Below are 55,639 nucleotides of genomic sequence, written 5' to 3' on the forward strand. Positions count from 1 at the left end.
CGAGGGCGATGTCGCGAACTGCGCCATCACGGAATATGCCTTCGACCCTACCGAAGGGCCGGACGGTGCGATGAAGCTCCAGCGCTACAATTTCGTCGCGCCGCTGGAACGCGCGGGCGCGCCCGTCACCGATGAGCCGGATGCTGCGGTGGCTGTACGATGAGCCCGGTTTCCGCGCTCGACGACGCGCTTTTGCGCAAGCGTCCGCTGCCGCAGCCGGGTGATGGCGGCAAGGATGAACGCGGCGCGATCGTCGTGATCGGCGGTAGCCGCGAATTGCCGGGCGCGGCGTTTCTGGCGGGGCTCGGCGCGTTGCGCGCCGGTGCCGGCAAGCTCAGGGTCGCGACCACCACCGCGCGGGCGGCGGCCCTTGCCGTGGCCCTGCCGGAAGCGCTGGTGATGGAACTGCCCGAGACGGAAGACGGGGATCTTGCGTCAGACTGCTGGGATATTCTCGAGTCGCGACTCACTTATGCGAATGCCATTCTGTTCGGGCCGGGCATGAGTCAGTGCGACGATACGCATAAGCTGATGGGCCAGCTTGCTGCGCATCGGACGGACGCCGCGCTGATCGTGGATGCCGGTGCGCTTTGTGGGCTGGCCGACCACCGTCAGGCGCTCCTGAAACGCGAGAAGCCGAGCGTGTTGACACCCCATGCGGGTGAAATGGCGAACCTCCTCGGTGTTGAACGTGCAGAGATCGAAGCCGAACCGCTGAGGGCTGCGCGCGACGTGGCGGAGAAACTGAACACGGTGGTCGCCATGAAAGGCGCCAAGACGCATGTGGTCGCACCCGATGGCGAGGCGTTTCTGTATGAAGGAGGCGGCGTAGGACTTGGGACGTCCGGTTCGGGCGATGTGCTGGCCGGCGTGATCGCTGGGCTGGCCGCGCGCGGCGCGTCACCGCTCGATGCAACGCTGTGGGGGGTGTTCCTGCATGGCGAAGCGGGCGCAATCCTGAGCGAGACGGTTGGGACGCTGGGGTTCCTCGCGAGGGAGATCCTGCCGGAGATTCCTCGGGTTTTGATGCGGTTCGAGGGCTGATCGTCGGGTCAGCGGAACGGCCCCTTACCCACCTTCGTCCGGGATCTTCAACACGTGGCCGCAGGCCTTGCAGTGCACGGCGTCCGGATCGTGTCGCTGCAATGCGCAGCGCGGACACTGGAAGAAGACTTTGTGCGGACGGAACAGCGCCTGGGCCAGCCGCACGAACAGCGTGATGCCGACGAACATGGTGACGATCGACACCAGCTTGCCGCCCGTGCCTTCGAGCGTGATGTCGCCGAAGCCGGTGGTCGTAACGGTCGCGACCGTGAAATAGAGCGCATCGACATAGCCCGCGAAGCCCGCGCCGTTGCGGAAGAAGAAGGTGTAGATGAAGCCCGTCGCCACGAAGAGAAAGGTGATGAGGTTGACGACCGAATGCCCTGTCTCGCGCCATGCGCCGCGGCCGTATTCGCCCATCAAGCGCCAGAAGAAGCCGCTTTTTGACAGTGACCAGAGCCGCATGATGCGCAGGAAGCCGAGATTGCCGAGCTCTTCGGGGAAAAGCAGCGTGAGCAGGATGAAGAGATCGAGCCAGAATGTCAGTTGAAGGAAATGGCGGGGAATATCCGTAGAGCCGAACAGGCGCCCCGCCATGTCGAGCGCAAGAAGCACGGCGACGCTATAATCGAGCCAGATGAAGGCTGGCGTCTCGCGCAACAAAGGGGTGGCGATGAAGAAGGCCAGGATCAGGAAGTCGATCGCGACCACGCCGATCTGGAAACGCACGGCGTAGGCGTCATGTCCATGATAGAGCAACCGCAGCTGCCGGCGGATCGGATTTTCAGTCGGTTCGCTTGTATCGGCTTGCATAGGGCTTCAGGCGTCGCGGAAGAGCACCACTGACGCCTTTGTAGAGATGGGGCAAGAGCGAACGAAAAGCCGCGCAGGGCGTTTGGCAGAAAGAGCGGGACGTTCTAGTCTCGCAGGCGTCCATTCGAATCCGGAGCACTGGCCATCTTTTTCGCGCGACACGCCTTTTCTACCCGTGACGCCGGCTTTCGCGTGGAGCAACTCTCACAGTGAGCATTTTTTCCGTTCGACACGTCACGGAGTACCGCTATCGCCGGCCCGTCGGCTTCGGCGAGCACCGGATCATGTTCCGCCCGCGCGACAGTTTCGACCAGCGTCTCATCGATGCCCAGCTTCTCGTGACACCCGAGCCTGTCTCGACCCAATGGATCCATGATGTGTTCGGCAACTGCGTGGCTCTGCTGCGCTTTGAGGAGAAGGCGGAAACGCTGCGCTTCGAGACGCGGATGCAGGTCGAACATGCGAGTTCGGGCATTCCGGAGTTCCGCATCCGCGACAAGGTGCTTCACTATCCGTTCCAATATGACGGCGAGGAATTACCCGACCTCTCGCCCACCATTACCCGCGCCTTCGGCCAACCCGGCGACGAGGTCGAGCGCTGGGCACGGCGGTTTCTGAGTGGCAAGCAGGAAACGGCGACCGGCAAGCTCCTGATGACCATGTGCTATGCCATCCGCGAGAGCTTTCGCTATTCACGCCGCACGGAGCCCGGCATCCAGAGGCCCGCCGAGACGCTGGCGCTGGGGCGCGGCACCTGCCGCGACTTCGCGCTTCTGATGATGGAGGCCGTTCGCTCGCTGGGGCTCGCGGCACGCTTCGTATCGGGCTACATCTATGTGCCCTCGCGCGACGGGTCCGACACACGCGGCGGGGGTGCCACGCATGCCTGGGCGCAGGTCTACCTGCCGGGCGCCGGCTGGGTCGAGTTCGATCCGACCAACGGCATCGTGGGAAACCGTGACCTGATCCGCGTGGCGGTCGCGCGGGACCCCGCGCAAGCCATTCCCCTTTCCGGCAGCTATTACGGGGCCGCCGAGGACGATCTGGGCATCAGTGTCCAGGTCAACGTCACAACAGATCAGAACAGCGAAGGCGGCACCGAAAAGCCGCCCGTCCAAGGGAACGAAGCACCTCGTGAGGGATTCACCGAGCGCTCGCGGGATCGGGAACCCGCTCGCTCTACCCACCCTCCCTCGCCTCTCAGAGAGGCCAGCAGGACATGAGATGCGGATACGCGCCGGCTTCACGATCGCCTATGACTGCCCAGCACCGACCCCGATGCTACTCGTGCTCAACATCCACCCTTCGCGGCGCGTCGATCTGCTGACCGACCATGTTCTGCGGTTCGAGAATTCGAACGGCACGCCGATCGAGGCGTGGGACTATGTGGACGGCTTCGAGAACGCCTGCACGCGGATCATCGCGCCGGCAGGCGTCACCACGATCGCCACCGAGTTCGACATGTTCGACCACGGCCGTCCCGACATCGTCGCCGAGCACGCCGTTCAGCATGAGATCAGGGATCTGCCCGACGACGTGCTCGTTTACCTGCTCGGCTCGCGCTATTGCGACACGGACAGGCTGGCCGATTTCGCGTGGAAGGAATTCGCCAACACGCCGCCGGGCTGGGCGCGCGTTCAGGCGATCGTCGATTTCGTCCACAACCACATCACCTTCGACTACCAGAAGGCCGACAGCCTGCGCTCGGCGCATGGCGGCTACAACGACAAGGTGGGCGTGTGCCGCGACTTCGCGCATCTCGCGATCACGCTTTGCCGCTGCATGAACATCCCTGCGCGCTACTGCACCGGCTATCTCGGCGATATCGGCATTCCGCCGGTCGATTATCCGATGGATTTCTCGGCGTGGTTCGAGGTCTATTTGGGCGGACACTGGTACACGTTCGACGCGCGCCACAACACGCCCCGCATCGGCCGCATCCTGATGGCGACAGGCCGCGACGCAACGGATGTGGCACTCTCCACCTCCTTCGGCCCTGCTAGGCTGGCGCAGTTCGATGTTGTCACCGACGAGGTGCCGGCTGAAGGCTGAGCGAGGCGACGGTGGCGGTCGACAGCGCGCCGCCCAATGCCTACATCGGGGGCCAAGTCATTTCTTGGAGTACCTGAACCGATGAGCAACGGCGCCGAGCATCCATTCCTGCGGCCGCTTTGGCGGCGGGCCGCGCTCGTCGCCTTCTGCGCCTTCTGGTCGGCCTTCGAGTTCGCGACCGGGTCGAGCGGCTGGGGGATGATGGTGGGTTTCATGGCCGTCTACGGCGCATGGAACTACCTGATCGATTATCGCGTCCCGCCGGCCGAAATCGAACAGTCCGCGAGCGACAAGGCTGGCTGACGCCTCTTTGCGTCGCTATCGTTCAGGGCGCGGCCTTGCCCTGCGCAGCCTTCGTCTTGCGATAGTGCTCCATCACCATATCGCAATCCTGCGTCGCCGGATTGGCGCGGCAGTATCCGGCGGCGCGTTCCAGGTTCGACGCCATCATGCCCGGCAGGTATTTCTCTAGTTCTCCATAACGGCGCATGGTTTCGGCCTGCACCGCGTTCTGTGAGAGGCCTGTCGGGTCGAGACCGCCCAAGGTGCTGGCCGCCATTTGCGCCGGCGCCATCGCCTGCACACGGTCGGCCGCTGCCAAGGCCTTTTCCTCTTCCGCGGGCGTCAGCGGCTTGGCCGTGAAAAAGCCATCGCGGGTCATACCGCTCGCCATGGAGGGTGGTTGCGGCTGGCTCGACTGACATGCGGCGAGCAGAAGGGGCAGCGCGAGAAACGCGAAGCGCCGGGCGATGGGCATCGGGACATCCTTGAGGTGATGCCCCCTGCCCTACCCGGCTTTCGTATCGGACTCGTGCCGCCTCGTGGACTTTGTCAGGCGGCTTCTTCCGTCCATTTCCTGATGAGGTGCGCGCCTCGCGCGAGTTGCGGTGCCGGCTCGATCTTGCCGCCGAGCGCGGCTGCCGCGCGCCAAGGCCAGCGTGGGTCGGCGAGGAAGGGCCGTGCCAGCGCGACCATATCGGCATCGCCGTTTTCCAAAATGGCTTCGGCCTGCTGGGGCTCGTCGATCATGCCGACGGCGCGCACCGGAATACCGGCCTGCTCACGGATGGTGCGCGCGAGATGGACCTGATAGCCCGGACCGGTCGGCACCTTCTGCAAAGGCGAGTTGCCGCCACTCGAGCAGCAGATATAGCTCACGCCTTCGGCCTTGAGCGCCTTTGCCACTTCAACCGCGTCTTCTTCTGCAAAGCCGCCTTCGACCCATTCGGTGACGGACAAGCGCGCGCCGATCATCAGGTCGGGTGCCGCTGCCTTTACCGCGCGGGTGACCTCCACGATCAGCCGCATGCGGTTGTCCAAGCTGCCGCCGTAACGGTCGGTGCGCTGGTTGGAGAGCGGGGACAGGAACTGGAACAGCAGATAGCCATGCGCGCCGTGAATTTCGATGAAGTCGAAACCAGCCCGGGCCGAGCGCGCGGCCGCATCCGCGAAATGCTGAACGATTTCGGCGATCTCGTCCTCAGAAAGCGCATGGGGCGTATGCCAGCCGTCATCGTAAGGAAGGGCCGAGGCTGAAACCGTCTGCCAAGGGTCCTGACCGTCTTTGAGAGGCCCGCCTCCTTCCCAGGGGCGTTGGCACGATGCCTTGCGGCCCGCATGAGCCAGCTGGATGCCGAACTTGGTGCCGGGCACAGCCACGCGCCGCGCGGCATCGAGCGCACGCTTGGCAGCGGCCTCGTTGTGATCGGAATAGAGACCCATGCAGCCATGACTGATGCGGCCGCGCCGCTCGACATCGGTCATCTCGACGGTGACCATGCCGGCACCCGACATCGCATAGTTCATCCAGAGCTGGAGATGCCAATCGGTCGCCGAGCCGTCATCGGCCGAATATTGGCACATGGGGGCGATGGCGATGCGGTTGGGGAACGAAAGATTGCCGAGAGTGATCGGCGAAAAAAGCTGCGACGACATGAGAAGCTCCGGTGAGTCGGGCTGATGTAAGCCACTCGACCGCTTCCGCAACCACGTTTGAAACGTTTCCAAAAACACCTTGCGGCGCCGTCCCCTGTTTGCGACACCTCGCGCCTCGCATGAATTTCGGAGGAGGACGAACCCATGCCAGCCACCATGAAGGGACCGGGCATCTTCCTGGCGCAGTTCGCAGGCGATGCGGAGCCGTTCAACTCTCTGCCTTCGATCGCCAAATGGGCGGGCGGGCTCGGCTACAAGGGCATCCAAGTCCCTTCATGGGACAGCCGGCTGTTCGACCTCGAAAAGGCTGCGACCTCCAAGACCTATTGCGACGAAGTGCAGGGCATCGCGCGCGAAGCGGGCGTGCAGATCACCGAACTCTCGACGCATCTTCAGGGGCAGCTCGTCGCGGTGAACCCGGCCTATGACAGCCAGTTCGACGCCTTCGCCCCCTCATCCGTGCACAACAATCCGAAGGCGCGGCAGGAATGGGCGGTGCAGCAGCTCCTGTGGGGCGCCAAGGCCTCGCGCAATCTCGGGCTTGATGTCTCCGTCACCTTCTCCGGCTCGCTCGCCTTCCCCTATCTCTACCCATGGCCGCAACGGCCGGCGGGCTTGATCGAGGAAGCTTTTGCCGAATTGGCTCGCCGCTGGAAGCCGATCCTCGACGCCTATGATGCCGAAGGCGTGGACGTGGCCTACGAAATCCATCCCGGCGAAGACCTGTTCGATGGGGCGACCTTCGAAATGTTCGTGGACGCGGTGGACGGCCACAGCCGCGCCGCCATCAACTACGACCCGTCGCACTTTCTCCTGCAACAGCTCGACTATCTCGCCTTCATCGACATCTACCACGAGCGCATCAAGGCGTTCCATGTGAAGGACGCCGAGTTCAATCCGGACGGGCGGCAGGGCGTCTATTCGGGCTATCAGAGCTGGATCAACCGCGCCGGCCGCTTCCGCTCGCTGGGCGACGGGCAGGTCGATTTCTCGGGCATCTTTTCCAAGCTCGCGCAATATAACTATGACAGCTGGGCAGTGCTTGAATGGGAATGCTGCCTCAAGCACCCCGAAGACGGAGCGGCTGAAGGCGCGCCGTTCATTTCCAGCCATATCATTCGCGTGACGGAGAAAGCCTTCGACGACTTCGCGGGCGGCAGCACCGACAAGGCTGCTTTGCGCAAGATGATGGGTATCGAAGGCTAAGGGGAGTTATTGGTTATGGTTAGCGGCAAAGCGATCGAAAAGACTTCTGGACCCATCCGGCTCGGCATGGTGGGCGGCGGCCAAGGCGCCTTCATCGGTGGGGTGCACCGCATCGCAGCACGGCTCGACGGCGAGTTCCAGCTCGTCGCGGGTGCGCTCTCTTCCAACCCCGAGCGCGCGCGCGCATCGGGCGCGGAGCTCAACCTCGACCCGGATCGCACCTACACGTCCTTCGACGAGATGGCGGAGCGCGAAAGCCAGCGGCCGGACGGCATCGAAGCGGTCGCTATCGTCACGCCCAATCACATGCACTTCCCGGCCGCGAAGGCGTTCTTGGAAGCCGGTATCCACGTGATCTGCGACAAGCCGCTGACATCGAACCTCGAAGACGCCAAGGCGCTCGCCGCGATCGCTAGGAAATCCGGCAGGATCTTCGTGCTGACGCATAATTATACCGGCTACCCGATGGTGCGGCAGGCGCGTGCGATGGTCGAGGAAGGTCTGCTCGGCACACTCAGGCTGGTGCAGGCCGAATATCCGCAGGATTGGCTCTCCGAACCCGTCGAGCAGACGGGCTCGAAGCAGGCGACATGGCGTGTCGATCCGGCCCAGTCGGGGGCAGGCGGCGCGACAGGTGATATCGGCACGCATGCCTTCAACCTCGCCCGCTTCGTGACCCAGCTCGAACTCGACAGCCTCGCCGCCGATCTCGACAGCTTCGTGGAAGGGCGGCGCCTGGACGACAACGCCAACATCCTCCTCCGCTTCAAGCCGAAGGGCTCGGAGCACCAGCCCAAGGGCATGATCTGGGCGAGCCAGGTTGCGCCCGGCCACGAAAACGGGCTGAAGCTTCGTGTCTACGGAACCAAGGGTGGGCTCGAATGGGTGCAGGCCGATCCGAACTATTTGTGGTTCACGGCGCTCGGCCAGCCCAAGCAGCTGATCACGCGCAATGGTGCCGGCGCCGGGCCGGTGGCCGCACGGGTCAGCCGCGTGCCCGGTGGGCATCCGGAAGGCTATCTGGAAGGCTTCGCCAACATCTATGCCGAAGCCGCGCGTGCCATTCGTGCGGCACGAAACGGGGAAACGCTTTCGGCGGACGTGCTTTACCCCACCGTCGATGACGGCGTGGAAGGCGTGGCTTTTGTTGACGCTTGCGTACGCTCATCCAAGGCTGACGGCGCGTGGACGAAACTCGACTGAGTTCAGGCTAAGCCGAACGCGCCTCGGGTCGCTGATAGGCGAGAGCCGACGTCAGCGACTCCTCATCGGCCATGCCGGCATTGTGGAGCGCAAGGATCGTCAGGGCGAGTTCCTTGCCCGCTTCCGATTCCGGCATCACCTCACGCGCAGCACAGGCGCGGTCGAACACACGTTTCAGCCGTTCGATCTCAACGGGACGCAGCAGTCCGCGCTCATAAAGGGATTTCGGCATTCCTGTTCCCCCAACAAGACACCCTAGCAACCCAGACTAGAAAGAAAAAGGCTCTTCTTTCAACCTCATAGGATAATCGGGAGCATCTCGCTTGGTTTGTTTGGCAGGGTTCGCGCGCTTATCGCGCCTGTTAACCATGCTGGCATCTCTAACACTTCAGCGCCGTTTGGGTTCCTTCGACGGCTTCCCCGTTTGCCGCAAAGAGGAAGGTGCGGAGATGGGCCCACGGCCCGCCGCGGTACTCCCAAAGGTCCAGCCCTTCCCCGCGAACAATGAAGGGAATGAAGCGCGCCTCAAGCTCATCGCGAAGCTGTCGTGCCTCAGCCGGCTCAACCTTGTTCTGGATCGTCACGTGTGGCCGGATATGTTGGCTGTCCTGCGGGCCGAGAAGCTCCCGCCACCGGGTCGCAAGCCTCGCGCGGAGCGTCTCAGTGTCCGGGGAACTCAGATCATAGGCCATACCGCGTCCGAGAAACCGCAATCCGGGAACATCGATCGTGAATGCGGAGAGCATTCCGGCCTCGTTTGCCAAGTCGATTTCCAGTTGCTTCCGGTGTTCGGCCGGAAGTTGATGGAAAAGGGTCACATGGGCGTCGAGGTAGTTCCGCTCGGGCGGAAAGTAGCGTTTTCGCTCCGCCGTAAACCGTTCGGCGCTAGCCTTATCGAGCTTCAAAGTGACAATGAGGGGAAGCGAACCGAGCAGTTTCAGACACCTATCGTAAAACCTTTCTTAACAACGAGAGGTCGCGCTCGATCCATCACGAACAATTACAAGAATAAACCAACCGTGATGGAACGCCCCATAATGGCCACATGAGCGCCCCGTTTCGTCTCGCTTACCGGTTAGTTGGCTTGGTTATCCGACCAATGGAACTTTCCTTGCATGACGAAAAAGCACCTGACGGTCGCCGCGCTGGCGACGGCAACGATCCTCGGAGCCATGAATAGCGCGGCTTTCGCCCAGTGCGGGCGTGCCTCCTGGTACGCACTCACCTCGAAGACGGCTTCCGGCGAGCGGATGAACCCCGCTGCCATGACCGCCGCCCACCGCTCACTGCCCTTCGGCACCAAGCTCAAAGTCACCAACCGCGATAACGGCAAGACCGTCGTGGTCCGCATCAACGATCGTGGACCGTTCATCAAGGGCCGCGTGCTGGACCTGTCCAAGGCTGCGGCGCGTTCGCTCGGCTTCGTGGGCGCAGGCCATACCAGCGTTTGCACGCAGAAGGCCTGACCGCCAAAGCATGTCCCAGGCGGGCGTGAACTCTCCCGCCGGGACCGGCTTCTAGATCAATACATCCGGCTCGAGCCGTCCCTTCACGGGCAAGTCGAGCAGGAATGTCTGGCCGGCGAGCCTGTCCTTCGCGCGGCCCTCCTCATCCAGACCCTTCCAAGCCGAGGTCGCCGCGAGCTTTCCCGCATCGCGGCCGATGAAAGCCGGACAGGAAATCTGGGCGGCCGGCATCGCGATCGAGCGGATCAGAGCGCCGTCAGCGCTGTAGGCATCGATGCGCGAGCCACCCCAGCGCGCGTTCCACAAGGTGCCATCGCTGCCGACCACCGCGCCGTCGATGCCGCCATCGGCCTCCTTGCCGTCCACGAAGACCTGCGGTTCCGCGCGCGGCAGGCCGGTTTGGGAGTCGCAAGGCACCCGCCAGAGTTTCTGCGCCTGCGTGTCGGCGAAATAGGCGGTCGAACCGTCCGGCGAGAAGCAGATCGAGTTGGGGATCAGGATGCCGTCGAAGAGCGGGCGCAACTCCCCCTCACGCATCCAGTGGATAGAGCCCTTCACGGCACCGTCTTCCTTGCCCATGATCGAGACCCAGAACGCGCCGGAGGGGTGAACACGCGCATCGTTGGAGCGGGTGTTCTCACGCTCCTCGTCGAGCGCGAGATAAAGCGAAAGCTTGCCGCTCTTGCGGTCGCGCAGATGGAAGCCGTTTTCCGAAACGATCAGTTGCCGCTCGTCATCGACGCTGGCGATGGCACTCGCCATCCAAGGCAGGTCGTGAACCAGCGTTTCGCCCGACGCGAATTTGTGTTCGAGCAGCTTGCGGTTGACGATGTCGAACCAGAACAGCGCGTCCGAGCGATGGTCGTAGCTCGGCCCCTCGCCAAGCTCGCATGGGTAGTCGGAGAGAACCGAAACCTTTACGCTATCGGTCATGCTGCGCTCTTTCCGAAAACGGCGTCCCAAGCCTCGACGCTCGCCTTGGCGCGCTGGCCGATTTCGTGAGCGGTCCAGTCGGGCTTGAAGAGACTGGAACCCAGACCGAAGGTCTCCACGCCGATCTTGCCGTAATCGCCGAAATCCTTTTCCGACACACCGCCGACGGCGCCGATCACAGCATCCTTGGGCAAAACAGCGCGAATGGCCGCAATGCCGTTTGCACCGAGAACGCTTGCGGGAAAGAATTTCAGAGCTGACGCGCCATGGCGCAGAGCCTGGAAAGCCTCGGTAGGCGTGAACACGCCGGGCATGGTCACCATGCCATGCTCCCCTGCACGGTCGAGCACCCCGCCATCGACATTGGGGCTGACCAGAAGCTGCCCGCCGACATCGTGCAGGCGGTCCACGTTTTCTGTCGTCAGCACGGTCCCTGCTCCCACCAGCGCGGAGGACGGCAGCGCCTTGACGATGGTTTCGATGGAGCGGAACGGCTCGGGCGAGTTGAGCGGCACCTCGATCGCCTCGATGCCCGCTTCAAAGAGCGAGGCGGCGATGGCATGCGCGTTTTCGGGCTTGAGCCCGCGCAGGATCGCGACCAGCCCGCGCTTGAGCCGAGGAAAAGGTCTGCTCATATCCAAAGCTCCCGATAATGACGCGCCGCGGCATAAAGACCGGCGCGGACGGCAAGATCCGCATCGGCATGGGTAAATTGCAATCCGGCCAGTTCCAGTGCCGCTTCGTAGAGCGCGCGCATGGTGCCGGAAGCCACCAGCAGCACCGGCTTGTTCGAGCCCGCGAAGCGCTGCCGCGCGGCGAAGATCTCCGCGCCGATCAGGAGGCCGGACAGGCGCGCGGCGCTGTCGTTTGCGTTCGTGCCGGAAAGCAGCCCGCCGGCACGGATGCCGAAGAGCCGGCCTTGCAGATCGCCATCCTGCAGGATTTCGGCACAAGCCGCGCGGAAGGGCTCGCTCGGGCCGCTGGCCGGTTCGGCATCAATCAGCGAGTGGCGCAGGATCGATTGCTCGCGGAGCACGGCGAAGAGCTCCCCGGTGAGAAAGGTCGCGAAGCCGACAACGCGCTCGCCGTCGAGTTCGGCCCATTTGGAATGCGTGCCGGGCAGGCAAGCGAGTGCCGCGCCGGGCTGGAGCGTTTCGACGAGGCCCGCCAGTTGCGTCTCCTCGCCGCGCATCACGTCGGCGGGTGATCCCTGGCTCAAGCCCGGCAGGATCAGCACGGGGCGCTTGTCGTGGGCCACGCGCACGGCCTGCGAGAATATCGCGTCGAGCGAGGTGGGCACCGCGACATAAGGTGCTTCGACCCATCCCTGGCGCGCGCCGACCATGCCGCAGGCAAAGACCGGCAAGCCTTCAGGTGCCCCGAACGCCGAGAGATGGTCCTCGAGGATGGCGGCGAACTTGCCTTGGGCCTTGAGCATGCCATCCGCGCTGCGACGTTCGGCGAGAACCTCGCCTTGCGCATCCATGAGCCAGAGCCGGACATGGGACGAGCCCCAGTCGACGGCGGCGAATGCAGCACTCAAAGATAGCCTCCATCGACGATCAGCAATTGAGCGGAAAGCATCCGGCTCGCATCCGAGGCCAGAAACAGGACGGTGCCGACGATATCCTCGACTTCCATCGGCCGCTTGATGCTTTGCCGCGCGACATGGGCGGCAACGCGCTCTTCCGTGACCCACAACGCCTTCTGGCGCTCCGTCAGCACCCAGCCGGGCGCGACCGCATTCACGCGGATATTGTCGGGGCCGAGTTCGCCGGCAAGGCCCTTGGTCAGCCCGACGATGCCGGCCTTGGCCGCCGTATAGGAGGACAGGTCGGGATGGTTGATCAGCCAGGAGGTCGAGGTGATGTTGATGATCGATCCGCCGCCGACGGCCTTCATGCCCGGTGCGACGGCCTGCGCCGAGAAGAAGTGCGGGCGCAGGTTGATGTTCTGGTTGTTGTCCCAGTATTCCGGCGTCACATCCGCGACCGCGTGACGATCATCGAGCGCGGCATTGTTGACGAGCACGGTGATGGGGCCATGCGCCTGGGCCGCCCGGGTTACCCCAGCGCGAAGTGCCTCCACGTCCCGCAGATCGACTGGCACGAAGAGTGGCGCCGGGAAACCCTCGGCTTCGATCTTTCGGCAGAGTTCGCGGCTGGGTCCCTCGGCGATGTCGAAGAAGGCAACGCGTGCGCCCTGACGAGCAAAACCTTCGACGAAGCCTGCACCGATCCCAGAACCGCCGCCCGTAATCAGGACCGAGGCACCGTCGAGATCGGGAAACCGCGCTGACGGCATAAAGGCACGCTCCTTGGCTAAGTCGGGCCCTCTGTCCGGCAGCACCGCTCCGCTGTCAAGCTTAAGCTGTCAGCTCAGGTCCCAAGCGGGCGAAGGCTCTTGTTGGAGCGCAGGAGACGCAACGTCGCTTCGGCATTGGCAGGGCGGCCGAAGAAATAGCCCTGCCCACCTTCGCAGCCGAATTCCACCAGCCGCCTGGCCTGCGCCTCTTCTTCGATGCCTTCCGCCACGGATGCCATGCCGAGGCCTTCGCACATGGAGAGAATGGCCCGGATGATGTGTTCGGCCGGCTTGTCCTCAAGCAGAACTGAGACGAAGGCACGGTCGATCTTGAGCTTGTCGAAAGAGAACTCGCGCAGGCGGCCGAGCGAGGACTGGCCGGTGCCGAAATCATCGAGCGCTACGCGGATGCCGCAGGCGCGCAGATCGTCCACGATCTTCTTGGCCGAACGCGGGTCGGACATCAGGCCGGTTTCGGTGATCTCGATCTCGAGCCGTCGCGGGTCGAAACCGGCGCGGTCGAGGATCGAGAGGATATGCAGGCCGGTGTTCTGATCGACCAGTTGCGAGGGCGACAGGTTGAAGGCGAGAAAGAGGTCGTCGGGCCAGTGCCGAGCGGCTTCCGTGGCCTTGCGCAAGACGAGTTGCGAAAGCGGCCCGATGATGCCGCGTTCCTCGGCGATGGGAATGAAGCAGGCCGGCGAAACGGGACCGAGGTCGCGGTCCGTCCAGCGCGCCAGAGCCTCGAAGCCGGTGATCTGGCCTGTCGCCAGATCGACGATGGGCTGGAAATAGGGCTCGACCTCGCCCGCCGAGACCGCGCGGCGCAGGGCCTGCTCGATCCGCGTCAGGCGCTTGGCGGCATCCTCCATCTCGCGGCTATAGACCACCACGCGGCCCCGACCCGCCCGCTTGGCGTGGTAGAGGGCGGTTTCTGCCTTGCTGACCAGAATGTCGGTGGTTTCGTCGCCCGAATAAAAGAGCGAGCAGCCAACGGAGGCCGAGAGGCGCGCTGTGCGCTCGCCGACATCATAGGGTGCCGAGAGAATCTCGATCAGCATCTGGGCCTTTTCGCTCGCCGCTTCCTCGCTGAAGACCAGCGGAAACAGAAAGCCGAACTCATCGGCGCCAACGCGGGTGACGGCAGCCTGGCTTTCCATGGCGGCGCGCAGGCGCATGGCGACCTGCACCAGGATTTCGTCGCCAGCGGCGCGACCCAGAAGATCGTTGATCGGCTTGAAGCCATCGAGATCGATGATGCCGACGGTGAAGGGCGCCGGATCATCGGCGCGGTCGGCGATCAGTCGCTCGACCTTGTCGTGGAAGCGGCGGTGATTGCCCAAGCCTGTCAGCGGGTCGGTGAATGCGAATTCTCCGCCTTCCGCCCATGTCCGGCTTGTGCCTTGAAGCACGCTCATTCTCCTGCTGCCCGTTCCCTCGTCTCGCTCGCTCGGCGAATTATGGCGAAATTGGCTGAAAAGCCTTTCAGAAAAGTATCCTGTCGGCCTCCAACAAGTGACGCAGGGTCACAGAAATGCAATGCGGCGCGCGCGACGAGTTTATCGGCGCTGTATAACCCGAAAGAGCTTGAGCGGAGATTGCGGCGTTTCTTGCACCGGCTGGAGCCAGTCCGGCATCCGACCGTCGCGCACAAGGGCGGCCAGGCCGTTGGGGAAAGCTGCCATCACGTCGGAATCGACATTGCCCGCGCACCAGGCGACGAGGCCGACGCCGTTCGATTGAAGGATCGCTCGCGCGGTGTCGGGCTCGGCCATCCAGGCTTCGAGGCCGGCGAGGTTGCCGGCGATGTTGCGATGATAGGGCCCGGCCAGCACGGCATGCGGTGTCCAGGCAAGGATCGCCGAACCCAGATTCGAGACGGCCAGCACACGGGTGGGTGGAAGGCGGGCGAGTTCGGCATAGTCTGCCATGTCTTCGCAAGACACACTTGGTGCGGCGGATGCGGATGAGGCGGAAGGAGAAGCCGCGCGATCGAAGCTTATTCTCGCAAGACCCGCCCATGCCGCGTCGATGGAGATGATCCATGCAACGGCAACAAGGATGGGCTGGCCGCGCAGACGGATGCGGGCCACGAAAGCTGCAAGCACCGCCGCTGCGAGCGGAATGGCGACATAGGATCCGCGCAATTGCCAAAGACTGACGGCAAATGAAACGCCGAGCAGCAGCATGACGAGAAGCCGAGTGCGCGATATGCCGTCTCGCATCAAGCCGTAGCCCAGCACCAGAAGTGCGACCAGCGGCGTCATGTAGGCGCCAGCGGCTGTTGCCGGTGATCGCGCAGCAAGACGCCAGAACGGCTGAGCCTCGCCCACCGAATCCAGCCAGAAGTGCCTGAGGCGCGGATCGAGACCGGCATAGGGATCGGCAAGACATTCCGGGAAACGCCACAGCAGAAGAGCCGCACAGACGACCCCGACAGCACCGAGGCCGCCAAGCCTTACCGCCATGCGGTTGCGTCCCGGCACCGACGCGACAAGCGCGAGACCGAGCCCGCCGGCAACCGCCAGCCCTGCCTGAGGCAGCGAGAAGGCGTCGCATGCGACCGTGGTCCATGCAGCGTATGGCACGGTTCCGGCCATGATGGCGGCGCTCGCGCCAGCGAGGCCCAACCCGAATGCGGTCGCTCCGGCGGCTGCCTTCTCGCCACGCCACAGGAAATCGATGGTCGCAAACAAGCAAAGGGCGGCCACGTGGGGTGCGGTTTCCATGCCGATGCCGAGCATGATCGCGCAGGTGATGCCTGCAAGGCCGCCCCACATCTGGCGCTCGCGCACCCTGATCGAAGCCAGCATCGCGACCAGAAGCATCACGAATTGCAGGTTGTGGTGATCGAGCGCGCCGGGGCGGAATACCTGAACGCTGTGAAGCGCACTGGCGCCGATCACCAGCGCGGGCAGCAGCGTTTCCGCTTCGTTCAATGTGCGGGCGAGGCGCAGGATCAGAAAAAGTGCCGAACCGAACATCAAAGTCGGCCAGACGATCTGCGCGAAGGCGTTGCCACCCGGGACACTCCCCGTCAGCACATCGCCGAGCAGCATCAGAAGCGCGATCGGCGCATCGACAAGTCGCGACCAGTGCATCAGGAAGCCGCCGTCGAGACCCATCCGATATTGTTGGAGATCGAACCAGTTCTGGCCGTTCAGCCAGTCGCGCACCTCGACGATGCGCATGATGCTGTCATTGTCGCCATTCACGTTCCAAACCGAAGGAAAGCCCGCCAAGGCGTGGCCACCGGTGATCAGCAGCGAAACAAGCAGGGCGAGGCCAGCGTCTCGCAGGATGTGACGGTGTGGCGAAGCTTCGCACACGGCGGGCGCGCCCATGCCTGCTCGCGTTACGGCACTGTTCATCATGCCCAGAAGTTTCCCGGCCCCATTCCCCGCTCACGAACCTAGTCTTAACGCGCACAACAAAGGGTAAAGCGGCTCAAACGCCCGGCTCTTGGCGGCGGAGAGCCTCTGAGGGAACCCATGCGCCTCGTCCGCAACGAACCGACTGTCGCCGTTCTGATCCCCTGCTTCAACGAGGAGCACACGATTGGTGACGTGGTGCAGCGCTTCAGGGCGGCCCTGCCCGAGGCGACTGTTTATGTCTACGACAACAATTCACGTGATCTGACCGCTCTGCGCGCCCGCGCGGCCGGCGCCGTGGTCGTGCGCGAGCCGCGCCAGGGCAAGGGCCACGTGGTGCGGCGCATGTTCGCCGACATCGACGCCGACATCTTCGTGATGAGTGACGGCGACGGCACCTATGCGCCGGAGGATGCGGCCGCACTCGTCAACGCGCTCGTCACTGAACGCGCCGACATGGTGGTCGGCACACGGCGCGGGGTCGAGGCCGATGCGGGGCGCGCGGGCCACGCTTTCGGCAACCGCCAGTTCAACCGCCTTTACCGCCGGCTCTTCGGCGCGGATTTTTCGGATATCTTTTCGGGTTACCGCGCTTTCTCGCGCCGCTTCGTCAAAAGCTTTCCGGCCGTGTCCGGCGGCTTCGAGATCGAGACCGAGATGTCGGTCCATGCCTCGCAGCTGATGCTTCCCGTGGTCGAGATTGCCCTAGACTATGGACGCCGGCCCGAAGGCTCGGTCTCGAAACTCTCCACTTGGCGCGACGGCGGGAAGATTCTATGGACCTTCGCACTCCTCGCCAAGGAAACGCGCCCGTTGCGCTTCTTCGGCACCCTCGCCGCCCTGTTTCTGGTGTCCAGCCTCGCTTTGATGTCTCCGGTGCTTCTCGAATATGCCGCGACCGGCCTCGTGCCGCGCATGCCGACATGGATGCTGTCGATCGCGCTCTCGATCTTCGCCATGCTGATGGCGGCCACGGGACTGGTGCTCGATTCCGTCGCGCGCATGCGCACCGAGCAGAAGCGCATGGCCTATCTCAGCGCCGATGCGGGGCGCGCGGCTCACACCCCTTGGCCCTCCTTGGAGCCGTTGCGCACTTCGGCATGAAAGTCTTTCTGCGCTTCATGCTGGTCGGCGGCACCGGCTTCGTGGTGGATGCCGCGCTGCTCTGGCTGATCCTTCATGTGACCAGCATCGGGCCATTGCCCGCGCGGCTGATCTCGTCATCGTGCTCGATGTTCGTCACCTGGATGCTCAACCGCAACTTCGCCTTCGGTCCCTCCGACCGCAAGGTTCTGCACGAGGGCGCGATCTATGGCGGGGTGACGATGATCGCGAGTATGGTGAACTTCACCACCTATGCGGTCGTGCTTTTCCTCTGGCCCACCACCCCGCCGCTTCTCGCCATGCTGATCGGCTCGATCGTGGCGACAAGCTTTTCCTTCACGGGCTATTCGCGGGTGGTGTTCCGCTAAGAGAATGATCGAGGCTTCATCGGCGGACAACGAAAAGAACCGCTGGACCGACCCGAGAGCATTCTCAAATAGGCTCTCGTCCCGTTGGCAGGCTGAACGCGCTCCGCTAGATCAGGCCTCTCGCCTCGCGGAGCCTTTTGCATGAGCCTTACCGTCGCGGTCCAGATGGACCACATCCGAACCGTCTCGATTGCAGGCGACACCACCTTTGCGCTGTCGCTCGAAGCGCAGCGGCGCGGGCACAGGCTTCTCCATTACACGCCGGACCGGCTTTCGCTCAACGACGGCAAGGTGGTCGCGCGTGTCGAGGAGATGACCCTGCGCGACGAGAAGAACAACCATTTCACTCTCGGCGAGCCGGTGCGCATGGATCTTGCCGAAGCAGACGTGGTGCTCCTGCGCCAGGACCCGCCCTTCGACATGAACTACATCACCACCACCCACATTCTCGAGCGCATCCATCCGAAGACGCTCGTGGTCAACGACCCGGCCTGGGTGCGCAACAGCCCGGAAAAGATTTTCGTCACCGAGTTCCCGGACCTGATGCCGGCAACGCTGATCACCAAGGATCCGGAAGAGGTCGCAGCATTCCGGCGCGCGCATGGCGACATCATCGTCAAGCCACTCTACGGCAATGGGGGCGCCGGCATCTTCCATCTGAAGGACGACGACCGCAATCTGGCTTCCCTGCTCGAAATGTTCGGGCAGATGTTCCGAGAGCCCTTCATCGTGCAGCGCTATCTCAAGGAAGTGCGCCAGGGCGACAAGCGCATCATCCTGATCGATGGTGAGGCGGTGGGTGCCATCAACCGCGTGCCGGCCGAGCACGATTCCCGCTCGAACATGCATGTGGGTGGCCGTGCCGAAGCGACCGAACTGACGGCGCGTGAGCGCGAAATCTGCGAGCGCATCGGCCCGTCTCTGCGCGAGCGGGGCTTTATTCTGGTCGGCATCGACGTGATCGGCGACTATCTCACCGAGATCAACGTGACTTCGCCCACCGGCGTCCGCGAAGTCAAACGCTTCGGCGGGGCCGATATCGCTACCTTGTTCTGGGATGCGGTCGAAGCAAAGCGCAGCTAAGATCGCGCTTTGTTCCTCATCCACAACTTGATGCAACCTGATCGCTGCTTTGGCGATCAATTGTTCCGCAAACGTTCTTGCGCTTGAACTTGCCCCATGCTCTCTTCGCGCGGGGATAGTCGGGGCAGGTCGAACATGGTCAGTCATGTGCGCACGGTGGCCTTTCAGGGCATTGATGCGGTGCCGGTGGACGTGCAGGTGATGATCGCGCCCGGCAAGATGGGCATGCATATCGTAGGCCTCGCCGACAAGGCGGTGGCGGAAAGCCGCGAACGGGTGCAGGCAGCGCTCCACGCCTCCGGCCTGTCGATGCCGGTCAAGAAGGTGACGGTCAATCTCGCGCCAGCGGACCTGCCCAAGGAAGGCTCGCACTACGATCTTCCCATCGCGCTCGGCCTGATGGCGGCGCTCGGCGCCATTCCGGGCGATGCGTTGAACGGCTTTGTCGTTTTGGGCGAATTGTCGCTCGACGGCACGATCGCCTCCGTTGCAGGCGTGCTGCCGGCGGCCATCGGCGCGCATGGCATGGAGCGCGGGCTGATCTGCCCTGCTCCGTGCGGACCGGAAGCGGCTTGGGCCGGCGCCGATATCGAGATCCTCGCGCCCCGCTCGCTGATCGCCGTGGCCAACCATTTCCGCGGCACGCAGGTTCTGTCGCGCCCGCAGGCTGCGATCCAGCAAGGTGCGGCCGCCCTGCCCGATCTCGCCGACATCAAGGGCCAGGAAAGTGCCAAGCGCGCCTTGGAAGTCGCGGCGGCCGGATCGCATAATCTCATCATGGTCGGGCCGCCCGGCTCGGGCAAATCGATGCTGGCGCAGCGGCTGTCGTCGATCCTGCCGCCGCTGGGTCCGCGCGAACTGCTCGAAGTCTCGATGATCCAATCGATCGCCGGCGAGTTGGCAGGCGGCAAATTGACCGACCGCCGGCCTTTCCGCGCGCCGCACCATTCCGCCTCGATGGCCGCGATGGTGGGCGGCGGCCTGCGCGTGAAGCCGGGTGAGATGTCGCTTGCGCACCACGGCGTGCTGTTTCTCGACGAGTTCCCGGAGTTCAACCCGCAGGTTCTCGATTCACTTCGTCAGCCGCTGGAATCGGCCGAATGCGTGATCGCGCGGGCCAATCATCGCGTGAGCTACCCGGCACGTATCCAACTCGTCGCCGCGATGAACCCGTGCAAATGCGGCATGGCGGGTGAACCGGGCCACACCTGCGCGCGGGGGCCGCGCTGTCAGAGCGATTATCAGGCGCGCATTTCCGGACCGCTGCTCGACCGTATCGACCTGCGCGTCGAAGTGCCCGCCGTTTCGGCCGCCGACCTGCTTCGCCCGTCGCGCGCGGAAACGAGCGCCGAAGTTGCCGTGCGCGTGCGCCGTGCCCGCGACATCCAGACGGCGCGCTACGAGGCGCTGGGGATTGCGTCCAGCACCAATGCGCATTGTCCGACATCGCTGGTCGAACAGGTAGCCCATCTCGACGATGCGGGCACGGCACTCCTGCGCGAGGCGAGAAGCTGGGCTTTTCCGCCCGCGCCTATCATCGGGTGCTCAAAGTCGCACGGACGCTGGCTGACTTGGACGGCGCCGAGCGCGTCGGGCGAATGCATCTGGCCGAAGCCGTGTCATACCGCACCTCGACGGAGCGCGTGCCGCAGGCGGCCTGATGCGCGTCCAAGCTCGCAGAAATTGACCGGACAAACGAAAACGGCACCCGAAGGTGCCGTTCTGAACATCTGATGCGTCCCGCCTACTTCGTAGCCTGAACCGAACCCACCAGCGGGGCCTGGCCTTCACGGATGGCAACCCAGCGGCCGGTGTTCTCGGTCGACTGGCGCTTGAGGAAGCGGTAGCCGGTGTCTTCCCAGTTGCGCACGGCGTCCGTCAGATTGTCGAGGATGAAGTCTCCATCCGTCGTCCGGACAGTGAGCACAGCATGGCCTTCGCCATCGGGCTTCTTGACGACGGTGATCAAAAGGTTGGCGATCGACAAGCCCTGCTCGTTCAGCTCGCGGCGCTTCTCGAGGACGTAGTCCTCGCAATCACCCTTGCTTTCCACCGGATAGGCCCAGACCTCGTCCTTGCCATAGAGGTCGATGTCGTTGACCGGCTGAACCGCCTTGTTGACGTGGTCGTTGATTGAAACGAGTTCGGACCAGAGCTGCTCGGTCATCGTTTCAGGCGCGACTCCCACCGACCGGATCGCGCATTCGGCCGGCGCCTTGCGGCAAAAATCATAATGGCCGATCGGCTGGGAAGTCAGCCCGCCCGTCACCATCGGTGCGGCGTAGGCAACGGAGCCAGACATGGCGGAAATCGCCAATCCAAGCAAAATCTTTGCGCGCAGAGATGCGCTCACCATACGTGGCGAGAAATTCATTCCCCCAACCCCGAGTGTTGCCCCTATCGTTAATCAGAGGTTAAGGTTTGTTTCGGGTCGGTGTCAACGAAGGCAGACCGAGCCAAGCCCGTTTAATTTGCCTGTTCACGGATTCTTGCGGCGAAAAAATCACAGATCGGCGGAACCTAATCAGCGCCAACGCATTTCTGTGATCGGTCTTCGCGCCGGTGCGTCCCTTCAGCCTACCTCGTTTGCAGACGATTCAGCGTGGGAATCCAGCATCTTGGATGAGGCACCGCCGGTCAAGTGCGATCATGGACGGTTGCAGGTGCCGACTTCGAGGTAGGGTGCTGGGCCGCTCGCCCCGCACATTAACCATTCAGCAAGGAATATCGGTGCGCTTCGTTTATCCACCACCGTCTTGGCGGCTTTCGGGCGGACCGCCTTATTCGGTTGCCGGCTTCGCCCCGTGTTCGTTCATGAAGGCGACGATACGAGGCACGACATTCTTGCGGAAGCGTGAGCCGTTGAAGACGCCGTAATGGCCGACCTGCGGCTGTAGGTAATGCTGCTTCTTCGATGGATCGAGGTTCACGCAGAGATCATGCGCGGCCTCCGTCTGGCCGACGCCGGAAATGTCGTCGTTCTCGCCTTCGACCGTCAACAGAGCCGTGTTGCGGATGGCGCTCGGATCGACGCGCTCGCCCCGGTGGAGCATGGTGCCGTGCGGAATGTCCTGCCGGATGAAGACGCTTTCCACGGTCTGGAGATAGAACTCGGCGGTGAGGTCCATCACCGCACAATACTCATCGTAGAAGGTGCGGTGCTTCTCGGCGCTGTCGCCGTCCTCGCGCACGAGGTGGAAGAAGAAATCCTTGTGCGCTGTGATGTGGCGGTCGAGATTCATGCTCATGAAGCCCGACAGTTGGAGGAAGCCCGGATAGACCTCGCGCATGAAGCCCGGCTCCGGCCATGGCACCGTCATGATTACGTGCTCGCGGAACCAGTCGATATCCTTGGACATCGCCAGATTGTTGACCGCAGTCGGGCTGCGCCGCGTGTCGATGGGCCCACCCATCAGGGTCATGGTGGCGGGGCGGAATGGATCGTTGCGCGCTTCCATTAGGGCCACGGCGGCAAAGACCGGCACGGCGGGCTGGCAGACGGCCATCACATGCGTGTCGGGGCCGATGGCATGCAGCATCTCGATCACGTAGTCGATGTAATCGTCGAGATCGAAGGCGCCTTCGGCAAGCGGCACGCTGCGCGCATCGATCCAGTCGGTGATGTGCACCTCCGCATGCGGCAGCATGGCTTCCACCGTGCCGCGCAGAAGCGTCGCGTAATGGCCCGACATAGGTGCGACGATCAAAAGCTTCGGCCCGCGCGGGCTTCCCTCGGGCAGCGTGCGGTTGAAGCGGACGAGATGGCAGAACGGCTTCTGCCAGACGATCTCTTCAGAGACCTCGGCCTCGTCGCCGTTCACCACCGTATGCGTGATGCCGAATTCCGGCTTTCCGTAGCGCCGCGTAGCGCGCTCGAAAAGCTCGGCACCAGCTGCGATCGAGCGGCCGAAGGGCGTTGCCGCGAACGGGTTGAGCGGGCTCGAATAGATGAACTTCATCGCATCCGCATAAGCCCGCGCGGGCTGCAGGGCGGCGTGGTTCAACTCATAGAACTGATAGAACATGGCAGGTGCCAGACTTTCAAACGTTCTCGACCAGAGTGGCCGACTCTATGACGTAAACGTTTAAGTTAGTCTGGCGGTTTCGCAGTGCAACATGGGCATGCGACGCAGCTCAGCCTTCGACCGCCTCCACGATCACAATCTCGCCCTCGGCATAGCGCTGGCGAATGGCCTTTGCAGCCTGATACTCGGGCGACTGATAGCAGGCACGGGCTTCTTCCATGGAAGGAAACTCGATCACCACATTGCGCGCGCGCGCCTTGCCTTCGGCCTCATAGGTCTCGCCGCCGCGTGCGAGAAACCGCGCGCCGTGCCGCTCGAAGGCGGGCTTGGCGGTCGAGACATAATCCTTGTAGCCCTCGGGGTCACGCACATCGACCCGGGCAATCCAGTATGCTTTGGGCATTTCGATTTTTCTCCCGATTCAGGCGGATGTCATCTCCGCGATGATGCTCGTCGCTGCCGCACGCGGGTTATCCGCTGCCACGATGGGCCGCGCGACGACGAGGTGGGTGGCACCCGCGCGCAAAGCCTCGGCCGGCGTCATCACGCGCTTCTGGTCGCCCTTGTCGGCCCCGGCCGGTCGGATGCCCGGCGTGACGATGGCCATGTCCGGCCCAACCAGCCGGCGCACGTCCGCCGCCTCGGTCGCTGCACAAACGATGCCGCCCATGCCTGCCTCGCGTGCCTGGCCCGCGCGCTTGGCGACGAGAGCTGCAGGCGCATCCGCATAGCCTGCCTCGCGCAGGTCGGCCTCGTCCATGGAGGTCAGCACGGTGACCGCGAGCAAAGTGAGGTTCGAGCCCCTGGCGGCTTCCACGCCCGCACGCATCGCTTTCGGATAGGCATGGAGCGTCAACATGGAGACGGCCATTCCGGCGATCTTGGCCACGCCGTTCGCCACCGTGTTGTCGATGTCGAGCAGCTTCATGTCGAGAAAGACCTTTTTGCCGTCGCGGGTCAGGTCGCGCGCAAGTTCCAGGCCGCCGGTGAAGGCAAGGCCATGCCCGATCTTGAAGAAATTTGCCACGCCGTCGAGCTCTCGCACGATCTTTTCCGCAGCCCGAACATCGGCCACGTCAAGCCCCACGATCAGCCGCTCGTCGATTGTCATGCGTCCACGTCCCTCGAAACTCGTTCGAGGTTCACTGGCATAGAAGACAGCAGGCGGCCAGCCTGAAGAGTGGAATGCTCAATTCGTCTCGAGGGCCGCGACGGTTCGCGCATGGAAAATCAGGCTCTGCGCGACCTTTGTCAGCGTCTTGCGCGAGCGTTCGTCCTTGAGCGTGCCGTCCTCTTCAAAGGCTTCGCCGCCATGCCCGACCGAGCATTGCACTGAAGTCACCTCGACGCCGCACGCGACGAGCACGGCGCGGAGATGGTTGATCGCGCGGATGCCGGCGAACTGGCCGACCGAAGAAGAGCAAAGGGCCGCCACCTTGTTCTCGAAGGGGCGAAGCGGGCGCTCGCCATCACGCTTGACGCGGCTGACCCAATCGAGCGCGTTCTTCAGCAGGGGCGGGATCGAATGGTTGTATTCGGGTGTGGCAACGAGAAAGCCGTGATGACCGGCGATCTGACGTGCCAGCCGCAAGGCATTCTGGGGAATGCCCTCGTCGCGCTCCAGGTCTTCGTTCATCAAGGGCAGAAGATAATCGCCGAGATCGATGCGGGTGACTTCCGCACCTTGTTGAGCCAGCTCATGGGCAGCACAGGCGGCAAGCTTACCGCTGAAAGCGCCGGTGCGAATGGAGCCGGCGAAGACGAGGATGCGCGGCGGCACCAAACCTCAATGGCCCCACGGGCGGCGATAGAGCCAAAGCTGCGCAGGCGGGAAGTTGCGCAGCACGAAATCCATGTGCTCGACCTGATAATTGCCAAGACCCGACGGGATCGGCGAGCGCGCACCATAGGTGATCTGGACGACAGGGCGACCGGCCGGCAGCCGGTTCAGAAGCGCCTCCACATAGGCCACGCGGCGCGGCACGGGGAAGGACAGCATGGGCACGGCCGAGATCACCGCGTCGAATTTCCGTCCCGCCATGTCCGGCAGCGTGCCGTCGATGTCGAAGGCGTCCCCCTCGACCACGCGGACGGCGGGGAAACGCTTGTTCAGGTGTTCCACGAATTCCGAGGCGTATTCGACGCAGATCACGCGCTCGGGGCGGACACCGTGGTCGAGGATCGCACGGGTGACGACGCCGGTGCCCGGCCCGAGTTCCAGCACAGGCAAATCGGAGGCCGGGTTGATCACCGAGGCCATACGCTTGGCGGTGATCGAAGAGGTGGGAAGAACGGCGCCGATCGCCTTGGGCTGGTCCATCCAGCCCTTGAAGAACCGGATTTCTTCGTCGAGCTTACCCGCGATCGCCCTGCGCAAGCTGAATGCCATCGATTCCTGCCTTTGTGCGTTTGGTGGCGCGTGGGTTAGCCCATTATGGCGCGGTTGCGCAACGGAATGTCGCAACCCACACCATTATCTTTGCACTCAGTTCTCCCCGAGCGACTCGAAGAAGCCTTTCATGCGCGAAAAGAAACCGGCCGATTCCGGGCTGTTCTCCTGCGAGGATATCTCCTGGAACTCCTCCAAGAGTTCGCGCTGGCGCTTGGTCAGCTTTTGCGGCGTCTCGACCACGGTCTGGATGTAGAGATCGCCGACCACCGGCTGGCGCAGCACAGGCATGCCCTTGCCCTTCAAGCGGAACTGGCGGCCATGCTGCGTGCCCTCGGGCACCTTGACCTTGGTGGCGGCCCCGTCGAGCGAGCCCACTTCGAAATCGCCGCCAAGGGCAGCAGTGGTCATCGAGATCGGCACCGTGCAATAGAGATCGGCCCCGTCACGCGCGAAGAACTCGTGCGGCTTGATGGCGAGGAAGATATAGAGATCGCCCGTCGGACCGCCCCGCGCGCCCGCCTCGCCCTCGCCTGCGAGCCTGATGCGGGTGCCGTCCTCGATGCCGGCAGGAATGTTCACGGAAAGCTGGCGCTCTTCATGCACACGACCCTGGCCGGCGCATTTGGGGCATGGGTCCTTGATCGTCACGCCGCGCCCGCCGCATTGCGGACAGGTGCGCTCGATCGAGAAAAAGCCTTGAGCGGCACGGACGCGGCCCGAGCCTGAGCACATGGAACAGGTGACGGGCTGGGTACCGGGTTTCGCGCCCGAGCCCTTGCACTCGTCGCAGATGATGGATGACGGCACGCGGATCTGCGCGGTCTTGCCCGCATAGGCCTCTTCGAGGCTGATCTCCATGTTGTAGCGAAGATCGGCACCACGCTCGCGGCCATTGCTTTGGCGCTGGCGGCGCCCGCCCCCCATCATGTCGCCGAAGATATCCTCGAAGATGTCGGCGAAACCGCCGGCCGCGAAGCCCGCGCCGCCACCCATGCCGCCCTGCTCGAACGCCGCATGGCCGAAGCGGTCATAGGCCGCGCGCTTCTGCGGGTCCTTCAGACACTCATAGGCTTCGTTGATTTCCTTGAAGCGATGCTCGCAGGCCTTGTCGCCGGGGTTCTTGTCGGGATGGAACTGCATGGCGAGCTTGCGGAACGCGCTTTTCAGCTCTTTCTCGTCGGCGCCCTTCTGGACGCCCAGCGTTTCATAGAAATCAGCCTTCATCGTCTGCCTTCAAGGTGGACCCGGGAATGAAACATCCGGAGAGGCAATGCCTCGTTTCGGCCCGATTTAGTGATTGGCCGCACGGGATACCATAGGGTGTGGGGCGGCCAGGGAATTTTTGAGGACGGGTGTTGCGGGAAATACTGCTGGACAGGTCGGCGGGCTCGGCACCTCAGTCCACACCAACCTCACCGCGACAACCAAACAAAAAGCCCGGCTCGAAAGCCGGGCTCTTGTCTTCGGAAGCCCGCTCTTTACGCGGACTTCTTCTTGTCCTGATCGTCGTTGATCTCCTCGAAGTCGGCATCGACCACATCGGAGTCCGCCCGGGCTTCCGCACCGCCCTCATTGGCGGCCTCGGCCTGGTTGGCCTCGTACATGGCCTGGCCGAGCTTCATGGAAGCTTCGGCGAGCGCCTGCGACTTGGCGTTGATGTCGTCCACATCGTCGCCTTCGATCGCTGTCTTCAGCGCCGTGATCGCGTCTGCGATCGCAGTGCGGTCGGCTTCGGAGACCTTGTCGCCATAGTCCTTGAGCGACTTCTCGGCCGAGTGGACCAGAGCTTCCGCCTGGTTCTTGGCTTCGACGCCGGCACGACGCTTCTTGTCGGCCTCGGCATTGGCCTCGGCGTCCTTCACCATCTTCTCGATGTCGGCGTCAGAGAGACCACCGGAGGCCTGGATGCGGATCTGGTGCTCCTTGCCGGTGCCCTTGTCCTTGGCCGAGACCTGCACGATGCCGTTGGCGTCGATGTCGAAGGTCACCTCGATCTGCGGCACGCCGCGCGGTGCAGGCGGAATGCCGACGAGGTCGAACTGGCCGAGCGCCTTGTTGTCCGCCGCCATCTCGCGCTCGCCTTGGAACACGCGGATCGTCACCGCACCCTGATTGTCCTCGGCCGTCGAGAAGACCTGAGACTTCTTGGTCGGGATCGTGGTGTTGCGGTCGATCAGGCGCGTGAACACACCACCCAGCGTTTCGATGCCGAGCGAAAGCGGCGTCACGTCGAGAAGCAGCACGTCCTTGACATCGCCCTGCAGCACGCCGGCCTGGATCGCGGCACCAAGCGCCACAACCTCATCGGGGTTGACGCCCTTGTGCGGATCCTTGCCGAAGAACTGCTTCACCACTTCCTGGATCTTGGGCATGCGCGTCATGCCGCCAACCAGAACCACCTCGTCGATCTCGCCAGCCTTCAGGCCCGCATCCTTGAGCGCGGCCTTGACCGGCTCGACGGTGCGCTGGACGAGATCGTCGACCAGGCTCTCGAACTTGGCGCGGGTCAGCTTCATGGTCAGGTGCTTGGGACCCGACTGGTCGGCGGTGATGAAGGGCAGGTTGATCTCGGTCTGCTGCGACGAAGACAGCTCGATCTTGGCCTTTTCGGCCGCCTCCTTCAGGCGCTGAAGGGCGAGCTTGTCGTTCTTGAGGTCGATGCCCTGTTCCTTCTTGAACTCGGCCGCGAGGTATTCGACCAGACGCATGTCGAAGTCTTCACCGCCCAGGAACGTGTCGCCGTTCGTGGACTTCACCTCGAACACGCCGTCGCCGATCTCGAGAACCGAGATATCGAAGGTGCCGCCGCCCAAGTCGTAAACGGCAATGGTCTTGCCGTCCTTCTTGTCGAGGCCATAGGCAAGTGCTGCCGCGGTCGGCTCGTTGATGATGCGCAGCACCTCGAGGCCGGCGATCCTGCCGGCGTCCTTGGTGGCCTGACGCTGGGCGTCGTTGAAGTAGGCGGGAACCGTGATGACGGCCTTCTCGACCTTTTCGCCGAGATAAGATTCAGCGGTTTCCTTCATCTTCTGAAGGATCATCGCGGAGATCTGCGAGGGCGACTGCTTCTTGCCGCTGGCCTCGACCCAGGCGTCGCCATTGTCGCCCTTGACGATCTTGTAGGGCACGAGGCCCTTGTCCTTTTCCGTCACGGGGTCATCGTAGCGGCGGCCGATCAGGCGCTTCACCGCGAAGACCGTGTTTTCCGGGTTCGTCACCGCCTGGCGCTTGGCCGGCTGGCCGACGAGGCGTTCGCCGTCGGACGAAAAGGCGACGATGGAGGGCGTGGTGCGCGCGCCTTCCGCATTCTCGATCACCTTGGCATCCTTGCCGTCCATCACGGCGACGCAGGAATTGGTGGTACCCAGATCGATACCGATAACTTTAGCCATATGCGTTCTCTCCTCAAGCAAGCCGTCGGGACCCTTAACCGGCGTTCCTTGTGACGGCTCCTTTTTCAGTTGGATTCAGCCATCCGGGCAGGCCCGTCTGGAAGTGCGGCGTATATATGAATGGCTCGAAAGGGACGCAAGCACCGGTTCGTCTTCTCGGCATTTTCCTTGTGCCGAACCCCGCAAGCATCAGGTCACGTCTCTCCCCGCGCATATTGCGAACGCTCGAAGCCGAGGATCACGCCGAGCGAAAGGATGAAGGGGATGATGAGATAGAACATCCGGAAGACGAGCAAGGCCGCGAGCACGTCGGCCTGGTTCATCTCGGGCAGGCCGGTGATGAAGACGAGTTCAAGCACGCCCAGCCCACCCGGCGCATGGCTCAGCAGCGCCACGGAAAACGAGACCAGAAACACGCCGAGCACCACGAGATAGCCAGGATTGCCGACTTCCGGCAGTGCGAAATAGACGATGCCGGCAGCGGCCGCCGACTCGATCGGCGCAATCAGAAGCTGGCGTCCGACGACCGGAAGACGCGGATAGGACAACTCGAAGCTCTTGATCCTGAGCGGCCTCAAACCCAGCCAGCTTCCCAAAATATAGAGCGCGACGAGCGCGAGCAGAAGCACACCTGTCGTGGTCGAGGCTGCAACGGGAAGCACATCGCCGAAGCGGTCGGTGATGTCGGGATGGAGCACCAGAATGATGCCGCTCAAAAGAATGACGCCGAGTGCGAAGGTGAATGAGCAGAACGCGATCAGCACGCCGATTTCGGTCGCCGTCAGCCCCTTGGACGAGTAGGCGCGATAGCGGACCACAGCGCCCGAGATCACCGACGCTCCGATATTGTGCGACAGCGCATAGGTGGTGAACGAACACAGGCTGATGAAAATCCAGTTCACCCGCTTTCTCAGGTGAAGCAGCGCCACGTGGTCGTAGCCCGCCAGCGCCGCATAGGCGACGAGCGTGGACGCGCCGGAAAGGAGCCAGCCACGCAGGGGGATGGCCGCCAGACTGTCCTTGAACGCCTCGATGGACAGGCCACGCAACTCGCGGGTGAGCAGGTAGATCGAGAAGGCAACGGCAAGGAGGCCGACCACGGCCCAGATCTTGTTCTTCAGCGTTCAGTCCTCAGCAGTATTACAGGCGCCCGGGGTTGGCATCCGCCGCCACGACCTTTGCTCAAGACCACAGTTGTGGCGGCAAAGCGGCATGTCCAGCCATAGGATGGAATGGTGAAGAAGCTTTGCCCCTGAATGCACTGCGCCCGGGTTGCGGCGACGCAGCCACCGGCGTCAAACTGCTTCCCAAGCCTCGCTCTTGCCGGCGCGGAAGATCGCGTCGATCAGCTTCTGGTTCCTGGTCGAATCCTCGAGCGAGAAGACCGCCTCGTCTGCACCTCTCGCGCGACGCACAAAGGCTTCGGCCTGCAGGCGATACTGGTTCACGCCGGGGAAGCGGAACACGGTCGCCTCGGTGTGGCCCGCATTGTGCAACTCGACCTTGTGATGCTCGTAGAGCCCGGCATTGAAGGGCGAACGCACTTCGATGAAACCCTTGTCACCGTGGAACACCATCAGCTGCCGCGCGGCGAGCTGGGTGGACAGGTAGAAGGACAGCTCGAAAGAACCGAAATCGGCGCGCACATTCGAGTGGATGTCGGTGCCGAATTTTTCGTCGAAGGCAACGCTCGCCTGCACGCGGGCGGGCTCGGCACCGGAAACGAAGCGCGTCACGACGGTCGGATAAACGCCGATGTCGGGCAGCGCACCGCCACCCAACTCGACCTGATTGCGCATGTTGTTCGGATCGGTGTTGAAATAGCTGAACGCGCCCTGCACCTGCCGCAGCGTGCCGATGGCCCCGCTCTGCAGCAGTTCGCGCACCTTCAGCCATTGCGGATGGTAGGTCACCATGAAGGCTTCGGAGACCACCACCTTGTTGCGATCACGCGCCGCGATCACCGGCTCGATGTCCTTGGCCTTCAGCGCCAGCGGCTTTTCCACCAGCACATGCTTGCCCGCATCCGCCGCCTTTATCGCCCACTCCACATGCTGCGAAGTCGGCAGCGGAATGTAGACACCGTCGATCTCGGACGAGCCAAGGAGCTCCTCATAGGAGCCGAAGGCGTGCGGCGCGTTGAAGCGCGCAGCCAATTCCTTCGCTTTCCCGAGATCACGGCTCGCAACGCCCTGAAGCACGCCGTTGGACGATTCGGCGATGGCCGGCAGCACGAGCTCCCTGCCGATCTTGGCGGTGGACAGAACACCCCAGCGGAACATGGTGGTCGTCATCGGTTTCCCCTCCCCTTCACTTTCAGCCGCGCAACGCGCCGCCGGTCTGCTTGGCGACGTTGGACACGATCTTCTGCGACAGCGCCTCGAAATCCTCGTCGGTGAGCGTGCGCTCGGTGGGCTGGAGCGCGACCGCGATTGCCACCGACTTCTTGTTCTCGCCAAGGCTCGCGCCTTCGAAGATGTCGAAGACCTCGACGCCCGTCACCAGGTTCCGGTCGGCTGCAAGGGCTGCCTTGGACACCTCGCCCGCCGGCACCGAACGATCCACCACGAAAGCGAAGTCGCGGGAGACGCCCTGGAACGGCGACAGGTCGAGTCGCGGCTTGGTGCGCGTAGGCTTCGCCTTGGGCTCGGGGATCACGTCGAGAAACACCTCGAAGCCGGCCAGCGGACCGGACACGTCGAGCGCTTCGAGCACGCGCGGGTGAAACTCGCCGAAAGTGCCCAACACGTTCTTGGGGCCCAGCTTGATCACGCCCGAGCGGCCCGGATGGAACCATGCCGGGGCACCGGCCTCGATCTGGAGCTTGTCCACCGGCGCACCGGCCGCTTCGAGGGCCGCCAGCGCATCGGCCTTGGCATCGAACACGCCGGCGTTCGGCGTGTTGCCGGACCAGTGGCGGCCCGCACCTTCGAGCCGGGCCGTGCCACGGCGCACGCCACCTGCCACGCGGCGCTGGTTGTCGGGCTGGTCACCCTCATAGGTACCAGACACCTCGAACAGCGCCACATCGCCGAAGCCGCGCGCGGCATTGCGCCCGGCCGCCGCGATCAGGCCCGGAAGAAGCGAGGGGCGCATATCCGACATGTCGGCCGCGATTGGATTGGCGAGCTTCAGCGCCTCGTGCCCGCCGCCGAACAGCTTGGCGTGCTCGGCCGGAATGAACGAATAGGTCACCGCTTCCATCATGCCACGCGAGGCCAGCGCCCGGCGCGCCGCGCGGGTGCGGAGCTGAAGCGTTGTGAGGATGCGGCCATTGACCGTGCCGGTGCGTGGCAGCGGCTCCGGCTTGATCCGGTCGACGCCGACGATGCGCATCACCTCTTCCACAAGGTCAGCCTTGCCATCGATATCCGGGCGCCAGGACGGTACCGATACCGAAACCGTGTCGCCAGCGCCCTCCACGCCGAAGCCGAGCCGACGCAGGATGCCGAGGCTCTGCTCGGCCGGCACATCAAGCCCGGTCAGGCGCTTCACTTCCGCCAGCGGGAACGAAACGGCCTTCGGCGAGTAGGCCTCATAGCCCACCACACGCGCCTCGGTCGGCGTGCCGCCGCAAAGGTCGATGACGAGCCTGGTCGCGAGTTCCAGGCCCGGCACCATGAATTCGGGATCGACGCCGCGCTCGAAGCGGTAACGCGCATCGGTGCGGATGCCGAGCGCCCGGCCCGTGCGGGCAATGTTGAGCGGGTCCCAAAGTGCAGACTCGATCAACACGTCGGTCGTGTTCTCGTCGCAACCCGAATGCTCGCCGCCCATGATGCCGGCAATGGATTCCACGCCGTTCTCGTCCGCGATCACGCAATGTTCGGGGTTGAGCGTGTAGGTGCGCATGTCGAGCGCCAGAACCGTCTCGCCCTCCTTGGCGCGACGCACAGAAAGGTTGCCGGCCACCTTCTTCGCGTCGAACACATGGAGCGGGCGGCCCCGGTCGAAGGTGATGTAGTTGGTGATGTCCACCAGCGTGTTGATGGGGCGCAATCCGATGGCGAGCAGGCGCTGCTGCATCCAGCGCGGGCTTGGCCCATTCTTGACGCCACGCACGAGCCGAAGCGCGAAACCGGGGCAAAGCTCGGGCGCTTCGACCCTGACATCGACCGGGCAGGTTCCCTCGCCCGCAACCGGCTCGACCGGCGCGGCCTTGAGCGCGCCAAGGCCGCTCGCCGCCAGATCGCGCGCAATGCCATGGATGCCCGTCGCATCCGGACGGTTGGGCGTCAGGTTGATTTCGATCACCGGATCGTCGAGCCCGGCATAGGCGGCGAAGCTCTCGCCCACCGGCGCATTCTCGGGCAGTTCGATGATGCCGTTATGCTCGTCGGACAATTGCAGTTCGCGCTCCGAGCACATCATGCCGAAGCTTTCCACGCCGCGGATCTTGCCCACGCCCAGCGTCACGTCGATGCCGGGCACGTAGGTGCCGGGCGAAGCGAAGGCGCCGATCAGCCCGGCCCGCGCGTTGGGCGCGCCGCACACCACCTGCACCGGCTTGTCCGCGCCCGTATCGACCGACAGAACCTGCAACTTGTCCGCCTGCGGATGTTTTTCTGCCGACAGCACCTTGGCGATCACGAAGGGCTTCAGACCTTCCTTGGAATCGACATGCTCGACCTCAAGCCCGATGGCCGTCAGCCGCTCGGTGATTTCGGCGAGCGTGGCATCGGTGTCGAGGTGGTCCTTGAGCCAGGACAGCGTGAATTTCATGGGTGTGTTCCGTCGGTCGGGTCGTCAGCGTTCGATCGAGAAGCCGTCATAGCGCGGCAGGTCGTCGGCGATAGAGAGAAAAGGCAATGCCCGCGTGGCAAAGGCATGCAGCGTGGGTGGGTAGGCTTCGGGTAGGTCCATGAAGCCGAGCGAGAGATAGACTTCGCCGGGCAGCTTCCTGTCACGATAGGCGATCTGGCTGCCGCACTGGCCGCAGAAGGCACGCTCGACCTGGCCGTTCCGCCAGGTTTGCGGTGCGGCGCCGGTCCAGCGCAAATCCTCCTCGCGGAAGCCGACGAATGCCATCACCGGCGCCCCCGACTGCTTTCGGCAATCGCGGCAGTGGCAATAAGATCGCCAGAATGGTGCCGTCTGTGCTTCGGCGCGGACAGCACCGCAACGGCAGGAGCCGTGGTGGGTCATAATACGTTATTCTGCAGCAAGAGGCGGCTCGACGGCGGACGGATACTTCCAACCGCGCAACATACCGCGCACCGAAAGGTCCTCATCAATATCCGGCCAGTGAACTCCGTCGAGCATCAGTTCAACGTTCTCCCGCTCCTCGGGCGTTGCCGCCAGAAGACGCGGATACCACCAGAGCGGCGTGACGAGTTCCCGGCCGTCCCTCAGTTCGACATGCAGCCGTGCGGCATCGCACCACGCCTTCAGGGGTTGCTCATTGATCGGATACGGTTCTGGAGAACTCATCCCATGCCTCGATGAACTGATCTCTGTGCTCGCTTGCGACATCCAAGATACGTTTCAGGTCTGCGGTCTTAAAGCCTTGCTGATCCGCGACCCTGACGGGCTCGAGCCAAATCTTGGCGACCCCACCATGGCCAGAAGCATGGATATGCCGCGGCTCGCCCATGTCGGAGCCATAGAAGTGGAAGCGGATACCATATTTCCGCAGAACTGTCGGCATGGGTCAGCTCGACAGCCCCCCAAACAAAGTCGGCATGTCCAGCGGGCGGAACCCGTAATGCTCCAGCCAGCGCACATCGGCATCGAAAAAGGCGCGCAGGTCGGGCATGCCGTATTTCAGCATGGCGATGCGGTCGATGCCCATGCCCCAGGCAAAGCCTTGGAACTCGTCGGGGTCAAGGTCGCCAGCGCGCAGCACATTCGGGTGCACCATGCCGCAGCCGAGGATTTCCATCCAGTCCGAACCCTCGCCGAAGCGCACTTCGCCGGGCCTCGAGCGGTCGCACTGGATGTCGACTTCCAGGCTCGGCTCGGTGAACGGGAAGAAGGAGGGCCGGAAGCGCATATTAACGCTCGGCACCTCGAAGAAGGCCTTGCAGAACTCTTCGAGCACCCACTTCATATTGGCGATGTTGGCGGTGCGGTCCACCACAAGTCCTTCCACCTGATGGAACATCGGTGAATGCGTCGCGTCCGAATCCTGGCGATAGGTCTTGCCGGGGATCACGATGCGGATCGGCGGCTTCTGGTTTTCCATCGTCCTGATCTGCACGGGCGAGGTGTGCGTACGCAGAACCTTGCGCTCGCCCTTCTCGTCGGGGGCGAGGAAGAACGTGTCGTGCATCTCGCGCGCCGGGTGGCCTTCGGGGAAGTTCAGCGCGGTGAAATTGTAATAGTCGGTCTCGATATCCGGGCCTTCGGCAATGGCGAAGCCCAGATCGCCGAAAATCGCGGCAATCTCGTCGATCACCTGACTGATCGGATGGATGCGCCCCCGCTCGGCCGGCGAGCGGCGAACGGGCAACGACACGTCGAGCGTCTCGGAGGCCAGCTTCGCTTCGAGCGCCTGGTCGCGCAGCGTCGTGCGGCGCGTCGCAAGCGCCTCGGTGATGCGCGTCTTGAGGCCGTTGATGGCGGGGCCCATCGCCTGACGCTGTTCGGGGCTCATCGTTCCCAGCGATTTGAGCTGCTCGGACACGCTGCCCTTCTTGCCGAGTGCTGCCACGCGCACGGCCTCGAGGCTTTGCTCGTCGCCTGCTGCCGCGATGTCGGCCAGAAGGCCCTGTTCGAGATGGTCGAGGCTGGCTTCGCTCACGTCTTGCAGTCCGTCTTATTCGAAATCACTGGTTCAAAAGAAAAACCCGCGCCGGTGCTGGCCGGCGCGGGTTTCCCTATCGTTGTTCAGTTGGAAACGCGAGCAGGCGTCAGGCGGCGACGGCCTTCTCAAACGCGCCCGGCGTCGTGTCCTTGAGATATTCGAGACCGGCCTTGGCCTGGGCGACGACGGCCGCGAAAGCCTGCGGCTCGTGGATCGCCATATCGGACAGAACCTTGCGGTCGATGGTGATGCCGGCCTTGTTGAGACCGTCGATCAGGCGGCCATAGGTCAGGCCGTGCTCATGGGCCGCAGCGTTCAGGCGCTGGATCCAGAGCGCGCGGAAATTGCGCTTGCGGTTCTTGCGATCGCGATAGGCGTACTGGAGCGAACGCTCCACGGCCTGCTTGGCGATACGGATGGTGTTCTTGCGACGGCCGTAGAAACCCTTGGCGGCTTTCAGGACCTTCTTGTGCTTGGCGTGGGCGGTAACGCCGCGTTTGACACGTGCCATGTCTTAACTCCTTGAAACTGTTCGGGGACCTGAGGCGATCAGAGACCGTTCGGCAAAAAGTTCTTGATGACCTTGCGGCCATCGGGCTCGGCGAGCACCATGGTGCCGCGCGCGTCGCGAATGAACTTGTTGGAACGCTTGATCATGCCGTGGCGCTTGCCGGCGGCCTGCGCCAGCACCTTGCCCGTTGCGGTGATCTTGAACCGTTTCTTGGCGGCTGACTTGGTCTTCATCTTGGGCATTTCGCTTCTCCATTTTTCTTGCGCTCACGCCGCTCGCTTGCGCGATCGGCTCCGCGAGGGCGCCAAACGATTGGCGGCGGCCGGTTGGCCGCTACTCGCTTTGCTCGATGGTTGGTCGAGTGAGCTTTTCAGCATAAGAAACCGCCACGGCATGCCCTGCCGGGCGGTTCAACGGGGGCGCTATAGCGAAAGCCGGGGTTTTAGGCAACTGGGTGTGTGCCCTTTCCAAGCCAAGCGGGTTGCGGCATGGGAGGCGCGAAGCTCAAGGAAGTCTCATGCCCCAGCCCAAACGCAAGCTCACGGTTCTCGGCGCGACCGGCTCGATCGGCGTTTCCACGCTCGACGTGATCGGCCATCTGGGCGGGGCCGATGCGTTCGAAGTCGTAGCACTCACCGGCATGGGCAATGTGGCGCTTCTGGCCGAACAGGCGAAAAGCGTGAATGCCAGGCTCGCGGTAACGGCGGACGAGAGCAGGCATGCGGAACTCAAGGAGCGGCTCGCCGGCACAGGCATCGAAACGGCCGCCGGCGCCTCCGCATTAGTCGAGGCGGCGGAGCGGCCCACGGATTGGCTGATGGCGGGCATCGTCGGCGTCGCGGGTCTCGCACCGACACTGGCTGGCGCGAAGCAAGGCGCCACGGTCGCGCTCGCCAACAAGGAATGTCTCGTCAGCGCCGGCCACCTGCTGATCGATGCCGTGGCGCAAGCCGGCGGCACGCTTCTGCCGGTCGACAGCGAGCACAATGCGATCTTCCAGGTGCTCGACCGGACGCAGCCCGATGCCGTCGAGCGCATCATCCTGACCGCATCCGGCGGGCCTTTCCGCGACAAGTCGGTCGCCGAGATGCGCAATGTCACGCCAGCCCAGGCCGCCGCGCACCCCAACTGGTCGATGGGCCTGAAAATCTCCATCGACAGCGCAAGCCTCTTCAACAAGGCCCTGGAGATGATCGAGGCCGACCGCTTGTTCGGTGCGCCGGGCCGGGAACTCGAGGTCGTGATCCACCCGCAATCGGTGATCCATTCCATGGTCGGCTACCGCGACGGCTCGGTGCTCGCGCAACTCGGTAGCCCCGACATGCGCACGGCCATCGGCTATGCGCTCGGCTGGCCGGAGCGGCCCGCCCTGCCCGTTGAGCGGCTGGACTTCGCCAAGCTCGCGCGGCTCGATTTCCGCGCACCGGACGAGAAACGGTTTCCGGCACTGAGGCTGGCGCGCGAGGCAATCGCGCATGGCGGACTGGCAGGCGCGGTGCTTAACGGCGCGAAGGAAGCGGCGCTGGAATCGTTCATCGCCGGGCGCATCGGTTTCTTGCGAATCGCCGAGGTGGTGGAAGCGGCGATGGAACGGTTGCTGCCGGAGTTACCGGGGAAGTTCGGGATCGACGAGGTTTATGCCGCGGATCGCGCAGCTCGGCGGGCAGCCGAGGACGTGATGGGATAGGTGTCCGCGCCTTCTCGCGGCGCGACCGGCTTCGCCCTCACGACAAATGAAACAGCACAGGCCACAATCCCGCCTGCTGCCCCATCTCCACCAGTTCGAACAGCGGCAATGACGCGAAGAACAGAAGTCCGTCGCGCAGCGTGTTCAGCAAAAGCTTGGGCCGGAACGTCACCTCGTCCTGATCCTGATAAAGCGAGAAGTTCGGCCAGAAGCGTGGCACGCGGGCGCAGTAATCTTCGTAAGCAGCCCCCAAGCGTGCGCGCAGGTAATCCTCCTCGCGGAAGATCACGAGATGAAAGGCAGCGACGCAGAGCAGACCGAGAATGAGGGCGGCGAGGATGCTGCCCATCTGCGCGCCGGCCCCTGCGGCGGCAATTGCCGAGAACACGTAAAGCGGGTTGCGCGTGACCGAATAGGGTCCGGTCGACACAACCTCGGCCGATTTGCGGCCGCCGATATAGAGCGTGGACCAGAGCCGTCCGCCGATGCCCAGCACGATCAGCATCGTGCCGATCATCTCCACATATTCGTGGGACAAGCCCGTGGAGGCCGAGCGGCCGAATATCAGGACGCCGACCACACTGGCGAAGAGGGCAGCGACAGCCGCACGGCGGATGCGCTGGTAGCGCTCCATGGCGGCTGCCGACTGGCTTTTCGAAATGGTGGCGGGCTTCGTCGCCTTGGTCCGGGACATTCCGGCGGTGGTCTCAGTCATTCCCGGCGCGCTCCTTGGCCTTGTCTGAAAGGCCAGAGCGCGCCGAAAACGGCTTTATCGGGGCGAAAGCACCATCATCATCTGGCGGCCTTCGAGTTTGGGCTCGGCTTCCACCTTGGCGATCTCGGCGGTTTCCTCGCGCACCCGGTTCAGGAGCTGCATGCCGAGCTCCATATGCGCCATCTCGCGGCCACGGAAGCGAAGGGTGAGCTTCACCTTGTCTCCTTCCTCGAAGAAACGGCGCACGGCGCGCATCTTCACGTCATAATCGTGGTCGTCGATGTTGGGGCGCATCTTGATCTCCTTGATCTCGATGACGCGCTGGTTCTTGCGCGCTTCCGCCGCCTTTTTCTGGTTGGCGTATTTCAGCTTGCCGAGATCGAGGATCTTGCAAACCGGCGGGGTGGCGTTGGGCGAGATCTCGACGAGATCGAGCCCGGCTTCCTCTGCCAGCAAAAGGGCATCATTGATGCTTACCTCACCGCGATTGGCTCCGGTCGCGTCGATCAGCTGCACGCGGGGCACGCGGATGTCGCGGTTGGAACGAGGCCCATCCTTTACGGGGGCGGCGGCTTTGAACGGTCTGCGAATGGTCGTGCTTCCTTGGTCGTTGAAGGGAATGGATCAATTGAGTTGGCAGGCGGTTGCCCCAAGGCGAGGCCGTGGTCAAGCCATCGCGAAGGCGAAAGCGTCCATAGCATGGCGAATCGGGAAAATCACGTCTGCAACATTTATGTGGTGTCCGGCGCGCGAATGAAAAGCGCTGGTTCCATGCAAAACGGCCACAAGGCGCTTGGCGCGGCTTTCGGCTTCATGCCAGAAGCCTCGGCATACGTCCCAGTCCAACGAGCCTGCCGATGACGCCCGAGACCGTTTCCGTCGCCCCCACCTTTATCGAGGTCGACGGCACGCGCATCGCGACGCTTCATCAGCCCGGCGACAATCCCGGTCTCGTCTGGCTCGGCGGCTACCGTTCGGACATGCGCGGCACCAAGGCTGAGGCGCTGGCGGGCTACGCGCATGAGCACGGCCTGTCCTTCACGCGGCACGACTATTCGGGCCACGGCGAGTCGGGCGGCGATTTCAATCAAGGCACCATCTCGCGCTGGCTCGATGAGAGCCTTGCCGTGTTCCATGCACTGACCCAAGGCCCGCAGATCCTCGTCGGTTCATCGATGGGTGCCTGGATTGCGCTGCGGATGGCGCAGGAGCTGCAGGGCGAAAAGGGCCGCGTGGCAGGCCTCGTGCTGATCGCGCCCGCACCCGATTTCACATCCGATCTCGTCGCGCCCAAGATGACAGTGGAACAGAAGCGGGACGTTGCGGAAAAAGGCTTCTTCGCCATCCCGTCCGAATATTCCGACCAGCCTTATACCTATTCCCGCGCCCTTCTGGAGGACGGCGAAAAGAACCGCCTGCTCACCAAGCCGCTCGACACGCACTGCCCCGTTCATATCCTGCAGGGCCTCGCCGACCCTGACGTGCCGCACACCCATGCGCTCAAGCTCGTCTCGCACCTGCCTGCCGACGACGTGACCCTCACGCTCGTGCCCAACGGCGACCATCGTCTGTCGCGGCCCGAGGATCTGGCTCTGCTCGCCAAAACGCTTTCCAACATGATCCGCCAGATTTCAGCCTGAGCCTGATGCGCATCTCGGTCCCCTCCTCCGCCTTCGTCGCGGCGATCGTCGGCTTCGGCGGCACGCTGGCGCTGATCCTGTCCGCCGCCGATGGCCTGGGGGCGAGCCCGGCAGAGAAGACCAGCCTTGCCGCCGCCCTCTGCCTCGCCATCGCGGTCGAGACCATCATCTTGTCAGCCTGGACGCGCATGCCGGTCGTCACCGCCTATTCGACGCCGGGTGCCGCTCTGATCGCGGCGAGCCAAGGTTTCACCATGAGCGACGGCGTGGGCGCCTTCGTGATCGTGGCGCTCCTGCTGATTGCCACCGGTCTGTTCCGACCACTGACCCAGCTCATCGCCCGCATACCCGTTTCGGTTTCGTCGGGGATGCTCGCGGGTATCCTGATCGGCTTCGCATTGAATGCGGCGCGCGCCGCTCCCGTCGATCCGGTGCTGATTCTGCCGCTGGTGCTGCTCTTCTTCGCGATCCGCCTGTTCAACCCGGCCCTCTCCGTCTTGGCCGTGCTGCTTGGCGGCGGGCTGGCCGCCCTTTTCCTCGGCCGCATCGGCACGATCCCGCCGCTTTCGCTCTCCACCGCAGCTTATGTCTGGCCCTCCTTCTCGTGGAGCGCCACGTTCGGCCTCGCCATTCCGCTCTACCTCGTGACCATGGCCTCGCAGAACTTGTCGGGCCTGGCCGTGTTGCGCGCCGCGGGTTACGCGCCGCCCCCCGGCCTCCTGATCGGCACCACCGGTTTCTTCTCGCTTCTGACCGCCCCGTTCGGCGCGCTCACCACCAATCTCGCCGCGATCTCGGCTGCCATCTGCACCGGTCCCGATGCCCATCCCGACCCGGCCGAGCGCTGGAAGACCGGGCCGTTCTACGCCATGGCCTACACGCTCTTCGCGCTGTTTGGTGCGTCCCTGATCGCGGTCTTCGCGGCCCTGCCGCCGAGCCTGATCGTGCTCGTTGCGGGCCTGGCGCTTCTCGCGCCTTTCGCCAACGCGCTTACCATCGCGCTCAAGGACGAGCATCAGCGCATGGCAGCCGTCGCGGCCCTTGCCGTCACCGCATCGGGTGTGACTGCCGGCGGCATCGGGGCACCGTTCTGGGGATTGCTGGCCGGGCTCGGCGTGATTGCACTCGAAAAACTGAAAAAGCGCTAGTGCGATCAATCGCTTGTCCGGTTTTCAGACCCGGATTCTTGAAAGGCCATTTTCTGTTCACCATCTCGAAATCAAGCGGCGTGATCCCCTTCTCAATTTCGGCTGCCGCCTCCGAGACAAGGAACAGGATATGACCTCGACCGCATTGATCCGACCGGCCTGGACGCCGGCCACCATCGCACTGACCGTGGTAGGCTTCATGGTGTTCTGGCCGCTGGGCCTTGCCATGATTGCCTATATCGTCTGGGGCGACCGTTTCCAGAACTTCCGCTCCGACTGGCGCGGCAACGCCCGCGGCATGTGGCGCGGCTGCGGCCGCAACGCCCGCCGTGGCGCAGCGCCCTTCACCCGCACCGGCAACGTCGCCTTCGACGACTGGCGCGAAAAGGAGCTGGATCGCCTCGCCGAAGAGCGCCGGAAGCTCGACGAGATGCGCGATGAATTCGACGCCTATGCGCAAGAACTCCGCCGCGCCAAGGACCAGGAAGAGTTCGACCGCTTCATGTCCAACCGCCGCGCGTCCAAGCCCGACACGGGTGGCGAAACCGGCAATGGCGGCCCCGTCATCAACGGCTGAGCTTTTGGCCTAAGACCACGGAAACGGCGTCCCCACGGGGCGCCGTTTTCTTTTGCCTTTTGTTTTCGCGAAGTTTGCTATTCCTCCCTCATGCCGCTCAGCAGCCTTTTCAAACGCAAGCCCAAACCATCGCGTCCGATGGCTGTGGAAGAGCGCGAGCATGAGGTGGCGGGCCGCACATTGCCTTTGCGCATCACCCGCAACCCGCGCGCCACGCGGCTTACCTTGCGCATCGCCCCGAGCGGGGGTGGCCTGCGCGTCACCGCCCCGCCGCGCATCGCCTTTCGCGAGATCGACCGCTTTCTCGAACGCCACCGCGAATGGCTCGAAGCGCGCCTCGAAAAGCTACCCGAGCACCCGACCGTGCGCGCCGGCGTCAAGCTGCCTCTGCGCGGTGTGCCGCATCTGATCGTCCATGTCGGCGGACGCGGCGGCGTGACGGTCTCCCAGGACGAGCGCGGCCCGCTTCTGCTGGTCGCGGGCGCGGAAGAGTCTCTCCCCCGCCGCCTGTCGGACTTTCTCAAGCGCGAGGCCAGGGCCGAGATCGAGGCGCTAGTGGCAAAGCATGTCGCCGAAATCGACCGCAAGCACACGGCCATCCGCTTCCGCGACACCACGAGCCGCTGGGGATCGTGCTCGTCGTCCGGCACCCTGTCCTTCTCATGGCGCATCATGATGGCACCGCGCCCGGTGATCGACTATCTCGTGGCGCACGAAGTCGCGCATCTCGAGGAAATGAACCATGGCCCTCGCTTCTGGGCGCTCTGCGAAAAACTCTGCCCGGACACGAAACGCTGCCGGCAATGGCTGAAGACCAACGGCACGGCCCTTCAAGCCATTGCGTTCGCCTGAACCCTCGACTTCGCCGCTTTTCCATGCCACTCCGCCGCCCATGACGCTCAGCATCAAGATCTGCGGGCTGAAGACGCTGCCAACCCTCAATGCCGCGCTCGATGGCGGCGCGAGCCATGTGGGCTTCATCTTCTTTCCCAAGAGCCCGCGCAATGTGGCGCCCACCGACGCCGCCGCTTTGCGTGAGGCTGCGCGTGGGCGGGCGCAAGCCGTGGCCGTCACTGTGGATGCGGATGATGCGACGCTGGACGCAATCGTCTCGGCCATGTCTCCCGACATGCTGCAACTCCACGGCCATGAAACGCCCGAGCGCGTGAAGGAAATTCGCGCACGCTTCGGCCTGCCCGTCGCCAAGGCACTGTCCGTCCGAACAAGCGACGATCTCGTCCCGGCCCGCCTCTACGCCGATATCGCCGACCACCTCTTGCTCGACGCCAAGCCGCCGGTGGGCGCAGACCTGCCCGGCGGCAATGGCGTCACCTTCGACTGGACGATCCTGCGCGACACCGCGCTCCCCTTGCCCTATTTCCTGTCGGGCGGGCTTCATCCCGGCAATGTGGCGGAGGCCATCCGGATTGCGAGGCCGGCCGGCATCGATGTCTCGTCGGGCGTGGAAAGCGTGCCGGGCACAAAAAGCATCGGCCTCGTCCACGCATTTCTGAGCGCCGCCCGTGCTGCTGCCAAGGCCTGAACCGAAAGCCGAGAACCCATGAACGAACAGGCAAAACCCAATTCCTTCCGCACCGGACCCGACGAGACCGGTATGTTCGGCATTTTTGGCGGGCGCTTCGTCGCCGAAACCCTGATGCCGCTGATCCTCGACCTCGAAAAGGAATGGGAAGCCGCCAAGACCGACCCGGCATTCAAGGCGGAGATCGAGTCGCTCAACACCTATTACACCGGCCGTCCGAGCCCGCTCTACTACGCCGAGCGCCTGACCGAGCATCTGCGCGATATAGCGAAGAAGCAGGGCAAGACGGGCGGTGCCAAGGTCTATTTCAAGCGCGACGAGTTGAACCACACGGGCTCGCACAAGATCAACAATTGCCTGGGCCAGATCCTGCTTGCCAAGCGCATGGGCAAGACGCGCATCATCGCGGAAACCGGCGCCGGCCAGCACGGTGTCGCGACCGCGACCGTCTGCGCGCGCTTCGGCCTGCCCTGCGTCATCTATATGGGCGCGACCGATGTGGAGCGTCAGGCGCCCAATGTGTTCCGCATGAAGCTGCTCGGCGCCGAGGTGAAGCCTGTGACCGCCGGCCACGGCACGCTCAAGGATGCGATGAACGAGGCCCTGCGCGACTGGGTCACGAATGTCGAAGACACCTATTACCTGATCGGCACGGCTGCCGGCCCGCATCCCTACCCTGAGATCGTGCGCGAACTTCAGTCGGTGATCGGCCGCGAAACGCGCGAGCAGATGATGGCCGCCGAAGGGCGCTTGCCCGACATGCTGATCGCAGCCGTCGGCGGCGGCTCCAACGCCATCGGCCTCTTTCACCCCTTCCTCGACGACACCGATGTGCGCATCGTCGGCGTCGAGGCTGGCGGGCGCGGCCTGAACGGCGAGGAACACTGCGCCTCGATCACGGCCGGCTCGCCCGGCGTGCTCCACGGCAACCGCACCTTCCTGCTGCAGAACCCCGACGGCCAGATCCTCGAAGGTCATTCGATCTCGGCCGGCCTCGACTATCCCGGTATCGGCCCCGAGCATTCTTGGCTCAGCGATATCGGCCGCGTGGAATATGTGCCGATCATGGACCGCGAAGCGCTCGATGCCTTCCAGCTTCTGACGCGCGTCGAAGGCATCATCCCCGCCCTCGAGCCCTCGCATGCATTGGCGGAAGTCATCAAGCGCGCACCCGACATGGCCCAGGACCAGATCATCGTCATGAATCTCTGCGGCCGCGGCGACAAGGATGTGTTCACGGCCGCCAAGCATCTAGGCGTAGAACTTTGAGGCCAGCTATTGCGGTGCTAGGCTAAGGCCTCGGATCAACGGGACCCGCACCATGGGAGAAGTGCCGCTTTCGCTGCATGTCGATGCCGGCCTGATGAAAAGGCTGGAAGATGAAGCACGTCAGCAGCACAGGGCGGCCGACGATCTGGTACTGGCCGCTATCGCGAATTACCTCGATGGACAGGATCATGAGCGCGACATCATCCGCGCGCGGATCACTGAGGCTGACAAGGGCATCTTCGTTTCCGAAGAGGCCATGACGCGCTGGGTCGACAGCTGGGACACAGAGAACGAACTCGCACCACCCGAGCCCGATGTCTTTCCCGACCGCAACGGATGAAGCTTGTCTTTCTCGCTTCTGCGCGAAAGGATCTCGATGGTTTCGACGCTATTACCAGAAGGTCTTTCCTGCCGGAGTCGATAATGGTCGCGAGCATTATCGAAACACAATAGCTCTGCTCAGGGAGCATCCTTTTGCAGGGCAGCCGACGGGCGAAGGAGACTTCCGGCGCCTGCGCATCTCGCAAACGCCATTCACGATCGGATATCGGGTCCGCAACGGACAGATCGAAGTACTACGGGTCGCCGACCAGAGATCGAACAACGCGGACAAGGGTCCGGAACAAGAGACTGAGCAGCCATGACCACCCGCATTGACCGCCGCTTCGAGACCGTTCAGGCAGAAGGCCGTCCAGCCTTCGTCACCTATATCATGGGCGGCGATCCGGACTATGAGACGTCCCTGCGCATCATGAAGGCACTGCCGGGCGCGGGCTCGGACGTGATCGAGCTCGGCATGCCCTTTTCCGACCCGATGGCGGACGGCCCGACCATCCAGGCCGCAGGCCTGCGCGCGCTCAAGGCCGGGCAGACCTTGCGCAAGACGCTCGAAATGGTGCGCGCCTTCCGCGAGGAAGACAACGAAACGCCGATCGTCATGATGGGCTATTACAACCCGATCTATGTCTATGGCGTCGAGCGCTTTCTCGACGATGCGGTGAATGCCGGCATCGACGGGCTGATCGTGGTGGACCTGCCGCCCGAAATGGATGCCGAGCTTTGCCTGCCTGCCATCCAGCACGGCATCAACTTCATCCGTCTCGCGACGCCCACCACCGACGACCGACGCCTGCCGGCCGTGCTCAAGAACACGTCGGGCTTCGTCTATTATGTCTCGATGAATGGCATCACGGGCACGGCCATCGCCGACACCTCCGCCGTCAACGAGGCGGTGGCACGCATCAAGGGCCACACCGATCTGCCGGTCTGCGTCGGCTTCGGCGTGAAGACGCCCGAACAGGCGCGTGCCATCGGCGCGTCTGCCGACGGCGTGGTGGTCGGCACGGCGATCGTCGCGGCAATCGCCAATGCTGCGGGCGATCCGGTCGAGGCCGCGACCGCGCTCGTGCGCGAACTGGCCGATGCCACGCGCAACGCGCGCCTTGCGCAAGCCGCGCTTTGATCTTACTCACCCACGATCGCGCGAGGCAGAGAGAGCCATGAACTGGATCACCAACTACGTCCGCCCCAAGATCAACTCGATGCTCGGGCGGCGCGACATTCCCGACAATCTCTGGATCAAGGATCCCGAGTCGGGCGAGATGGTGTTCCACAAGGACCTGGAAGAAAACCAGTATGTGGTGCCCTCGTCGGGCCACCACATGAAGATTTCGGCCAAGGAGCGGCTGCGCTTCTTCTTCGATGGCGGCCAGTATGAGACGCTGGAAAACCCCAAGGCCGTCACCGACCCGCTCCGCTTCCGCGACGAAAAACGCTATCTCGACCGGTTGCGCGATGCGCGCGCCAAGACGGGCATGGATGATGCCGTACTCAACGGCGTGGGCCAGGTCGAAGGCGTGCCGCTGGTCGCCACCGTGCAGGATTTCTCGTTCATCGGCGGCTCGCTCGGCATCGCAGCGGGTGAAGCCATCATCAAGGGCCTGGAAACCGCGCTCGAGCGCAGGCTGCCGCTGGTGCTCTTCGCGGCCTCCGGCGGGGCGCGCATGCAGGAGGGCATCTTCTCACTGATGCAGCTGCCGCGCACGACGGTCGCAGTCGATCGCCTCAAGGAAGCCGGCCTGCCCTATATCGTCGTTCTCACCAATCCGACCACCGGCGGCGTGACCGCCTCCTACGCGATGCTGGGCGACGTCCATATCGCCGAGCCCGGCGCGCTGATCGGCTTTGCGGGCCCGCGCGTGATCGAGCAGACCATCCGTGAGAAGCTGCCCGAAGGTTTCCAGCGCTCGGAATATCTCATGGCGCATGGCATGGTAGACATGGTCGTTTCACGCCTGGAACTGCGCGACAAGATTTCGCGGCTCCTGCGCCTCATGCTGAAAATGCCCGCCCCCGGCGAAGCCGCCCTCGCCGCCTGACCCATTCCGTGACCCAGTCCGCCGCCGAGCGCGAGATCGACCGCCTTCTCACGCTCCATCCAAAGGGCTTCGACCTGTCGCTGGAGCGCATCCGGCGGCTCTTGAGCCGTTTGGGCGATCCGCAAAAGCGCCTGCCGCCGGTGATCCATATCGCGGGCACCAACGGCAAGGGCTCGGCGGCCGCCTTTTCGCGCGCGATCCTTGAAGCGGCGGGCCTCAGCGTCCACGTCCACACCTCGCCGCATCTCGTCAACTGGCACGAGCGCTATCGCATCGGACAGAAGGGCGGCGGCAAGCTGGTGGCCGACGATGTGCTGGCCGATGCCGTGGGGCGCGTGGCAGAAGCCAATGCGGGCGAAAGCATCACAGTCTTCGAGATCCTGACCGCCGTCACCTTCGTGCTCTTTTCTGAGCATCCGGCCGATGTCTGTGTGATTGAAGTGGGCTTAGGGGGCAGGTTCGACGCCACCAATGTGATCGAGCGCCCTGCCGTCTCTTTGATCATGCCTGTTTCCATGGATCACGAAGCCTATCTCGGCGACCGCGTGGAACTGATCGCCGCCGAAAAAGCCGGCATCATCAAGCCGGGCGTGCCGGTGGTGATCGGCCAACAGGAAAGCACCACCGCACTCGACGTGATCCTCGACGTCGCCGAGCGGCTCGATGCGCCCGCCATGGTCTATGCGCAGGACTATTTCGGTTTCGGCGAAAACGGCCGCATGGTCTATCAGGACGATTCAGGCCTGATGGATCTCCCTCCGCCCCGCCTTGTCGGTCGCCACCAGTTCGCCAATGCGGCCGCTGCCATCGCCGCCGTGCGCACGGCGGGCTTCACGGTGAGCGAAAGTGCGGTGGCGGATGCCATGGGCCGCGTCGAATGGCCGGGACGGATGCAGCGGCTGGTTTCCGGTGCGCTGGTCGATCTGGCCCCCGGAGGTTCGGAAGTCTGGCTCGATGGTGGGCACAATCCCGGTGCCGGTGCCGTCATCGCGGAATATCTGGCCGAGCAGGAAGAACGCTTCCCGCGTCCCGTCTTCATGATCGCCGGCATGATCTCGACCAAGGACCAGTTCGGCTACTTCCAGGCCTTTGAAGGCCTCGTTCGGCATGTCTTCACCGTGCCTGTGGGCATGAGCGATGCAGGCGTGCCGGCAAACGAATTGGCCCTGCGCGCGGAAGCTGCGGGACTGTCGGCGGAACCCATGGCTTCGGTGTCCAACGCGCTCTCGCTCCTGCGCGAGACCTGGGACCCGACCGAGCCCGCACCGCGCATTCTCATCGGCGGCTCTCTCTATCTTGCCGGAGAAGTGCTGCGCGAAAACGGTACACCGCCCGTTTAGGCACCATCGGCAACCTTTGCTTCGCTCGAACGTAGCTCTAAGTAACAGTTTGGTGAAAGCAGCCTGAACTGTTTTTCGCCACCACCCTCGGAAAGGAGCAGTCGAGCCGATGATCCGCGAATCAATCCTTGCGCCATTCCTGCTCTCACTGCGGGCGCGGGATTCGGTGTCGCCTGAGGATGCCGCGCGGCTCGAAGCGCTACCGTGGCGCTTGCGTGATGCGAAGGCCGATGAGGAGTTCATTCTCGAAGGCTCACAAACCCACGACAGCTGTCTGGTCGTTTCCGGCTACGCGACCCGGATACGTCATCTGAGCGACGGACGGCGCCAGTTGACCGCCGTCCATATCGCCGGCGATTTCGTGGACCTGCACAGCCTTCATCTCAACCGTATGGACCATGCGGTCACAGCACTTTCGTCGTGCCGTCTTGCCTTCGTGTCCCATTCGGCCCTGCTGGACATGTTCGAGGCCGCGCCTCACATGGCACTTCTCTTGTGGAAGACGACAGTGATCGATGCAGCCATCCAGCGTGCCTGGATCGTATGCCTGGGCCGCCTCAGCGCCCCGAAGCATCTGGCTCACCTTCTGTGCGAGCTTTGCATCAGGTTGAGCGTCATCGAGCAGACGCGGAACGGCACGTTCGATTTCCCTGTCACGCAACAGGAACTCGCCGACATGCTCGGCCTTTCCATCGTCCATACCAACCGCTCGCTTCAGGAACTGCGTGCGACCGAACTCGTGGTTTGGAACCGCAACCGGGTCACCATCCCCGACTTCGCGAAGCTTGCCGATTATGCCGAGTTCGACCCGACTTACCTCAACCTGAAGAACATCCCGGCCGGCCCCAACTGAGCGACCGGCCGCCCGCTCTTCAGCGGTCAGGTGCCGGCGGCGTAGGCCGCGATCGCTGCCATGTTCACGATGTCCGAATCCTTGGCGTTCAGCCCCACGATCTGAACCGGCTTGTTGAGCCCGACGAGCAGCGGGCCGATCACCGTCGAGCCGCCGAGTTCCTGCAGCATCTTGGTGGAGATCGAGGCCGAGTGGAAGGCGGGCATGACGAGCACATTGGCGGCGCCCGACAGGCGGCAGAACGGATATTGCTGCTGCATCAGCCGCGCGTTCAAGGCGACGTCGGCCGCCATCTCGCCATCATATTCGAAATCGACGCGGCGCTTGTCGAGGATTTTCACCGCCTCCTGCACGCGCTCCGAGCGCTCGCCCGACGGATGGCCGAAGGTGGAATAGGCGAGCATCGCCACACGCGGGTCGTAACCCATGCGCCGCGCGAAGGCCGCCGCCTCTTCCGCGATATCGGCCAGTTCCTCGGCGTTCGGCATGTCATGGACAGCCGTGTCCGCCACGATCACAGTGCGCCCGCGTGCGATCGCGATGGACGCGCCGATCACGCGATGGCCGGGACGCGCGTCGATCACATGACGGATCGATTCGAGCACGGTGGAATAGTTGCGCGTCACGCCCGTCACCACCGCATCCGCGTCGCCCAACGCCACCATGGTCGCTGCGAAATAGTTGCGGTCCTGGTTGACCAGCCGCTGACAGTCGCGAAGCAGGAAGCCTTTGCGCTGCAAACGCTCATAGAGATAGTCGGCATAGATCGCGTTGCGGCGCGACAGGCGAGCGTTGATCACTTCGATATTGGCGCGGTTGAGATCGATGCCGGCATGCGCCGCGTTTTCGCGGATCACGTCGTCGCGCCCCACAAGGATTGCCGTGCCGAGCTTCTGGTTGGCATAGGACACGGCCGCGCGCATCACCTGCTCTTCCTCGCCTTCCGCGAAGACCACGCGCTTCGGGCTTTTGCGCACCCGGTCATAGATGCGCGACAGCGTGGACGCGACAGGATCGCGGCGGGCGGAAAGCTCGCGGGCATAGGCGTCGAGATTGGCGATATCCCGGCGTGCGACGCCCGTTTCCATCGCAGCCTTTGCGACAGCCAACGGGATGGCCGAAATCAAACGCGGGTCGAAGGGCACGGGAATGATGTAGTTCGGCCCGTATTTCGGCCTTGCGCCGCCATAGGCTGCGGCGACATCATCCGGCACGTCCTCACGCGCGAGCGCGGCCAGCGCTTCGGCTGCGGCCACCTTCATCGCATCGTTGATCGTGGTCGCCCGCACGTCGAGCGCGCCGCGGAAGATATAGGGGAAGCCTAGGACGTTGTTGACCTGGTTCGGATAGTCCGAGCGGCCGGTGGCGACGATGGCGTCGGTGCGGATTTCGGCCACTTCCTCGGGCGTGATTTCCGGGTCCGGGTTGGCCATCGCGAAGATGATGGGGTTCTTGGCCATGGACTGCACCATGGCGGTGGTCAGCGCGCCCTTGGCGGACAGGCCGAAGAAGACGTCAGCACCATCGAGCGCTTCGGCCAGCGTGCGGCGGTCGGTCTTCACCGCATGCGCCGACTTCCACTGGTTCATCCCCTCCTCGCGGCCTTGATAGACCACGCCCTTGGTGTCGCAGAGGATGACGTTCTCGGGCGAAAAGCCGAGCGATTTCACGAGTTCGATACAGGCGATACCGGCAGCGCCCGCGCCGTTGCAGACGAGACGCGCGGTCTTCATGTCGCGGCCCGTGAGGTGCAGCGCGTTGATGAGGCCGGCGGTGGCGATGATCGCGGTGCCATGCTGGTCGTCATGGAAGACGGGAATGTCCATCAGCTCGCGCAACCGGTCTTCGATGATGAAGCAGTCGGGCGCCTTGATGTCTTCGAGATTGATGCCGCCAAACGAGGGGCCGAGATAGCGCACGCAATTGACGAAGGCGTCGATGTCGGCGGTGTCGACTTCGAGGTCGATCGAATCCACATCGGCGAAGCGCTTGAACAGAACCGCCTTGCCTTCCATCACCGGCTTCGAGGCGAGCGCGCCGAGATTGCCTAGTCCAAGGATCGCCGTGCCGTTGGAGATCACGGCCACCATATTGCCGCGCGAGGTGTAGTCGAAGGCGGTCGCCGGGTCCTCGGCAATCGCCCGCACGGGCACGGCGACGCCCGGCGAATAGGCGAGGCTCAGGTCGCGCTGGGTCGCCATCGGCTTGGTCGGCGTGATCTCGAGCTTGCCGGGACGCCCGCTGGCATGGAAATCAAGCGCCTCCTGCGCGCTTACCTGCGGCCCGCTTTCCCTGCCCTGCTTTGCGTTCATATTCGCTATCCACCCTTTTCCCTCGTCGCTTCTTTGCGAAGCGTTGAGGTTTGGCACTACACTTGGGGGTCACCGACCGCCAAGCCTCCTTGTAGTTCCGAGTTGTCCAAGCCTTGAATATGCGGCCCGAAATTCCCAGCGACAGCGAAGCGCTGCCCATTATCGCCAGCACCGCTGCTCCGGTGAGTGCCACTCCTATGATGGAACAGTTCCTGTCCATCAAGGCGCAGCACCAAGATTGCCTGCTCTTCTATCGCATGGGGGACTTCTACGAGCTGTTCTTCGCCGATGCCGAAGTTGCGGCCCAGGCACTCAACATCGCGCTGACCAAGCGCGGCAAGCATCTGGGCGAAGACATCCCGATGTGCGGCGTGCCGATCCATGCGGCCGACGACTATCTCGCACGCCTCATCGCTCTCGGCCATCGCGTGGCCGTCTGCGAACAGACGGAAGATCCGGCGGAAGCCAAGAAGCGCGGCTCGAAATCGGTCGTGCGCCGCGAGGTGATCCGCCTCGTCACGCCCGGCACGCTGACCGAAGACAAGCTGCTCCATCCCGGTGAGCCCAATTTCCTCCTTTCCGTCGGCCGCGTGAAGGGCGAGGCGACACTCGGCCTCGCCTGGATCGACATCTCCACCGGTTCCTTCCGCGTCGGCGCATCCGAGCCCGACCGGCTGCTCGCCGATATCATGCGGGTCAGCCCGCGCGAGGTGATCGTGGCCGAGGCCGTCTTCTCCGACAACGCTTTGCGCCCCACCTTCGACGTGCTCGGCCGCGCCGTCCGCCCCTTGCCGCCGAGCCTGTTCGATTCAGCCACCGCGCCCGAGCGCATCGCGCGTTTCTTCAAGGTCGCGACCACGGACGGTTTCGGCCAGTTCTCTCGCGCTGAATTATCTGCCATCGGTGGTGCCGTCGCTTATGTCGAGAAGACGCAGGTCAATGAGCGCCCGGCGCTTGAGCGCCCGAACCGGGACGAGGCGGGCGAGTCGCTTTTCATCGACGCCGCCACGCGCGGCAATCTTGAGCTCCTGCGCACCACGAGCGGCTCGCGCGAAGGCTCACTGTTCCACGCGGTCGATCGCACCGTGACTGGGGCGGGCTCGCGCCTTCTCTGCGAGCGGCTGACGGCACCGCTGACCGACCCCAGGCGCATCGCCGAACGGCTGGATTCGGTCAGTTTCTTTTTCGAGAAGCAGGGGCTCGGCGAAGACCTGCGCCGTACGCTAAAAGGCGTGCCCGACACGGCTCGCGCTTTGTCGCGCCTGTCGCTCAATCGCGGCACGCCGCGCGATCTCGGCTCCTTGCGCGCCGGACTGGCAACCGCTGCTTCGGTGCTCGAAAAGCTTCGTGGCGAAGACCTGCCGCAGGAGTTGGCCGAAGCGCGCGACGCACTGGCCCAGGCACCGGACGCGTTCCATGCTCATCTCGCCACCGCGCTCGACGACGAACTTCCGCTTCTGAAGAACAGCGGCGGCTTCGTGCGCGAGGGCTTCCATGCCGAACTCGACGAGGCGCGTGCGTTACGCGACCAGTCGCGGCGGGTGATCAACGAGCTCGAACGCCGGCTGGTCGAGGAAACCGGCGTCAAATCGCTCAAGATCCGGCACAACAATGTGCTCGGCTTCTATGTCGAGGTCACCGCCAACAATGCGGGTGCGCTGAACGGTTCGGAAGAGGCGCGGCGGCGCTTCATTCATCGCCAGACCATGGCCAACGCCATGCGCTTCACCACAACCGAACTCGCGGAACTCGAAGAAAAGATCGGCGAAGCGGGCAACCGCGCGCTGCGCTTCGAGCTCGAGATCTTCGACGCGCTGGTGCGCCAGGCCGTCCAACTGGCGCAGCCCTTGTTGGCCGCGGCCAAGGCACTGGCTGTGATCGACGTCTCAGCCAGCCTCGCCAATCTCGCGCTCACCGAGGACTGGAACCGGCCGCAGGTGGATGACAGCCTCTCCTTCCGCATCGAGGGCGGGCGGCACCCGGTCGTGGAAAGCGCCTTGCGCCGCGCGGGTTCCGGTCACGCTTTCGTCGCCAATGACTGCGACCTGTCTCCGCCCGACCGGACAAAGCACGGTGCCATCTGGCTGCTGACCGGTCCGAACATGGGCGGCAAGTCGACCTTTCTGCGCCAGAATGCCTTGATCGCGATCCTGGCTCAAGCCGGCTCCTTCGTGCCCGCGCGCGCCGCTCATATCGGTGCGGTGGACCGCCTCTTCTCGCGCGTCGGCGCGTCCGATGATCTCGCGCGTGGACGCTCGACCTTCATGGTCGAGATGGTGGAAACCGCCGCGATCCTCAACCAGGCCGGCCCTCGCGCGCTCGTCATCCTCGACGAGATCGGTCGCGGCACTGCAACCTTCGACGGGCTTTCCATCGCCTGGGGCACGGTCGAGCACCTGCATGAGGAAAACCGCTGCCGCGCGATCTTTGCGACCCACTTCCACGAACTGACCGTGCTCGCCGGCAAGCTCGGACGGCTCTCCAACGCCACCGTGCGCGTCAAGGAATGGGAAGGCGAGGTGGTATTCCTCCACGAGGTCGCCAAGGGTGCCGCCGACCGCTCCTATGGCGTGCAGGTGGCACGCCTCGCCGGCCTGCCGCCGAGCGTGGTGGAACGCGCCAAGGTGGTTCTGGCGAAACTGGAAGCCGGCGAGGCCTCGGGCGCTGCCGGTCGGCTGGCGGACGACCTGCCGCTGTTCCGGGCAGCCGTCAGGGCCGCGGAGCCCAAGCCCAAGGACAAGTTGCGCGATGCCTTGGCAGGCGTGGACTGCGATGCCCTGAGCCCGCGCGAAGCGCTCGATCTGGTTTATCGATTGAAAGGGCTGGCGGGGTAGGCCCTCCCTCCAACTCGGCGGTTGAAAGGCTGAAGGGTGGATAGCAGTCTGCGGATTGAGACGTCACCCCGCCCCATACCCCTTCCCACAGGCAGGAGGGGAGACGTCATCGTCCTGCTCAATTTTAAAGCTCAGGCATGAAGGTCAAAGTGCGGCGCTGACGTCCTCCCCCCTCCTTGTGAGGTGGAGTAAGGGGTGGGGGTAACCTCTCCGCTAGCGTGACCCTCGGCAATCAGTTTGGTAGGTCCCTACCCGACCTCAGGCCGCATGAGGCGTCGCCGATTGCGCCAGGAGCGCGTGGATGGCGGCGGCATCCGTCGCGCCGCGAATCTTCGCCACCGTATCCCCGTCGCGCAGCACGCGTGCGATGCGCGATAGCGCCTTCAGATGATCGGCCCCCGCCCCTTCAGGTGCCAACAGCAGGAACACCAGATCCACCGGCTGGTCATCGAGCGCGTCGAAATCCACCGGGTTTTCCAGCCGCGCGAAGACCCCCGTGATGCGCTTCACGCCGGCCATCTTGCCGTGAGGAATGGCGATGCCGTTGCCGACGCCGGTGGAGCCCAGGCGCTCGCGCTGCAGAATGGTTTCGAAGATTTCGCGCTCGGGCAGGCCGGTTTCGGTAGCCGCGCGCTCTGCCAGAAGCTGCAGAAGCTGCTTCTTGGTCTGCGCCTTCAGTGCCGGCAGGATGGCCGGAACCTCGATCAGATCAGTGAGATCCATGACAAAGAGCCTTTAACGGATCACCCGCGCCCAAGCGCATGAAAGGGGGCGCAACGACTGATGCTTGTCTCAGCCGAAGCTGTTCCGAAAGTGGAACACAGGATTTCTCTGCCGAGGAGGAACGTCAAGGTTGAAGTCCGAAGTTGAGGGAGAGGTAAGCGCGCCGGCTCGGGAAGTCCTGTCCGGCGCGCTCAGGCCTCAATTCTTGCCTGAACCGTTGGCAGAAGTGCCATTGGCCGGGGTGGTTTCGATCTGGCTGGGGTCGATCCAGCCGATATTCCCGTCGGGACGACGATAAACGATGCTCACCCCGCCGCTGCCGGGGTTCCTGAACACATAAACGGGACTGTCGGACGCATCAAGCTCTTCCACGGCGGAAGCCACAGACATGGTGCGCAACGAAAGCGTCGACTCGGCCACAATGGCAGGGCCAGTATCGCTTGCCGGATCGACCTCCTCCTCATCGTCGTCGAGATCGGCGAGCGGCGCCATCACGCGATAGGAGATGTCGGTCGCATCATTGCCGTTGGCACCCGTCGGATGCGCCTTCAAGCGACGCTTGTAGCGGCGCAAACGCTTCTCGAAGCGCTCGGCGGCAGCCTCGAAGGCCGGCATCGGATCGGACGCGCCGCCCGACGACTGCAGCGTCAGGCCGGTGTCGAGGTGAAGCATG

At 63.8% G+C, this 55,639-nt stretch carries 58 protein-coding genes and 1 pseudogene (2 of these 59 running past the window's edge); 26 read left to right on the forward strand and 33 right to left on the reverse strand.

The genetic code is table 11. From position 1 onward, the window contains the following. Positions 1–163: the end of a histidine phosphatase family protein gene (locus NGM99_RS06275; protein WP_252817184.1), read on the forward strand. It extends 602 nt beyond the left edge of the window; the window shows 163 of its 765 coding nt (coding positions 603–765); its start codon lies off the left edge, out of view; the stop codon is at positions 161–163. After that, entirely contained in the window at positions 160–1,044 is an 885-nt protein-coding gene (locus tag NGM99_RS06280) for an NAD(P)H-hydrate dehydratase (RefSeq protein ID WP_252817186.1), read from the forward strand. Before NGM99_RS06275 ends, NGM99_RS06280 begins: the two co-directional genes overlap by 4 nt. 24 nt (positions 1,045–1,068) lie before the next feature. Here NGM99_RS06280 and NGM99_RS06285 read toward each other — a convergent pair whose 3' ends face one another. After that, positions 1,069–1,857, reverse strand: a complete 789-nt coding sequence (locus NGM99_RS06285) for a potassium channel family protein (RefSeq protein WP_252817188.1) — start codon at positions 1,855–1,857, stop codon at positions 1,069–1,071. A 209-nt stretch (positions 1,858–2,066) separates the two neighbouring features. Here NGM99_RS06285 and NGM99_RS06290 point away from each other — a divergent pair, with 209 nt between their 5' ends. The 3 genes from NGM99_RS06290 to NGM99_RS06300 all read left to right on the forward strand — a co-directional run bounded on the left by NGM99_RS06290 (position 2,067) and on the right by NGM99_RS06300 (position 4,212). Next, a complete protein-coding gene (locus NGM99_RS06290) occupies positions 2,067–3,080 on the forward strand; it encodes a transglutaminase family protein (protein WP_252817191.1) in 1,014 nt (337 codons plus the stop codon). Between the two features lies 1 nt (position 3,081). Then, positions 3,082–3,909 (forward strand): transglutaminase-like domain-containing protein, encoded by an 828-nt coding sequence (locus tag NGM99_RS06295; protein WP_252817193.1) that lies wholly within the window; start codon positions 3,082–3,084, stop codon positions 3,907–3,909. A gap of 81 nt (positions 3,910–3,990) precedes the next feature. Continuing rightward, positions 3,991–4,212, forward strand: coding sequence for a DUF3329 domain-containing protein (locus tag NGM99_RS06300; protein WP_252817196.1), 222 nt, complete (start codon positions 3,991–3,993; stop codon positions 4,210–4,212). 22 nt (positions 4,213–4,234) lie between these two features. Here the strand turns inward: NGM99_RS06300 and NGM99_RS06305 are convergent, their stop codons facing one another. Both NGM99_RS06305 and NGM99_RS06310 read right to left on the reverse strand, forming a co-directional pair. Continuing rightward, positions 4,235–4,666 (reverse strand): hypothetical protein, encoded by a 432-nt coding sequence (locus NGM99_RS06305; RefSeq protein ID WP_252817198.1) that lies wholly within the window; start codon positions 4,664–4,666, stop codon positions 4,235–4,237. Positions 4,667–4,740: 74 nt separating this feature from the next. Next, entirely contained in the window at positions 4,741–5,844 is a 1,104-nt protein-coding gene (locus NGM99_RS06310; RefSeq protein WP_252817200.1) for an NADH:flavin oxidoreductase/NADH oxidase, read from the reverse strand. A gap of 144 nt (positions 5,845–5,988) precedes the next feature. Here NGM99_RS06310 and NGM99_RS06315 point away from each other — a divergent pair, with 144 nt between their 5' ends. Both NGM99_RS06315 and NGM99_RS06320 read left to right on the forward strand, forming a co-directional pair. Then, positions 5,989–7,050, forward strand: coding sequence for a sugar phosphate isomerase/epimerase family protein (locus tag NGM99_RS06315; protein ID WP_252817202.1), 1,062 nt, complete (start codon positions 5,989–5,991; stop codon positions 7,048–7,050). A 15-nt stretch (positions 7,051–7,065) separates the two neighbouring features. Next, complete coding sequence (locus NGM99_RS06320) at positions 7,066–8,253, forward strand: Gfo/Idh/MocA family protein (RefSeq protein ID WP_252817204.1); 1,188 nt, start codon at positions 7,066–7,068, stop codon at positions 8,251–8,253. A 7-nt stretch (positions 8,254–8,260) separates the two neighbouring features. On the opposite strand, the gene NGM99_RS06325 is transcribed toward NGM99_RS06320, so the two are convergent. Continuing rightward, positions 8,261–8,485, reverse strand: a complete 225-nt coding sequence (locus NGM99_RS06325; protein WP_252817206.1) for a hypothetical protein — start codon at positions 8,483–8,485, stop codon at positions 8,261–8,263. Positions 8,486–8,633: 148 nt separating this feature from the next. Then, a complete protein-coding gene (locus tag NGM99_RS06330) occupies positions 8,634–9,158 on the reverse strand; it encodes a 2'-5' RNA ligase family protein (RefSeq protein ID WP_252817209.1) in 525 nt (174 codons plus the stop codon). A 267-nt stretch (positions 9,159–9,425) separates the two neighbouring features. Here NGM99_RS06330 and NGM99_RS06335 point away from each other — a divergent pair, with 267 nt between their 5' ends. After that, entirely contained in the window at positions 9,426–9,719 is a 294-nt protein-coding gene (locus tag NGM99_RS06335; protein ID WP_435371405.1) for a septal ring lytic transglycosylase RlpA family protein, read from the forward strand. Between the two features lie 51 nt (positions 9,720–9,770). On the opposite strand, the gene NGM99_RS06340 is transcribed toward NGM99_RS06335, so the two are convergent. From NGM99_RS06340 to NGM99_RS06365, 6 genes are all read right to left on the reverse strand, one after another. After that, positions 9,771–10,652 (reverse strand): SMP-30/gluconolactonase/LRE family protein, encoded by an 882-nt coding sequence (locus NGM99_RS06340; protein WP_252817213.1) that lies wholly within the window; start codon positions 10,650–10,652, stop codon positions 9,771–9,773. Continuing rightward, complete coding sequence (locus NGM99_RS06345) at positions 10,649–11,293, reverse strand: 2-dehydro-3-deoxy-6-phosphogalactonate aldolase (RefSeq protein WP_435371399.1); 645 nt, start codon at positions 11,291–11,293, stop codon at positions 10,649–10,651. Before NGM99_RS06345 ends, NGM99_RS06340 begins: the two co-directional genes overlap by 4 nt. Beyond that, positions 11,284–12,195 (reverse strand): 2-dehydro-3-deoxygalactonokinase, encoded by a 912-nt coding sequence (locus NGM99_RS06350; protein ID WP_252817216.1) that lies wholly within the window; start codon positions 12,193–12,195, stop codon positions 11,284–11,286. The genes NGM99_RS06345 and NGM99_RS06350 overlap by 10 nt, the downstream gene beginning before the upstream one ends. Further along, entirely contained in the window at positions 12,192–12,956 is a 765-nt protein-coding gene (locus tag NGM99_RS06355) for an SDR family NAD(P)-dependent oxidoreductase (RefSeq protein WP_252817218.1), read from the reverse strand. The genes NGM99_RS06350 and NGM99_RS06355 overlap by 4 nt, the downstream gene beginning before the upstream one ends. Positions 12,957–13,030: 74 nt before the next feature. Next, the gene (locus NGM99_RS06360; protein WP_252817220.1) at positions 13,031–14,374 is read right to left on the reverse strand and encodes a putative bifunctional diguanylate cyclase/phosphodiesterase; all 1,344 of its coding nucleotides are present in this window, start codon (positions 14,372–14,374) and stop codon (positions 13,031–13,033) included. 141 nt (positions 14,375–14,515) lie between these two features. Continuing rightward, positions 14,516–16,330: a GtrA family protein gene (locus tag NGM99_RS06365; protein ID WP_252817222.1), complete on the reverse strand. Its 1,815-nt coding sequence runs from the start codon at positions 16,328–16,330 to the stop codon at positions 14,516–14,518. 117 nt (positions 16,331–16,447) lie between these two features. Between NGM99_RS06365 and NGM99_RS06370 the strand changes: the two genes are divergently transcribed. The 4 genes and pseudogenes from NGM99_RS06370 (at position 16,448) to NGM99_RS06385 (ending at position 20,543) form a co-directional block, all read left to right on the forward strand. After that, positions 16,448–17,431: a glycosyltransferase gene (locus tag NGM99_RS06370; protein ID WP_252817224.1), complete on the forward strand. Its 984-nt coding sequence runs from the start codon at positions 16,448–16,450 to the stop codon at positions 17,429–17,431. Continuing rightward, complete coding sequence (locus NGM99_RS06375; RefSeq protein WP_252817226.1) at positions 17,428–17,799, forward strand: GtrA family protein; 372 nt, start codon at positions 17,428–17,430, stop codon at positions 17,797–17,799. Before NGM99_RS06370 ends, NGM99_RS06375 begins: the two co-directional genes overlap by 4 nt. A 141-nt stretch (positions 17,800–17,940) precedes the next feature. Further along, complete coding sequence (gene gshB, locus NGM99_RS06380; RefSeq protein ID WP_252817228.1) at positions 17,941–18,882, forward strand: glutathione synthase; 942 nt, start codon at positions 17,941–17,943, stop codon at positions 18,880–18,882. 135 nt (positions 18,883–19,017) lie between these two features. After that, positions 19,018–20,543 (forward strand): annotated as a pseudogene (locus NGM99_RS06385) (YifB family Mg chelatase-like AAA ATPase). 83 nt (positions 20,544–20,626) lie between these two features. Here the strand turns inward: NGM99_RS06385 and NGM99_RS06390 are convergent. The 17 genes from NGM99_RS06390 to rpmI all read right to left on the reverse strand — a co-directional run bounded on the left by NGM99_RS06390 (position 20,627) and on the right by rpmI (position 36,189). After that, positions 20,627–21,184 (reverse strand): transglutaminase-like cysteine peptidase, encoded by a 558-nt coding sequence (locus NGM99_RS06390; protein WP_435371400.1) that lies wholly within the window; start codon positions 21,182–21,184, stop codon positions 20,627–20,629. 478 nt (positions 21,185–21,662) lie between these two features. Continuing rightward, complete coding sequence (locus NGM99_RS06395) at positions 21,663–22,907, reverse strand: polyhydroxyalkanoate depolymerase (protein ID WP_252817232.1); 1,245 nt, start codon at positions 22,905–22,907, stop codon at positions 21,663–21,665. A gap of 109 nt (positions 22,908–23,016) precedes the next feature. Next, the gene (locus NGM99_RS06400) at positions 23,017–23,310 is read right to left on the reverse strand and encodes a DUF1330 domain-containing protein (RefSeq protein ID WP_252817235.1); all 294 of its coding nucleotides are present in this window, start codon (positions 23,308–23,310) and stop codon (positions 23,017–23,019) included. Positions 23,311–23,328: 18 nt separating this feature from the next. Continuing rightward, entirely contained in the window at positions 23,329–24,018 is a 690-nt protein-coding gene (gene pyrF, locus NGM99_RS06405) for an orotidine-5'-phosphate decarboxylase (protein ID WP_252817237.1), read from the reverse strand. A 78-nt stretch (positions 24,019–24,096) separates the two neighbouring features. Then, complete coding sequence (locus tag NGM99_RS06410; RefSeq protein ID WP_252817239.1) at positions 24,097–24,687, reverse strand: NADPH-dependent FMN reductase; 591 nt, start codon at positions 24,685–24,687, stop codon at positions 24,097–24,099. A gap of 6 nt (positions 24,688–24,693) precedes the next feature. Continuing rightward, complete coding sequence (gene pmtA, locus NGM99_RS06415) at positions 24,694–25,296, reverse strand: phospholipid N-methyltransferase PmtA (RefSeq protein ID WP_252817241.1); 603 nt, start codon at positions 25,294–25,296, stop codon at positions 24,694–24,696. 96 nt (positions 25,297–25,392) lie between these two features. Next, on the reverse strand, positions 25,393–26,523 hold the full coding sequence (gene dnaJ, locus NGM99_RS06420; protein WP_252817243.1) for a molecular chaperone DnaJ: 1,131 nt from the start codon (positions 26,521–26,523) through the stop codon (positions 25,393–25,395). A gap of 254 nt (positions 26,524–26,777) precedes the next feature. Further along, the gene (gene dnaK, locus NGM99_RS06425; RefSeq protein WP_252817245.1) at positions 26,778–28,691 is read right to left on the reverse strand and encodes a molecular chaperone DnaK; all 1,914 of its coding nucleotides are present in this window, start codon (positions 28,689–28,691) and stop codon (positions 26,778–26,780) included. A 194-nt stretch (positions 28,692–28,885) separates the two neighbouring features. Then, positions 28,886–29,791 (reverse strand): lysylphosphatidylglycerol synthase transmembrane domain-containing protein, encoded by a 906-nt coding sequence (locus tag NGM99_RS06430; RefSeq protein WP_435371401.1) that lies wholly within the window; start codon positions 29,789–29,791, stop codon positions 28,886–28,888. A 195-nt stretch (positions 29,792–29,986) separates the two neighbouring features. Continuing rightward, on the reverse strand, positions 29,987–30,973 hold the full coding sequence (locus NGM99_RS06435) for a Gfo/Idh/MocA family protein (RefSeq protein ID WP_252817764.1): 987 nt from the start codon (positions 30,971–30,973) through the stop codon (positions 29,987–29,989). Between the two features lie 34 nt (positions 30,974–31,007). Continuing rightward, the gene (gene pheT / locus NGM99_RS06440; protein WP_252817247.1) at positions 31,008–33,413 is read right to left on the reverse strand and encodes a phenylalanine--tRNA ligase subunit beta; all 2,406 of its coding nucleotides are present in this window, start codon (positions 33,411–33,413) and stop codon (positions 31,008–31,010) included. A gap of 24 nt (positions 33,414–33,437) precedes the next feature. Further along, positions 33,438–33,836: a GFA family protein gene (locus NGM99_RS06445; RefSeq protein ID WP_252817249.1), complete on the reverse strand. Its 399-nt coding sequence runs from the start codon at positions 33,834–33,836 to the stop codon at positions 33,438–33,440. A 6-nt stretch (positions 33,837–33,842) separates the two neighbouring features. Next, on the reverse strand, positions 33,843–34,121 hold the full coding sequence (locus NGM99_RS06450; RefSeq protein WP_252817252.1) for a DUF2442 domain-containing protein: 279 nt from the start codon (positions 34,119–34,121) through the stop codon (positions 33,843–33,845). After that, complete coding sequence (locus tag NGM99_RS06455) at positions 34,090–34,338, reverse strand: DUF4160 domain-containing protein (RefSeq protein WP_252817254.1); 249 nt, start codon at positions 34,336–34,338, stop codon at positions 34,090–34,092. The genes NGM99_RS06450 and NGM99_RS06455 overlap by 32 nt, the downstream gene beginning before the upstream one ends. A 3-nt stretch (positions 34,339–34,341) precedes the next feature. Then, the gene (pheS, locus tag NGM99_RS06460; protein ID WP_252817256.1) at positions 34,342–35,433 is read right to left on the reverse strand and encodes a phenylalanine--tRNA ligase subunit alpha; all 1,092 of its coding nucleotides are present in this window, start codon (positions 35,431–35,433) and stop codon (positions 34,342–34,344) included. Positions 35,434–35,542: 109 nt separating this feature from the next. Next, complete coding sequence (rplT, locus tag NGM99_RS06465; RefSeq protein ID WP_252817258.1) at positions 35,543–35,947, reverse strand: 50S ribosomal protein L20; 405 nt, start codon at positions 35,945–35,947, stop codon at positions 35,543–35,545. A 38-nt stretch (positions 35,948–35,985) separates the two neighbouring features. After that, positions 35,986–36,189 carry a 50S ribosomal protein L35 gene (rpmI, locus tag NGM99_RS06470; RefSeq protein ID WP_252817260.1) on the reverse strand — a complete coding sequence of 68 codons (204 nt, stop codon included), beginning with the start codon at positions 36,187–36,189 and terminating at the stop codon, positions 35,986–35,988. A 275-nt stretch (positions 36,190–36,464) separates the two neighbouring features. Between rpmI and dxr the strand changes: the two genes are divergently transcribed. Further along, positions 36,465–37,634, forward strand: a complete 1,170-nt coding sequence (gene dxr, locus NGM99_RS06475) for a 1-deoxy-D-xylulose-5-phosphate reductoisomerase (protein ID WP_252817262.1) — start codon at positions 36,465–36,467, stop codon at positions 37,632–37,634. Between the two features lie 37 nt (positions 37,635–37,671). Here dxr and NGM99_RS06480 read toward each other — a convergent pair whose 3' ends face one another. Continuing rightward, positions 37,672–38,349, reverse strand: coding sequence for a methyltransferase family protein (locus NGM99_RS06480; protein ID WP_353937386.1), 678 nt, complete (start codon positions 38,347–38,349; stop codon positions 37,672–37,674). Positions 38,350–38,403: 54 nt separating this feature from the next. Continuing rightward, positions 38,404–38,940: a translation initiation factor IF-3 gene (infC, locus tag NGM99_RS06485; protein ID WP_252817768.1), complete on the reverse strand. Its 537-nt coding sequence runs from the start codon at positions 38,938–38,940 to the stop codon at positions 38,404–38,406. 266 nt (positions 38,941–39,206) lie between these two features. Here infC and NGM99_RS06490 point away from each other — a divergent pair, with 266 nt between their 5' ends. From NGM99_RS06490 to NGM99_RS06540, 12 genes are all read left to right on the forward strand, one after another. Beyond that, complete coding sequence (locus tag NGM99_RS06490) at positions 39,207–39,989, forward strand: alpha/beta hydrolase (RefSeq protein ID WP_252817264.1); 783 nt, start codon at positions 39,207–39,209, stop codon at positions 39,987–39,989. A gap of 5 nt (positions 39,990–39,994) precedes the next feature. Further along, positions 39,995–41,137, forward strand: a complete 1,143-nt coding sequence (locus tag NGM99_RS06495; RefSeq protein WP_252817266.1) for a benzoate/H(+) symporter BenE family transporter — start codon at positions 39,995–39,997, stop codon at positions 41,135–41,137. A gap of 130 nt (positions 41,138–41,267) precedes the next feature. Further along, a complete protein-coding gene (locus NGM99_RS06500; RefSeq protein ID WP_252817268.1) occupies positions 41,268–41,714 on the forward strand; it encodes a DUF2852 domain-containing protein in 447 nt (148 codons plus the stop codon). Positions 41,715–41,852: 138 nt separating this feature from the next. Beyond that, a complete protein-coding gene (locus NGM99_RS06505; protein WP_252817270.1) occupies positions 41,853–42,566 on the forward strand; it encodes a M48 family metallopeptidase in 714 nt (237 codons plus the stop codon). A 40-nt stretch (positions 42,567–42,606) separates the two neighbouring features. After that, positions 42,607–43,257, forward strand: coding sequence for a phosphoribosylanthranilate isomerase (locus NGM99_RS06510; RefSeq protein ID WP_252817272.1), 651 nt, complete (start codon positions 42,607–42,609; stop codon positions 43,255–43,257). An 18-nt stretch (positions 43,258–43,275) separates the two neighbouring features. After that, positions 43,276–44,526, forward strand: coding sequence for a tryptophan synthase subunit beta (gene trpB / locus NGM99_RS06515; RefSeq protein WP_252817274.1), 1,251 nt, complete (start codon positions 43,276–43,278; stop codon positions 44,524–44,526). Between the two features lie 52 nt (positions 44,527–44,578). Beyond that, a complete protein-coding gene (locus tag NGM99_RS06520) occupies positions 44,579–44,866 on the forward strand; it encodes a CopG family ribbon-helix-helix protein (protein WP_252817276.1) in 288 nt (95 codons plus the stop codon). After that, positions 44,841–45,170, forward strand: a complete 330-nt coding sequence (locus tag NGM99_RS21730; RefSeq protein ID WP_353937387.1) for a type II toxin-antitoxin system RelE/ParE family toxin — start codon at positions 44,841–44,843, stop codon at positions 45,168–45,170. Before NGM99_RS06520 ends, NGM99_RS21730 begins: the two co-directional genes overlap by 26 nt. Then, positions 45,167–45,988 (forward strand): tryptophan synthase subunit alpha, encoded by an 822-nt coding sequence (trpA, locus tag NGM99_RS06525; RefSeq protein WP_252817277.1) that lies wholly within the window; start codon positions 45,167–45,169, stop codon positions 45,986–45,988. Before NGM99_RS21730 ends, trpA begins: the two co-directional genes overlap by 4 nt. A gap of 37 nt (positions 45,989–46,025) precedes the next feature. Further along, on the forward strand, positions 46,026–46,904 hold the full coding sequence (gene accD, locus NGM99_RS06530) for an acetyl-CoA carboxylase, carboxyltransferase subunit beta (RefSeq protein WP_252817278.1): 879 nt from the start codon (positions 46,026–46,028) through the stop codon (positions 46,902–46,904). An 8-nt stretch (positions 46,905–46,912) separates the two neighbouring features. After that, positions 46,913–48,244, forward strand: coding sequence for a bifunctional folylpolyglutamate synthase/dihydrofolate synthase (locus NGM99_RS06535; RefSeq protein ID WP_252817279.1), 1,332 nt, complete (start codon positions 46,913–46,915; stop codon positions 48,242–48,244). A 109-nt stretch (positions 48,245–48,353) separates the two neighbouring features. Next, entirely contained in the window at positions 48,354–49,097 is a 744-nt protein-coding gene (locus tag NGM99_RS06540; protein ID WP_252817280.1) for a Crp/Fnr family transcriptional regulator, read from the forward strand. 26 nt (positions 49,098–49,123) lie between these two features. Here the strand turns inward: NGM99_RS06540 and NGM99_RS06545 are convergent, their stop codons facing one another. Continuing rightward, positions 49,124–51,409, reverse strand: coding sequence for an NADP-dependent malic enzyme (locus tag NGM99_RS06545; protein WP_252817282.1), 2,286 nt, complete (start codon positions 51,407–51,409; stop codon positions 49,124–49,126). A 119-nt stretch (positions 51,410–51,528) separates the two neighbouring features. On the opposite strand from NGM99_RS06545, the gene mutS reads away from it, so the two are divergent. Continuing rightward, a complete protein-coding gene (mutS, locus tag NGM99_RS06550) occupies positions 51,529–54,243 on the forward strand; it encodes a DNA mismatch repair protein MutS (RefSeq protein WP_435371402.1) in 2,715 nt (904 codons plus the stop codon). 258 nt (positions 54,244–54,501) lie between these two features. Here mutS and ptsN read toward each other — a convergent pair whose 3' ends face one another. Beyond that, the gene (gene ptsN / locus NGM99_RS06555) at positions 54,502–54,966 is read right to left on the reverse strand and encodes a PTS IIA-like nitrogen regulatory protein PtsN (protein ID WP_252817286.1); all 465 of its coding nucleotides are present in this window, start codon (positions 54,964–54,966) and stop codon (positions 54,502–54,504) included. 198 nt (positions 54,967–55,164) lie between these two features. Further along, a protein-coding gene (gene hpf / locus NGM99_RS06560) for a ribosome hibernation-promoting factor, HPF/YfiA family (protein ID WP_252817288.1) crosses the window boundary here: on the reverse strand, positions 55,165–55,639 show its 3' portion. 173 nt of this gene lie beyond the right edge of the window; only the last 475 of its 648 coding nucleotides appear in the window; the start codon falls outside the window, past its right edge — the gene reads right to left on this strand; its stop codon occupies positions 55,165–55,167.

Origin of the sequence: Mesorhizobium liriopis (assembly GCF_024053505.1) — a bacterium.
Taxonomy (GTDB): Bacteria; Pseudomonadota; Alphaproteobacteria; order Rhizobiales; family Rhizobiaceae; genus Mesorhizobium_B; species Mesorhizobium_B liriopis.

Excerpts from the sequence above, each read along its gene's own strand:
- NGM99_RS06280 (WP_252817186.1), top strand. The coding sequence starts at position 160 with ATGAGCCCGGTTTCCGCGCTCGACGACGCGCTTTTGCGCAAGCGTCCG.
- NGM99_RS06285 (WP_252817188.1), bottom strand. The coding sequence starts at position 1,857 with ATGCAAGCCGATACAAGCGAACCGACTGAAAATCCGATCCGCCGGCAG.
- NGM99_RS06295 (WP_252817193.1), top strand. The coding sequence starts at position 3,082 with ATGCGGATACGCGCCGGCTTCACGATCGCCTATGACTGCCCAGCACCG.
- NGM99_RS06300 (WP_252817196.1), top strand. The coding sequence starts at position 3,991 with ATGAGCAACGGCGCCGAGCATCCATTCCTGCGGCCGCTTTGGCGGCGG.
- NGM99_RS06305 (WP_252817198.1), bottom strand. The coding sequence starts at position 4,666 with ATGCCCATCGCCCGGCGCTTCGCGTTTCTCGCGCTGCCCCTTCTGCTC.
- NGM99_RS06310 (WP_252817200.1), bottom strand. The coding sequence starts at position 5,844 with ATGTCGTCGCAGCTTTTTTCGCCGATCACTCTCGGCAATCTTTCGTTC.
- NGM99_RS06315 (WP_252817202.1), top strand. The coding sequence starts at position 5,989 with ATGCCAGCCACCATGAAGGGACCGGGCATCTTCCTGGCGCAGTTCGCA.
- NGM99_RS06320 (WP_252817204.1), top strand. The coding sequence starts at position 7,066 with ATGGTTAGCGGCAAAGCGATCGAAAAGACTTCTGGACCCATCCGGCTC.
- NGM99_RS06325 (WP_252817206.1), bottom strand. The coding sequence starts at position 8,485 with ATGCCGAAATCCCTTTATGAGCGCGGACTGCTGCGTCCCGTTGAGATC.
- NGM99_RS06335 (WP_435371405.1), top strand. The coding sequence starts at position 9,426 with ATGAATAGCGCGGCTTTCGCCCAGTGCGGGCGTGCCTCCTGGTACGCA.
- NGM99_RS06340 (WP_252817213.1), bottom strand. The coding sequence starts at position 10,652 with ATGACCGATAGCGTAAAGGTTTCGGTTCTCTCCGACTACCCATGCGAG.
- NGM99_RS06355 (WP_252817218.1), bottom strand. The coding sequence starts at position 12,956 with ATGCCGTCAGCGCGGTTTCCCGATCTCGACGGTGCCTCGGTCCTGATT.
- NGM99_RS06360 (WP_252817220.1), bottom strand. The coding sequence starts at position 14,374 with ATGAGCGTGCTTCAAGGCACAAGCCGGACATGGGCGGAAGGCGGAGAA.
- NGM99_RS06365 (WP_252817222.1), bottom strand. The coding sequence starts at position 16,330 with ATGATGAACAGTGCCGTAACGCGAGCAGGCATGGGCGCGCCCGCCGTG.
- NGM99_RS06370 (WP_252817224.1), top strand. The coding sequence starts at position 16,448 with ATGCGCCTCGTCCGCAACGAACCGACTGTCGCCGTTCTGATCCCCTGC.
- NGM99_RS06375 (WP_252817226.1), top strand. The coding sequence starts at position 17,428 with ATGAAAGTCTTTCTGCGCTTCATGCTGGTCGGCGGCACCGGCTTCGTG.
- gshB (WP_252817228.1), top strand. The coding sequence starts at position 17,941 with ATGAGCCTTACCGTCGCGGTCCAGATGGACCACATCCGAACCGTCTCG.
- NGM99_RS06390 (WP_435371400.1), bottom strand. The coding sequence starts at position 21,184 with ATGTCTGGCTCCGTTGCCTACGCCGCACCGATGGTGACGGGCGGGCTG.
- NGM99_RS06395 (WP_252817232.1), bottom strand. The coding sequence starts at position 22,907 with ATGTTCTATCAGTTCTATGAGTTGAACCACGCCGCCCTGCAGCCCGCG.
- NGM99_RS06400 (WP_252817235.1), bottom strand. The coding sequence starts at position 23,310 with ATGCCCAAAGCATACTGGATTGCCCGGGTCGATGTGCGTGACCCCGAG.
- pyrF (WP_252817237.1), bottom strand. The coding sequence starts at position 24,018 with ATGACAATCGACGAGCGGCTGATCGTGGGGCTTGACGTGGCCGATGTT.
- pmtA (WP_252817241.1), bottom strand. The coding sequence starts at position 25,296 with ATGGCATTCAGCTTGCGCAGGGCGATCGCGGGTAAGCTCGACGAAGAA.
- dnaJ (WP_252817243.1), bottom strand. The coding sequence starts at position 26,523 with ATGAAGGCTGATTTCTATGAAACGCTGGGCGTCCAGAAGGGCGCCGAC.
- dnaK (WP_252817245.1), bottom strand. The coding sequence starts at position 28,691 with ATGGCTAAAGTTATCGGTATCGATCTGGGTACCACCAATTCCTGCGTC.
- NGM99_RS06435 (WP_252817764.1), bottom strand. The coding sequence starts at position 30,973 with ATGTTCCGCTGGGGTGTTCTGTCCACCGCCAAGATCGGCAGGGAGCTC.
- pheT (WP_252817247.1), bottom strand. The coding sequence starts at position 33,413 with ATGAAATTCACGCTGTCCTGGCTCAAGGACCACCTCGACACCGATGCC.
- NGM99_RS06445 (WP_252817249.1), bottom strand. The coding sequence starts at position 33,836 with ATGACCCACCACGGCTCCTGCCGTTGCGGTGCTGTCCGCGCCGAAGCA.
- NGM99_RS06450 (WP_252817252.1), bottom strand. The coding sequence starts at position 34,121 with ATGAGTTCTCCAGAACCGTATCCGATCAATGAGCAACCCCTGAAGGCG.
- NGM99_RS06455 (WP_252817254.1), bottom strand. The coding sequence starts at position 34,338 with ATGCCGACAGTTCTGCGGAAATATGGTATCCGCTTCCACTTCTATGGC.
- rplT (WP_252817258.1), bottom strand. The coding sequence starts at position 35,947 with ATGGCACGTGTCAAACGCGGCGTTACCGCCCACGCCAAGCACAAGAAG.
- rpmI (WP_252817260.1), bottom strand. The coding sequence starts at position 36,189 with ATGCCCAAGATGAAGACCAAGTCAGCCGCCAAGAAACGGTTCAAGATC.
- dxr (WP_252817262.1), top strand. The coding sequence starts at position 36,465 with ATGCCCCAGCCCAAACGCAAGCTCACGGTTCTCGGCGCGACCGGCTCG.
- NGM99_RS06480 (WP_353937386.1), bottom strand. The coding sequence starts at position 38,349 with ATGACTGAGACCACCGCCGGAATGTCCCGGACCAAGGCGACGAAGCCC.
- NGM99_RS06490 (WP_252817264.1), top strand. The coding sequence starts at position 39,207 with ATGACGCCCGAGACCGTTTCCGTCGCCCCCACCTTTATCGAGGTCGAC.
- NGM99_RS06495 (WP_252817266.1), top strand. The coding sequence starts at position 39,995 with ATGCGCATCTCGGTCCCCTCCTCCGCCTTCGTCGCGGCGATCGTCGGC.
- NGM99_RS06500 (WP_252817268.1), top strand. The coding sequence starts at position 41,268 with ATGACCTCGACCGCATTGATCCGACCGGCCTGGACGCCGGCCACCATC.
- NGM99_RS06505 (WP_252817270.1), top strand. The coding sequence starts at position 41,853 with ATGGCTGTGGAAGAGCGCGAGCATGAGGTGGCGGGCCGCACATTGCCT.
- NGM99_RS06510 (WP_252817272.1), top strand. The coding sequence starts at position 42,607 with ATGACGCTCAGCATCAAGATCTGCGGGCTGAAGACGCTGCCAACCCTC.
- trpB (WP_252817274.1), top strand. The coding sequence starts at position 43,276 with ATGAACGAACAGGCAAAACCCAATTCCTTCCGCACCGGACCCGACGAG.
- NGM99_RS06520 (WP_252817276.1), top strand. The coding sequence starts at position 44,579 with ATGGGAGAAGTGCCGCTTTCGCTGCATGTCGATGCCGGCCTGATGAAA.
- NGM99_RS21730 (WP_353937387.1), top strand. The coding sequence starts at position 44,841 with ATGTCTTTCCCGACCGCAACGGATGAAGCTTGTCTTTCTCGCTTCTGC.
- trpA (WP_252817277.1), top strand. The coding sequence starts at position 45,167 with ATGACCACCCGCATTGACCGCCGCTTCGAGACCGTTCAGGCAGAAGGC.
- accD (WP_252817278.1), top strand. The coding sequence starts at position 46,026 with ATGAACTGGATCACCAACTACGTCCGCCCCAAGATCAACTCGATGCTC.
- NGM99_RS06540 (WP_252817280.1), top strand. The coding sequence starts at position 48,354 with ATGATCCGCGAATCAATCCTTGCGCCATTCCTGCTCTCACTGCGGGCG.
- NGM99_RS06545 (WP_252817282.1), bottom strand. The coding sequence starts at position 51,409 with ATGAACGCAAAGCAGGGCAGGGAAAGCGGGCCGCAGGTAAGCGCGCAG.
- mutS (WP_435371402.1), top strand. The coding sequence starts at position 51,529 with ATGCGGCCCGAAATTCCCAGCGACAGCGAAGCGCTGCCCATTATCGCC.
- ptsN (WP_252817286.1), bottom strand. The coding sequence starts at position 54,966 with ATGGATCTCACTGATCTGATCGAGGTTCCGGCCATCCTGCCGGCACTG.